This is a genomic window from Trabulsiella odontotermitis (assembly GCF_001297775.1).
Lineage (GTDB): Bacteria > Pseudomonadota > Gammaproteobacteria > Enterobacterales > Enterobacteriaceae > Trabulsiella > Trabulsiella odontotermitis.
Genome location: NZ_LIFX01000018.1, coordinates 1 through 44708, shown reverse-complemented (window position 1 = coordinate 44708; position 44708 = coordinate 1). Strand labels below are relative to the sequence as shown.

Genomic DNA, 44708 nt, shown 5'->3' with positions numbered 1-44708 from the left:
AGGCAGGTTCTTTCAGGTAAGGAGGTGATCCAACCGCAGGTTCCCCTACGGTTACCTTGTTACGACTTCACCCCAGTCATGAATCACAAAGTGGTAAGCGCCCTCCCGAAGGTTAAGCTACCTACTTCTTTTGCAACCCACTCCCATGGTGTGACGGGCGGTGTGTACAAGGCCCGGGAACGTATTCACCGTGGCATTCTGATCCACGATTACTAGCGATTCCGACTTCGTGGAGTCGAGTTGCAGACTCCAGTCCGGACTACGACATACTTTATGAGGTCCGCTTGCTCTCGCGAGGTCGCTTCTCTTTGTATATGCCATTGTAGCACGTGTGTAGCCCTGGTCGTAAGGGCCATGATGACTTGACGTCATCCCCACCTTCCTCCAGTTTATCACTGGCAGTCTCCTTTGAGTTCCCGGCCGGACCGCTGGCAACAAAGGATAAGGGTTGCGCTCGTTGCGGGACTTAACCCAACATTTCACAACACGAGCTGACGACAGCCATGCAGCACCTGTCTCACGGTTCCCGAAGGCACATTCTCATCTCTGAAAACTTCCGTGGATGTCAAGACCAGGTAAGGTTCTTCGCGTTGCATCGAATTAAACCACATGCTCCACCGCTTGTGCGGGCCCCCGTCAATTCATTTGAGTTTTAACCTTGCGGCCGTACTCCCCAGGCGGTCGACTTAACGCGTTAGCTCCGGAAGCCACGCCTCAAGGGCACAACCTCCAAGTCGACATCGTTTACGGCGTGGACTACCAGGGTATCTAATCCTGTTTGCTCCCCACGCTTTCGCACCTGAGCGTCAGTCTTTGTCCAGGGGGCCGCCTTCGCCACCGGTATTCCTCCAGATCTCTACGCATTTCACCGCTACACCTGGAATTCTACCCCCCTCTACAAGACTCAAGCCTGCCAGTTTCGGATGCAGTTCCCGGGTTGAGCCCGGGGATTTCACATCCGACTTGACAGACCGCCTGCGTGCGCTTTACGCCCAGTAATTCCGATTAACGCTTGCACCCTCCGTATTACCGCGGCTGCTGGCACGGAGTTAGCCGGTGCTTCTTCTGCGGGTAACGTCAATTGCTGCGGTTATTAACCACAACACCTTCCTCCCCGCTGAAAGTACTTTACAACCCGAAGGCCTTCTTCATACACGCGGCATGGCTGCATCAGGCTTGCGCCCATTGTGCAATATTCCCCACTGCTGCCTCCCGTAGGAGTCTGGACCGTGTCTCAGTTCCAGTGTGGCTGGTCATCCTCTCAGACCAGCTAGGGATCGTCGCCTAGGTGAGCCGTTACCCCACCTACTAGCTAATCCCATCTGGGCACATCTGATGGCATGAGGCCCGAAGGTCCCCCACTTTGGTCCGAAGACGTTATGCGGTATTAGCTACCGTTTCCAGTAGTTATCCCCCTCCATCAGGCAGTTTCCCAGACATTACTCACCCGTCCGCCGCTCGCCGGCGGGAAAGCAAGCTTTCCCCCGCTGCCGCTCGACTTGCATGTGTTAGGCCTGCCGCCAGCGTTCAATCTGAGCCATGATCAAACTCTTCAATTCAAGTTTGATGCTCTAAGAATTAAACTTCGTAATGAATTACGTGTTCACTCTTTGAGACTTGGTATTCATTTTTCGTCCGAAGACGTTNGACGTTAAGAATCCATGTCACTCCGAGTGCCCACACAGATTGTCTGATAAATTGTTAAAGAGCAGTTGCGACGCGGCTTACAGCGCACTGTCGCGAGGTGGCGTATATTACGCTTTCCTCTTTCAGAGTCAACCCTAATTTCTCAGGATTTTTCTCTTCAGCCGTTCCGACCATCTGGTGAAGTGATTCACGTTGTCGTCTCAACGGAGGCGCATTATAGGGATCCCATTTTTTTGCACAAGCGTTTTTTGGATCTTTTTTTCTGACTGCTGATTTTTCGGGCTTTTCGCGCTGATCCTGTACGATCTGCTGCTTTTTTGAGGTGTGAAAGCCCCGCCGATAGTCGATAATGCAGCGATACGTGATCAAACAGAGGTAATCATGTCTGCACAGCTTCGTCCTTATAAGGATACTTTTCCCAAACTCGGTCAAAACGTGATGATTGATCCCACCAGCGTGGTGATTGGTGACGTGCGTTTAGCTGATGACGTCAGCATCTGGCCGCTGGTTGCCATCCGCGGCGATGTCAATTACGTCTCTGTCGGGGCCCGCAGCAATATCCAGGACGGTAGCGTTCTCCATGTCACCCATAAGTCCTCTTCTAACCCGGAAGGCAATCCCCTGATTGTGGGAGACGATGTCACCGTGGGACATAAAGTGATGCTGCATGGCTGCACGATTGGCAATCGCGTACTGGTAGGAATGGGCTCTATTCTGCTCGACGGTGTGATGGTTGAGGATGATGTGATGATTGGCGCCGGGAGTCTTGTACCGCAGAACAAGCGCCTGGAGAGCGGCTATCTCTATTTAGGCAGCCCGGTGAAACAGATCCGCCCCCTGACGGAAGCGGAAATTGCGGGGCTACGCTATTCTGCGAACAACTACGTGACATGGAAGAATGACTATCTGAATCAGGAGAGCCAGAACCAGCCCTGACTGTCATCCTGTTCTTCGCGAATCATCTGTTCGGCCGCGTCTTCCAGATCCCAACGGTGTTCGCGAAAAACAGCCAGCCACGTTTCTGGCGTATCGCCGCCAAAGTGATGCGTCAGCGTTTCCCCTTTGATGGCACAGGTCAGTTGCATGCCATTAACCAGCGCCGGGAAAATCACCGCGCGTAGTTCATCATCCCAGATCTCTCTGTCGGGAAACTGGATCGCCTGATTCACGCCTGCAGTTCCCGGGAAAGCGCTGCGATCACCGGCGTGGTTTCAGGCAATACGCCGTGCCAGAGCAATACCGCATGCGCCGCCTGAGCCACCAGCATCCCTAACCCATCAGCACACATTTTCGCGCCATGTTGCTCGCACCAGCGCAGAAAGGGCGTATTGCCTTTCTGATAAAACATGTCATAGCAGCGAACATGCGCATTAATGAGGGAAGAAGGAATTGCAGGTACCTCACCGCCAATGCCGCTCGACGTGGCATTAATAATGAGGTCAAACTCCAGCCCGTTGAGTCGGTTAATTTCAACGGCGTTGATGCTACCTGTATGGGCAAAGAGCTGCGCCAGCTCCTGAGCGCGGGAAAACGTCCGGTTAGTCATCGTGACGGCACAGTTCAGCGACAGCAGCGGCAGTAAAACACCCCGCGCCGCGCCGCCAGCACCCACCAGCAGAATACGAAAGCCCGGTTTGATGAGGTCAAGACGTTCCAGATCGCTAAGCAGGCCGATCCCGTCGGTGTTATCACCCAGTAAACGCCCGTCCTCCAGCCGCTTAAGCGTATTAACCGCACCGGCCAGCGCAGCACGCTCGGTGAGTTCATCCGCTCTGGCGAATGCCTCTTCTTTAAAAGGAACGGTTACGTTAGCGCCCTTACCACCCGCGGCGAAAAAGGCATTCAGGGTGTTAGTGAAATCATCCACCGATGCCAGCACTCGCCCATACGGATGTTCAATATGGAGTTGTTTCGCAAACTGCTGATGGATAAACGGCGATTTGCTGTGTGCGATCGGATTACCAAAGACAGCGTAAGTTTCCATATATTACCCCTGGCGAAAGCGTTCACCCGTCAGCGCATCCCGAATCTCCGAAGGATTCAGGCGACCGCCGGTGAGGCCGTTCACAACCGGAAAATCGTCACCAAACTGTGCGCGGACCTCTTCTGTCGTACGACACGGCGGCAATCCGGTCAGATTAGCACTGGTGGAGACAATCGGTTTGCCGTAAGCACGGCAGAGTTCTATTACCAGCGGATGGTCAGTGACACGCACCGCCAGCGAGTCGAAACGCCCGGTCAGCCAGCGTGGCGTCGTGGCACGTGCCGGGAAAACAAAGGTGACAGGCCCCGGCCAGCAGGAAAACACGGCGGCGCGTTGTTCGTCTGTCAGCCGGGAATCGTCGATGTAGGGTTTGAGCTGTTCAAAATCGGCAGCGATCAGAATCAGACCTTTTTCAACCGGTCGCTGTTTGAGATCCAGCAATTTCATGACCGCAGTTTCGCTGTCCGGGTCGCAACCGACACCAAAAACAGCTTCTGTGGGATAGGCGATGACGTTTTCATTATTTAACACCGCAACAGCATGAGATACGGTGTCTGATGGCAGGTAATTATTCACTGATTTGTTCCGCCGTTACCGGCTTTCCACATTGTTTACTGGCACAGAAACGCTTCACGCCCTGTGCGGTTTTCTTTTCGATGAGCAGCGGGTAATGGCATTCCGGACATTCGCCCGCCACGGGTTTGAAATTGATAACGAACTGACATTCCGGATAGCGATCGCAGGAATGAAAGGTTTTACCATAGCGCGAGCGGCGCTGGACGAGGTGGCCCTGATGACACTGCGGGCAGCTAATCGCCGTTTCATCGGGCTTGTCGATGACTTCGGTATGTTCACACTCAGGGTATTGGCTGCACCCAATGAACATACCAAAACGCCCCTGGCGCAACACCAGCTCTGCGCCACAGGCAGGGCATAACTGCCCCTCCAGAACTTTTACGATGTGCCCATCCGCCTGGGTCTTCAGGGGACGGACGTAATCGCATTCCGGATAATGAGAGCAGCCGAGAAACGGACCGTGTTTCCCGGATCGGATAACCAGTTCAGCCCCGCATTGAGGGCAGGGCTCATTTTTACGCACCGTAAACAGTGCTGATTTGACCATAACAACTCTTGATGCCGCACAAATGATTAATGCAGCATACCTTCATTCACTTCGAAGAGTAATTCTTCCATTTGTTGGTACGCGTTTTCACAACCCGGGATGTTAAACAGCACCATCAGAATGACCCACTTAAGGTCTTCCAGATCGAATTCTGCGGCATCCAGCGCCATGACGCGTTCGATCACCATTTCACGCGTTTCGAGGTTTAGCACCTGAATCTGCTCCAGGAATAACAAGAATCCCCGGCAACTGGCATCCAGCCGTTGGCACTCTTCTTCCGTATAAATACGAACGGAGAGTGGGTCAGAAGCGAGCTGCATCGGTTCGGCGAGGCCTTCCTGATAGTCAGCGAGCTTTTCAAGCCACAACAGCGCGTTATAAATATCCTCACGATCAAAACCGGCGTCGGTAAGGTCCCGCGTCAGTTTGTCCTGATCCACGCGCATTTCAGCTTCGTTATGGATGTAAGTCTCAAACAAATACATTAGTACGTCGAACATGGCATGCCCTCCTTAAACGGACATAGCCGCCGGGTACAGCTGCGATCCACCCTGCTAACTCCAGTTCGAGTAGCTGAGCCACCGTTACTGGCACAGGTTGGCCGGCACGTTCAGCGACGACGTCAACAGGTGTTACCTCATCTCCTACGTTAGCCAGGAGCTCTGGAAATGGCAATGCCACAGTCTGATGATCCGGTGAATAAATTGCTTTTTCAGCGTCATCTGGCACCCATCGGGAGCCATATTGCAAATTTTCCAGGATTTCCTCGGGTGAGTTCACGAGAATCGCGCCCTGCCGAATCAGCCAGTGCGGGCCCTCCGTACCGGGGTGACCAACCGGGCCGGGCAAGGCAAAGACGTCTCTTCCCTGTTCGAGCGCACATCTGGCGGTAACCAGTGAACCGCTCTTTAGCGCCGCTTCAACGACGAATACTCCCATGCTTAGACCACTGATGACCCGGTTTCGCCGGGGAAAGTGGTGAGCCAGCGGTTTGGTCAACAATGGAAACTCAGACACCAGCGCGCCACCCGTTTCCAGAATTTGCTTCGCCAACGAAAGATGCCGCCGCGGATGAATTAATGAAAGCCCGTGTCCCAGCACAGCGATGGTTTTCCCTTTGGCTTTCAATGCCGCGCGGTGAGCTACACCGTCAATCCCCAGCGCCAGCCCGCTGGTGATCGTCAAACCGTGTGCCGCCAGCGTCTCGCAGAAAAGGCTGCCCCACCGTTCGCCATACCAGGAATGGGCCCGGCTTCCCACCACGGCCAGTTGCGGGGAATGAAGCACTGTGGGATCGCCTGCAACAAACAATAGCGCGGGGTAATCCACGATGGCGCGTAACGCTTCGGGGTACGCACTGCTGTCTGCGGTAATCAAATGATGGTCTGGCTTCTCAAGCCATTGCAGAGAGGTTTCCAGTTCGGTATCAGAAACAGCGAGAAACTGCGCCGCTTGTCTGGCGGAAAGACCCGCCTGCAGCAGGGCACGCTTTTCTACAGAAGGAGACGTTTTCAGCGCCCGAAACGCGTCCAGCATAACGTCACCGTATATTCCGGCTACCGCCATCAGACGCAACCCTATCTCTGTTGATGTCATCTCTTCTCCCTGCCACAAGCGGCTTCGGCAATCCTTGCGATTGGTCAGTGATGCTGTCAATCAGGTGGGGTTTTGTCTAGAATAGTAGTAATTATCTTTTCAACTCCTGAATACGACTCTGGAAATTTATGGCAGTTTTGCAAGTGTTACATATTCCGGACGAGCGCCTTCGCAAAGTCGCTACGCCGGTCAAAGAAGTGAATGCAGAAATTCAGCGTATCGTCGATGATATGTTCGAGACGATGTACGCCGAAGAAGGTATCGGTCTGGCGGCAACGCAGGTGGATATCCATCAGCGCATCATCGTGATTGATGTTTCCGAAAATCGCGACGAACGACTGGTACTGATCAACCCGGAACTGCTGGAAAAAAGCGGTGAAACCGGTATTGAAGAAGGTTGTCTTTCTATTCCGGAGCAACGCGCTCTGGTGCCGCGCGCCGAGAAAGTGAAAATCCGTGCGCTGGACCGTGAAGGCACATCATACGAACTGGAAGCCGATGGCCTGCTGGCAATCTGTATTCAGCATGAAATGGATCACCTGGTCGGCAAGCTGTTTATCGATTATCTGTCGCCGCTGAAGCAACAACGTATTCGTCAGAAAGTTGAGAAACTCGACCGTCTGAATGCGAGAGCTTAAGGACAAGAATCAACGTGTCAGACTCACTACGTATTATTTTTGCGGGTACACCTGACTTTGCAGCGCGTCATCTTGACGCGCTGTTGTCGTCTGAGCATCAGATTGTCGGCGTGTTTACCCAACCCGATCGCCCTGCGGGTCGCGGCAAGAAGCTGATGCCGAGCCCGGTAAAGGTGCTCGCCGAAGAAAAAGGTCTACCAGTTTTCCAGCCTGTCTCGCTTCGCCCGCAGGAAAACCAGCAGCTCGTTGCTGATCTTAACGCCGATGTCATGGTCGTCGTGGCATATGGCCTGATTCTGCCGAAAGCCGTGCTGGATATGCCTCGTCTTGGCTGTATCAACGTGCATGGTTCCCTGCTGCCACGCTGGCGCGGTGCTGCACCCATCCAGCGTTCGCTGTGGGCCGGTGATGCCGAAACTGGCGTGACCATCATGCAGATGGATGTGGGTCTTGATACCGGCGATATGCTCTGTAAGCTTGCCTGCCCGATTACGCCTGACGATACCAGCGCATCGCTGTACGACAAACTGGCCGGAATGGGACCTGAAGGTCTGCTGCTCACACTGAACCAGCTTGCGCGCGGCACGGCAAAACCCGAAGTGCAGGATGAATCACTGGTCACCTATGCTGAGAAACTCAGCAAGGAAGAGGCGCGCGTTGACTGGTCACTATCCGCCGCTCAGCTTGAACGTAATATTCGTGCTTTCAATCCCTGGCCGATGAGCTATATCGTCATTGACGATCAACCGGTTAAAGTCTGGCAGGCGTCGGTTATTGATACACCCGCGAATGCTGAACCCGGCACCATCATTGAGGCCAATAAAAACGGCATTCAGGTCGCGACAGGCGATGGCATTTTAAACCTGCAATCGCTACAGCCTGCAGGGAAGAAAGCGATGAACGTGCAGGATCTGTTAAATTCCCGTCGGGAGTGGTTTATTCCCGGTAATCGTCTCGCCTGAGGGTGAAACGTCTTAAGCCCGGTGTTACCGGGCATTTTTGTTTTTGCGGTTATGAAAAAAAATACAAATTTACGCAGCCTTGCGGCTCAGGCCGTGGAGCAGGTAGTTGAAAACGGGCAATCGCTCAGCAATGTTCTCCCGCCGCTCCAGCAAAAAGTGTCAGACAAAGATAAAGCACTGCTCCAGGAGCTCTGCTTTGGTGTTTTGCGCACCCTTTCTCAGCTGGAATGGCTGATCAATCAGCTCATGTCGCGCCCGATGACGGGCAAACAACGCACAATCCACTACCTGATCATGGTGGGTTTCTATCAGCTACTTTATACCCGAATTCCGCCGCACGCCGCGCTGGCAGAGACCGTAGAAGGCGCGGTTGCTATCAAACGTCCGCAGCTAAAAGGGCTGATCAATGGTGTACTGCGCCAGTTTCAGCGCCAGCAAGAAGCGTTACTTAGCGCGTTTGCGCAAAGCGAAAGCCGTTCGCTTCATCCTTCCTGGTTGTTAAAACGACTTCAAAAAGCATATCCGCAGCAGTGGGAAACCATTGTTGAGGCCAATAACCAACGGCCGCCGATGTGGCTGCGCATTAACCGTAATCATCACAGTCGCGATGCGTGGCTGGCCTTGCTGGAAGAAGCAGGTCATAAAGGTTTTACGCATCCCGACTACCCGGACGCCATCCGGCTGGAATCCCCGCTACCCGTTCACGCCCTGCCGGGTTTTGAAGAAGGATGGGTGACCGTCCAGGATGCCTCCGCGCAGGGTTGCATTACGTACCTGGCGCCAGAAAATGGCGAGCAGATCCTCGACCTCTGCGCGGCGCCGGGTGGTAAAACGACGCATATTCTGGAGGCAGCGCCAGACGCGCAGGTGATGGCCGTCGATGTGGATGAAAAACGACTCTCCCGCGTGTATGACAACCTGAAACGCCTGGGAATGAAAGCGCAGGTGAAACAAGGCGACGGTCGCTATCCTGCGCAGTGGTGCGATGGTATACAGTTTGATCGTATCCTGCTGGATGCTCCCTGTTCTGCGACCGGCGTGATTCGCCGCCATCCTGATATCAAATGGCTGCGTCGCGATCGTGATATTCCTGAACTTGCCGGTCTGCAACGCGAAATTCTCGATGCAGTGTGGCCGCATCTGAAGTCTGGCGGTACGCTGGTTTATGCTACCTGTTCCATTCTTCCTGAAGAGAACAGCGAACAAATACGCGCGTTTCTGGAACGTACGCCTGATGCGGTATTGAGTGGCACCGGTACACCAGAGGATCCGGGCAAGCAAAACCTGCCTGCTGCGGAAGAAGGCGATGGCTTCTTTTACGCTAAGCTAATCAAGAAATGATCGGATAACGGATCGCGACAGATGAAAATTATCATACTTGGTGCGGGTCAGGTTGGCGGCACCCTGGCGGAAAACCTGGTGGGCGAGAATAACGACATTACCGTTGTCGACATCAATGGCGAACGTCTGCACAGCCTGCAGGATAAATTCGATCTCCGTGTCGTGCAGGGCCATGGTTCGCATCCCCGCGTGCTGCGCGAAGCCGGTGCCGACGACGCAGATATGCTCGTTGCCGTGACCAGCTCGGACGAAACCAATATGGTGGCCTGCCAGGTCGCCTACTCCCTGTTTAACACACCAAATCGTATCGCGCGCATCCGTGCGCCTGACTACGTCCGTGATGCCGAGAAACTATTTCATTCCGAAGCGGTGCCGATCGATCATTTGATTGCCCCGGAGCAACTGGTCATCGACAGCATTTATCGCCTGATCGAATATCCTGGCGCGCTACAGGTGGTGAATTTTGCCGAAGGTAAGGTGAGTCTTGCGGTGGTTAACGCCTACTATGGCGGCCCGCTGGTGGGCAATGCGCTGTCGACCATGCGCGAGCATATGCCGCATATCGATACCCGCGTGGCGGCGATTTTCCGCCACGACAGGCCGATCCGTCCTCAGGGTTCGACCATTGTGGAGGCCGGTGATGAGGTTTTCTTCATTGCTGCCTCACAGCATATTCGCGCCGTCATGAGCGAAATGCAGCGTCTGGAGAAACCCTATAAGCGCATCATGCTCGTGGGCGGCGGTAACATTGGTGCAGGGCTGGCCCAGCGTCTGGAGAAAGACTACAGCGTCAAACTGATCGAGCGCGATCAGCAGCGTGCCGCAGAGCTGGCCGAGAAGCTGCAAAATACGATCGTGTTCTTCGGCGATGCGTCGGATCAGGAACTGCTGACGGAAGAGCATATCGATCAGGTTGATCTCTTTATCGCGGTCACCAACGATGACGAAGCGAACATCATGTCGGCGATGCTGGCGAAACGCATGGGGGCGAAAAAGGTGATGGTGCTGATCCAGCGCCGCGCTTATGTCGATCTCGTGCAGGGCAGCGTTATTGATATCGCCATTTCTCCGCAGCAGGCGACGATTTCCGCCTTGCTGAGCCATGTGCGTAAAGCAGATATTGTCGGTGTGTCTTCGTTGCGCAGAGGCGTTGCCGAAGCCATTGAAGCCGTTGCCCACGGTGATGAAACCACATCCAGAGTGGTCGGCAGGGTGATTGATGAAATTAAACTGCCGCCGGGAACCATTATTGGCGCCGTCGTGCGTGGAAATGATGTCATGATCGCTAATGATAATCTTCGCATTGAACAGGGCGATCACGTGATTATGTTCCTGACGGATAAAAAGTTTATTACTGATGTTGAACGACTTTTCCAGCCAAGTCCTTTCTTCCTTTAATTTCCAGCGACGCGCCCTCAGGGGCGCTTTCTTCATTAACCCTTTATTATTTAAGGGCTAATCAATTATTTTGATTCTCTGTGTCTAATGGAAATTGACTAAACATTTGTTAAACTTATAAACGTCAGCTGGCACATGGAGAAAAAAATGAGCTTACTTAAAGAGTTTCGCGAATTCGCGATGCGCGGGAATGTTGTCGATTTAGCCGTGGGTGTCATTATTGGTGCCGCATTTGGCAAAATCGTATCATCACTGGTTGCCGATATTATTATGCCGCCCCTGGGGTTGTTAATTGGCGGGGTAGATTTCAAGCAATTTGCCTGGACACTGCGCCCGGCAGTCGGGGATATCCCGGCGGTAGTGATGCACTATGGCGTTTTCATTCAGAATATTTTTGACTTTATCATCGTTGCCTTTGCTATTTTCATGGCAATCAAACTGATGAATAAACTTCGTCGCAATAATGAAGTCGAAGCGAAAGAACCACCGGCACCGACTAAAGAAGAAGTCCTGCTATCTGAAATTCGCGATCTGCTGAAAGAACAAAATAACCGTTCATAATCTGACGCGTAAAAGCCAGAAGGCCAGTGGTAAAAAAGCATTTTGCTTTCTTGCCACTGGCCTCCCAGTTACCCCGTTTTTCGTGCTTATCTTTGCGTAAATAACTGCCTTTCCCTTTCTTGTTCTTCTCAACGCGCTGGCGGAACAGCGGGTCATGAAGTAAAGCCTCAATGGCGTTATCCTTAATTTGCCCCTTCTTGTGCTGATAGCGGCTCATAATTTCTCCAGATTGTATGTTTTGACGGCGGGAGTGTAATCCTCGCATTAAAAAAGATCAACGTGCAGAAAGTGGTGGCGTACTCGCACCTTGCTCCAGCGCTTCGAGGATAGAGCAATACACGCTGCTGTGCGCGGTACCGCAACATGCGTCGTTCAGGCGCTGCAACGAGCGGCGCATTGTCTGCAGCTCTTCAATTCGCTCTTCGACTTCGCTTAATCGTGCCTGAACAATGCTTTTGGACTCCTGACAGGTATGGTGTTCAGGATCGATACGGATCGAGAGCAGTTCACGGATCGATTCCAACGTAAACCCCAGTTGTCGCGCATAGCGAATAAAGCGCAGCCGTTGCAGATCATTGTCAGAATAGAGACGAAAACCGCCCTCTGTACGGACATCGTGGTCCATCATTTGCTGTTTTTCGTAATAACGGATCGTATCCGGGGTGACATCTGCTAATTTCGCCAGTTCGCCTATACGGTACATATTCAGCCCTCATTCATTTTCTGTATCAGCCGGTCTGCATATTCGCCGCGCAGAAAATCGGTGTTCAACCCTGCCTGACGCAATTTCAGCTCCAGCAGCGTCAGTCTGCGGTTCAGTTCATGATAGCGGGGATCGCCTTCCCGTACGCTCTGTAAGAGATCCCTGAGCTCAAGCGCTTCTTTCCGCTGAGCAAGTTCCGGCGGTAAACAACCCGCATTTTTCAACAGGCGATAACCCGCCCGTAGTTCCTCCGGAATATGGGAGTCGTCCTCGAGATGCAACGGTTCACCCGTGCCGGGTAGATCATCAAACTCACCGCTTTTTTGGGCATCAAGGATATGGCGTTCCGCCCACTGATCAAGCAACCACATACGCTGTCTCCAGGGGATTGAACAAAAAGTGTATGAATATTGTAGTGAGATGGGGGTGCGGAGGATATAAAAAAACCCGCCGAAGCGGGTTTTTCTACGTTACTACAGATTACTCTGCAGCAGCTTCTGCTTTCGGCTCGGCGCGATCAACCAGCTCGATGTAAGCCATCGGAGCGTTGTCACCAGCACGGAAGCCACACTTCAGAATGCGAGTGTAACCACCGGCACGGCTCGCGAAACGCGGGCCCAGCTCGTTAAACAGTTTTGCCACGATCTCGTTATCACGAGTGCGGGCGAATGCCAGACGACGATTAGCTACGCTATCAGTCTTGGCAAGAGTAATCAGCGGCTCAACTACGCGACGCAGTTCTTTCGCTTTCGGCAGGGTCGTCTTGATGATCTCATGACGAACCAGCGAACCTGCCATGTTGCGGAACATAGCCTGGCGATGGCTGCTGTTGCGGTTCAGTTGACGACCACTCTTACGATGGCGCATGACCTTATCCTTCTCAGTAAAACCTTAACCTGTGATCCGGTTACTCGTCAGCAATGCTTGCCGGTGGCCAGTTTTCCAGGCGCATGCCCAGAGACAGACCACGGGAGGCCAGCACGTCTTTAATCTCGGTAAGAGATTTTTTACCCAGGTTCGGCGTTTTCAGCAACTCAACCTCGGTACGCTGTACCAGATCACCGATATAGTGGATAGCTTCTGCCTTGAGGCAGTTAGCAGAGCGGACAGTCAATTCCAGATCGTCAACAGGGCGCAGCAGGATCGGATCGAATTCTGGTTTCTCTTCTTTAACTTCCGGCTGACGTACATCACGTAAATCAACGAAAGCTTCAAGTTGTTCAGCCAGGATGGTTGCCGCACGACGAATCGCCTCTTCAGGATCGATTGTGCCGTTGGTTTCCATTTCGATGACCAGCTTGTCCAGGTCGGTGCGCTGTTCTACACGCGCTGCTTCAACATTGTAGGCAATACGCTCTACAGGGCTGTAGCAGGCGTCGACCAGCAGACGTCCGATCGGGCGCTCATCTTCTTCCGAATGAATTCGGGAAGACGCCGGCACATAACCACGACCGCGCTGAACTTTGATACGCATGCTAATAGATGCGTTTTCATCGGTCAGGTGGCAGATAACGTGCTGCGGCTTGACGATTTCGACATCACCGTCGTGGGTAATGTCGGCTGCGGTCACAGGGCCAATGCCAGATTTATTCAAAGTAAGAATAACTTCATCTTTACCATGAACTTTCACCGCCAGCCCTTTCAGGTTGAGCAGGATTTCCAGGATATCTTCCTGAACGCCTTCTTTGGTGCTGTACTCGTGCAGTACACCATCAATCTCAACCTCGGTCACCGCGCAACCCGGCATTGATGAAAGCAGAATACGGCGCAGTGCGTTACCCAGAGTATGGCCAAAGCCACGCTCTAAAGGCTCAAGGGTCACCTTGGCGTGCGTCGAACTCACTTGCTCGATATCTACCAGGCGCGGTTTTAGAAACTCTGTCACAGAACCCTGCATTGTGTCCTCTCTTTGGTACTAAGCTTTACTTGGAGTAAAGCTCGACGATCAGGTGTTCGTTAATGTCCGCAGACAGATCAGAACGTTCCGGCTGACGCTTGAACGTACCTTCCATCTTGCCAGCATCAACTTCCAGCCAGGTTGGCTTTTCACGCTGCTCAGCCAGCTCCAGAGCGGCTTTCACGCGAGACTGCTTTTTCGCTTTCTCACGAATGCTAACAACGTCATTCGCTTTAACCTGATAAGAAGCGATGTTAACAACACGACCGTTTACCATGATAGCCTTGTGGCTAACCAGCTGGCGTGCTTCTGCACGAGTGGCGCCGAAGCCCATACGGTATACAACGTTGTCCAGACGACCTTCCAGCAGAGCCAACAGGTTTTCACCGGTGTTGCCTTTCAGACGTGCTGCTTCTTTATAATAGTTACGGAACTGACGCTCCAGCACACCGTAGATACGGCGAACTTTTTGCTTTTCACGCAACTGCACACCATAGTCAGACAGACGCGGTTTACGCGCACCGTGCTGGCCAGGAGCTTGTTCAATTTTACACTTGGTATCGATCGCGCGAACGCCAGACTTCAGGAAGAGGTCTGTGCCCTCGCGACGGCTCAGCTTGAGCTTAGGACCCAAATATCTTGCCATTTTCTTTCTCCAACAATCCTAGAAAACGACCGCGTTATACGCGACGTTTTTTCGGCGGACGACAACCGTTGTGAGGGATCGGAGTCACATCAGTAATATTAGTGATGCGGAAACCAGCGGCGTTCAGAGCACGAATAGTAGATTCGCGACCCGGACCCGGTCCCTTGACCATAACTTCCAGATTCTTGATGCCGTATTCTTTTACGGCTTCAGCGCAACGCTCTGCTGCAACCTGAGCTGCGAACGGAGTGGATTTGCGTGAACCACGGAAACCGGAACCACCGGCTGTTGCCCAACCCAAAGCGTTACCCTGACGATCAGTAATAGTAACGATGGTGTTGTTGAAAGAAGCATGGATATGAGCCACGCCGTCAGAGACTTGTTTTCTTACACGCTTACGTGCACGAATTGGTGCCTTTGCCATTATTCAATCACCCCGATTATTTCTTGATCGGTTTGCGCGGACCCTTACGGGTACGTGCGTTGGTCTTGGTACGCTGACCGCGAACCGGGAGACCACGACGATGACGCAAACCACGGTAGCAACCAAGGTCCATCAGACGCTTGATGCTCAGGGTGATTTCACGACGCAGATCACCTTCAACGACGAATTTACCTACTTCGTCGCGCAACGTATCGATCTGTTCTTCAGACAGCTCACTGATCTTAACATGTTCAGCGATTCCCGCTGAGGCACAAATTGCCTTAGAACGGGTCTTGCCGATACCGAAAATTGCAGTTAACGCGATTACGGTATGTTTGTGATCAGGAATGTTAATGCCTGCTATACGGGCCACTATGCACTCCTATTATTTGAATTGCACGTTCCATGCTGAAAAGCCCGTTTTCAGGATACTCAAATGGAAACGCACAGACATACAAAAGATTGGCTGGCTAATCTAGCCAGCTCAACCCAACTTTGCAAGAAAAATATGCGAAATAAATCAGCCTTGGCGCTGTTTATGTTTCGGCTCGGCACTGCAAATCACACGGATGACACCATCACGCTTAACGATTTTGCAGTTACGGCATAATTTCTTGACGGAAGCACGAACTTTCATTTTTACTCTCCGTAACTTCTCGGGCGACCAATTAACGGCCGTAGCCTTTCAGGTTCGCCTTCTTCAATGCAGACTCATACTGACTGGACATCATCAGAGTTTGCACTTGAGCCATAAAGTCCATAATCACGACGACAACGATAAGCAGTGAGGTCCCACCGAAGTAGAACGGCACTTTCATTGCATCACGCATGAACTCCGGGATCAGGCAGATAAAAGTAATATACAACGCACCGATTAGAGTCAGGCGAGTCATTACCTTATCGATATACTTCGCCGTTTGCTCTCCCGGACGAATTCCTGGTACAAATGCACCGGACTTCTTCAGGTTATCTGCTGTTTCACGCGGGTTGAAGACCAACGCCGTGTAGAAGAAACAGAAGAAGATGATTGCAGACGCATAGAGTAACACATAAAGCGGTTGCCCAGGCTGCAAATACAGCGAAATTGTTGTCAGCCAGTTCCAACCAGTACCGCCCCCGAACCATGACGCGATGGTCGCCGGGAACAGAATAATACTGGAAGCGAAGATTGCCGGGATTACCCCCGCCATATTCACTTTCAGCGGCAAATGTGTGCTCTGTGCAGCATAGACACGACGACCTTGTTGACGCTTAGCGTAGTTCACCACAATGCGGCGTTGACCACGTTCTACGAAGACAACAAAGAAGGTCACTGCAAATACTAATACTGCAACCAACAGCAACAGGAGGAAGTGCAGGTCGCCTTGACGCGCTTGCTCGATAGTATGGGCAATGGCTGGCGGGAGTCCCGCAACGATACCAGCGAAGATAATGATCGAAATACCGTTACCGATACCTCGTTCAGTAATCTGTTCGCCGAGCCACATCAGGAACATCGTTCCTGTGACCAGACTGACAACAGCGGTGAAATAGAATGCAAAGCCTGGGTTAATAACCAGGCCCTGCATACCAGGCATATTCGGCAGACCGGTAGCAATACCGATCGACTGGAATATTGCCAGCACCAGAGTACCGTAGCGGGTGTACTGGCTGATCTTACGACGACCAGACTCCCCTTCTTTCTTAATTTCTGCCAGCGTTGGGTGAACCACCGTCAGCAGCTGGATAATAATTGATGCCGAAATATACGGCATAATACCCAGAGCAAAGATAGAAGCACGGCTGAGAGCACCACCAGAGAACATGTTAAACATTTCAATGATGGTGCCTCGCTGTTGCTCAAGCAGTTTGGCAAGTACAGCGGCATCGATACCAGGGATCGGAATAAAAGAGCCAATTCGGAACACAATCAGCGCGCCGATAACAAACAAAAGTCTGCGTTTCAGTTCGCCGAAACCGCCTTTGGCACTTTGAAAATCTAATCCCGGTTGCTTAGCCATCTGCTACTTATTCCTCAATTTTACCGCCAGCAGCTTCGATAGCAGCACGAGCGCCTTTAGTAACACGCAGGCCACGAACAGTTACCGGACGAGATACTTCACCAGCCAGGATCACTTTCGCGAACTCGATCTGGATGCCGATAATGTTAGCCGCTTTCAGCGTGTTCAGGTCAACTACGTCGCCTTCTACTTTAGCCAGATCGGACAGACGAATTTCTGCCGTAATCATTGCTTTACGTGAAGTGAAACCGAATTTCGGCAGACGACGGTACAGAGGCATCTGACCACCCTCGAAACCGCGACGTACGCCACCGCCAGAACGAGATTTCTGACCTTTGTGACCACGACCACCGGTTTTACCGAGGCCAGAACCGATACCACGACCCAGGCGTTTACCCGCCTTTTTGGAGCCTTCGGCCGGAGACAGAGTATTTAAACGCATCTCTTACTCCTCAACTTTAACCATGAAGGAAACCGCGTTGACCATACCACGAACGGCAGGAGTATCCTCACGTTCTACAGTATGACCAATACGACGCAGACCCAGGCCAAGCAGCGTTGCCTTGTGTTTCGGCAGACGACCGATTGCACTGCGGGTTTGAGTGATTTTAATAGTCTTTGCCATGGTCAATTACCCCAGAATTTCTTCAACGGATTTACCACGCTTGGCAGCGACCATTTCTGGAGAATTCATATTTTCCAGGCCATCGATAGTTGCACGAACCACGTTAATCGGGTTAGTGGAACCATACGCTTTAGCCAGAACGTTACGAACTCCAGCGACTTCCAGAACGGCGCGCATTGCACCACCGGCGATGATACCGGTACCTTCGGAAGCCGGCTGCATGAATACACGAGAACCCGTGTGAGTACCCTTAACCGGGTGCTGCAGGGTGCCGTGGTTCAGCGCGACGTTAATCATATTGCGACGGGCTTTTTCCATCGCTTTCTGGATCGCTGCCGGAACTTCGCGTGCTTTACCGTAACCAAAACCAACGCGACCGTTACCATCACCAACAACAGTCAGAGCTGTGAAGGAGAAAATACGACCACCTTTAACGGTTTTAGATACGCGGTTTACCGCGATCAGCTTTTCCTGCAGTTCGCCAGCTTGTTTTTCGATGTGAGCCATCTTACACCTCTACCTTAGAACTGAAGGCCAGCTTCACGGGCAGCATCTGCCAGTGCCTGGACACGACCATGATATTGGAACCCGGAACGGTCAAAGGAAACATCTTTGATGCCTTTTTCCAGAGCGCGTTCAGCGACAGCTTTACCCACAGCTGCTGCAGCGTCTTTGTTACCGGTGTACTTCAGTTGTTCAGCGATAGCTTTTTCTACAGTAGAAGCAGCTACCAGAACTTCAGAACCGTTCGATGCAATGACCTGTGCGTAAATATGACGCGGGGTACGATGTACCACCAAGCGAGTTGCACCCAGCTCCTGGAGCTTGCGGCGTGCGCGGGTCGCACGACGGATACGAGCAGATTTCTTATCCATAGTGTTACCTTACTTCTTCTTAGCCTCTTTGGTACGCACGACTTCGTCGGCGTAACGAACACCCTTGCCTTTATAAGGCTCAGGACGACGGTAGGCGCGCAGATCTGCTGCAACCTGGCCGATCATCTGCTTATCAGCGCCTTTCAGCACGATTTCAGTCTGAGACGGACATTCTGCAGTGATACCGGCCGGCAGCTGATGATCAACCGGATGGGAGAAACCCAGAGCCAGGTTAACAACATTGCCTTTAACCGCTGCACGATAACCTACACCAACCAGCTGCAGCTTCTTAGTGAAGCCTTCGGTAACACCGACAACCATTGAGTTCAGCAGGGCACGCGCGGTACCAGCCTGAGCCCAACCATCTGCGTAACCATCACGCGGACCGAAGGTCAGTGCATTATCTGCATGTTTAACTTCAACAGCATCGTTGAGAGTACGAGTCAGCTCGCCGTTTTTACCTTTGATCGTAATAACCTGACCGTTGATTTTTACATCAACGCCGGCAGGAACAACGACCGGTGCTTTAGCAACACGAGACATTTTTTCCTCCGATTAGGCTACGTAGCAGATAATTTCGCCACCAAGACCAGCCTGGCGCGCTGCACGATCAGTCATAACACCTTTAGAGGTAGAAACAACCGCGATACCCAGACCCGCCATAACTTTCGGCAGCTCATCTTTTCTTTTATAGATGCGCAGACCTGGGCGGCTGACACGCTGAATGCTTTCTACAACAGCTTTCCCCTGGAAGTACTTGAGAGTCACTTCCAGTTCCGGCTTGGTGTCGCCTTCAACTTTAAAATCTTCGATAAAACCTTCTTCCTTCAGCACGTTGGCGATTGCCACTTTCAGCTTGGAGGAAGGCATGGTGACCGCAGCTTTGTTCGCGGCCTGACCGTTACGGATACGGGTCAGCATATCCGCGATCGGATCTTGCATGCTCATCTGTCTTTACTCCCGTGATTCAATTGGTGACAATTACCAGCTAGCCTTTTTCAGACCCGGGATTTCACCGCGCATAGCGGCTTCACGGACCTTAATACGGCTCAACCCGAACTTCCGCAGGAAACCATGCGGACGACCTGTTTGACGGCAGCGATTACGCTGACGAGACGGGCTGGAATCACGCGGCAGAGTCTGCAGCTTGAGAACTGCGTTCCAACGATCTTCGTCGGAAGCGTTCACATCAGAGATGATCGCTTTCAGTTCAGCGCGTTTCGCGAAGTATTTATCAGCTAAAGCTACGCGTTTTACTTCGCGTGCTTTCATTGATTGCTTAGCCATTCAGTAACCCTACCTTACTTGCGGAACGGGAAGTCAAAGGCAGCCAGCAGAGCACGGCCTTCTTCGTCAGAAGTCGCAGTAGTGGTAATGGTAATATCCAAACCACGAACGCGGTCGACTTTGTCATAGTCGATTTCTGGGAAGATGATCTGCTCACGGACACCCATGCTGTAGTTACCACGACCATCGAAAGACTTCGTAGACAGGCCACGGAAGTCACGAATACGCGGTACAGCAATAGTGATCAGGCGCTCAAAGAACTCCCACATGCGTTCGCCACGCAGAGTTACTTTACAGCCGATCGGATAGCCCTGACGGATTTTGAAGCCTGCAACAGATTTGCGTGCTTTGGTGATCAGCGGTTTTTGACCGGAGATTGCTGCCAGGTCAGCTGCTGCGTTATCCAGCAGTTTCTTGTCAGCGATCGCTTCACCAACACCCATATTCAGGGTGATCTTCTCGACCCGAGGGACTTGCATGACAGAATTGTAGTTAAACTCAGTCATGAGTTTCTTAACTACTTCGTCTTTGTAGTAATCATGCAGTTTCGCCATCGTACTACTCCAAATTACTTGATAGTTTCGCTATTAGACTTGAAGAAACGGACTTTTTTGCCGTCTTCGAATCTAAAGCCTACACGGTCAGCCTTGCCGGTTGCCGTATTGAAGATTGCAACGTTAGAAACCTGAATAGCAGCTTCTTTTTCAACGATGCCACCCGGTTGGTTCAGGGCCGGAACCGGCTTCTGATGTTTCTTAACCAGGTTGATACCTTCAACAATGATCTTGCCGGAAGACAGAACATTCTTAACTTTACCGCGCTTACCTTTATCTTTACCGGTTAACACGATAACTTCGTCATCACGACGGATTTTCGCTGCCATGATTCGCTCCTTAGAGTACTTCTGGTGCCAGAGAGATGATTTTCATAAACTTCTCAGAACGAAGTTCACGAGTTACCGGCCCAAAAATACGCGTACCGATAGGCTGCTCGCTGTTGTTGTTCAGAAGAACACAAGCATTGCCATCGAAGCGAACGACAGAACCGTCAGGGCGACGAACACCCTTCTTGGTGCGCACCACTACCGCCTTCAGCACATCACCTTTTTTGACCTTACCACGCGGAATTGCTTCTTTGATGGTGATCTTGATGATGTCGCCTACGCCTGCGTAGCGACGGTGCGAGCCACCCAGAACCTTGATACACATTACGCGACGCGCACCGGAGTTGTCGGCGACGTTCAGCATAGTCTGTTCTTGGATCATTTCAGTGCTCCGCTAATGTCAACTACTACTGAGACCCCAAAATTAGGGTCGTTAAAAAAACCCCCATATCGAGGGCGCAGCATTATAACACCGCTCTCAGGATAAGGGTAGAAAAAATAAACGGCTCATCGCTGAGCCGTTTATCCGTATCGAGATTGCGTACTGTATTACAGAACCGCTTTCTCTACAACGCGAACCAGAGTCCAGGACTTAGTCTTGGACAGCGGACGGCATTCGCGGATTTCAACCACGTCACCGATACCGCTTTCGTTGTTCTCGTCATGTACGTGCAGTTTGGTCGTACGTTTGATGAATTTACCGTAGATCGGGTGTTTCACAAAACGCTCGATGGCAACAACAATGGATTTCTCCATTTTGTCACTCACAACGCGACCTTGCAGAGTACGGATTTTATCGGTCATTACGCACCCGCCTTCTCAGTCAGTAAAGTCTTAACGCGTGCAACATCACGACGAACCTGTTTCAGCAGGTGAGTCTGTTGCAGCTGGCCACTTGCAGCCTGCATGCGCAGATTGAACTGCTCGCGCAGCAGGTTCAGCAGCTCAGTGTTCAGCTCTTCAACGCTTTTTTCACGCAGCTCTTTTGCTTTCATTACATCACCGTCTTAGTTACAAAGGTGGTTTTGATCGGCAGTTTCGCTGCTGCCAGGCCGAATGCTTCACGGGCCAGCTCTTCCGGTACGCCGTCCATTTCATACAGGACTTTACCCGGCTGAATCAAGGCAACCCAATACTCCACGTTACCTTTACCTTTACCCATACGAACTTCCAGCGGCTTCTCGGTGATCGGTTTGTCCGGGAATACACGGATCCAGATCTTACCTTGACGCTTCACTGCACGGGTCATTGCACGACGTGCTGCTTCGATCTGACGTGCAGTCAGACGACCACGGCCAACAGCTTTCAGACCGAAAGTGCCGAAGCTAACATCCGTACCCTGCGCCAGACCACGGTTGCGGCCTTTGTGCACTTTACGGAATTTTGTACGCTTTGGTTGTAACATCAGCGACGCTCCTTATTTACGGCCTTTACGCTGCTGCTTTTTAGGTTGAGCAGCCGGTTTTTCCGGTTGTTCAACAGCAGCCATACCACCCAGGATCTCACCTTTGAAGATCCACACTTTAACGCCGATTACACCGTAAGTGGTGTGCGCTTCAGAGGTGTTGTAGTCAATGTCAGCACGCAGAGTGTGCAGCGGTACGCGACCTTCACGGTACCATTCGGTACGTGCGATTTCCGCGCCGCCCAGACGGCCGCTAACTTCAACTTTGATACCTTTAGCGCCCAGACGCATGGCGTTCTGTACAGCACGCTTCATCGCACGACGGAACATAACACGACGTTCCAGCTGAGAAGTGATGCTGTCAGCAACCAGTTTTGCGTCCAGTTCAGGTTTACGAACTTCGGCGATATTGATCTGTGCAGGAACGCCAGCGATATCCGCTACGACCTTGCGCAGTTTTTCTACGTCTTCGCCTTTCTTACCGATAACGATACCCGGGCGAGCAGTGTGAATAGTCACACGGATGCTCTTAGCCGGACGCTCGATCACGATACGAGATACGGACGCTTTTGCCAGTTCCTTTGTCAGGTACTGACGTACTTTAAAATCGCTGTCCAGGTTGTCAGCGAATTCTTTGGTGTTCGCGAACCAGGTAGAGTTCCAAGGTTTGACAATACCCAGGCGAATACCATTAGGATGTACTTTCTGACCCATTGCTAGTCTCCAGAGTCTCAGCGATCGGACACAACCACAGTGATGTGGCTGGTGCGCTTCAGGATGCGATCTGCACGACCTTTCGCACGCGGCATAATGCGCTTCATGCTCGGGCCTTCGTCTACGAAAATTTTCGCAACTTTCAGATCGTCAATGTCAGCGCCATCGTTGTGTTCAGCGTTAGCAATGGCAGATTCCAGAACTTTCTTGACCAGTACAGCCGCTTTCTTATTGGTGTAGGTCAGAATATCCAGGGCCTGCGACACTTTCTTACCGCGAATCAGGTCAGCAACAAGGCGGACCTTCTGAGCAGAAGAACGAGCATGGCGATGTTGAGCTAAAGTTTCCATCTCTTCCTCCTACCTTATTTCTTCTTCGCTTTTTTATCAGCAGCATGGCCGCGATAAGTACGAGTCGGTGCGAATTCACCCAGTTTGTGACCGACCATTTCGTCGGAAACAAATACCGGAACGTGCTGACGACCATTATGGACAGCGATGGTCAAACCGATCATGTTTGGAAAGATCGTTGAACGACGGGACCAAGTGCGCAGGGGCTTCTTGTCTCCGCTTTCCACCGCTTTCTCTACCTTCTTCAGCAAGTGCAGGTCAATAAAAGGACCTTTCTTGAGAGAACGTGGCATGGCTTATCCTCTAATATTATTTGCTACGGCGACGTACGATGAATTTATCAGTACGCTTGTTGCTGCGGGTCTTCTTACCTTTGGTCTGAATGCCCCACGGTGTTACCGGGTGCTTACCAAAGTTACGACCTTCACCACCACCATGTGGGTGGTCGACCGGGTTCATCGCAGTACCGCGAACGGTAGGACGAACACCACGCCAGCGTGCAGCACCTGCTTTACCCAGAACGCGCAGCATATGCTCAGCATTGCCAACTTCGCCCAGAGTTGCGCGGCAATCTGCTTCGACTTTACGCATTTCACCAGAACGCAGACGCAGGGTGACATAAGCACCATCACGAGCAACGATCTGAACGTAAGTACCAGCAGAACGCGCCAGCTGACCGCCTTTACCTGGTTTCATTTCTACGTTATGAACGGTAGAACCAACCGGGATATTGCGCATCGGCAGGGTGTTACCCGCTTTGATTGCAGCATCAACGCCAGATTGAATCTGGTCGCCCGCTTTCAGGCCTTTAGGGGCCAGGATGTAACGGCGTTCGCCGTCTTTGTACAGAACCAGCGCGATGTTCGCGGAACGGTTCGGATCGTACTCAAGACGTTCAACAACTGCCGGGATACCATCTTTGTTGCGTTTGAAGTCAACAATACGGTATGCCTGCTTGTGGCCACCACCGATATGACGAGTGGTGATACGGCCATTGTTGTTACGACCACCGGATTTGCTGTTTTTTTCCAGCAGCGGAGCAAAAGGTTTGCCCTTGTGCAGCTCAGGGTTTACCACTTTAACGACGTGGCGACGACCCGGAGATGTCGGTTTACATTTAACAACTGCCATTGTATTACTCCTCCGACTTACTCAGCGCCGCCAACGAAGTCCAGATTCTGGCCTTCTTCCAGGGTGACGTAAGCTTTTTTCCAGTCGCTACGACGACCGATACGCTGTCCGTGACGCTTCACCTTGCCTTTAACGACCAGGGTACGTACGGTATCAACTTTGACTTCAAACAGTTTCTGCACAGCAGCTTTGATTTCTGCTTTAGTCGCGTCTTTAGCAACTTTGAGAACGATGGTGTTTGTTTTTTCCATCGCAGTAGACGCTTTTTCAGAAACGTGCGGTGCACGCAGCACCTTCAGCAGACGTTCTTCACGAATCATGCCAGCATCTCCTCAACTTGCTTAACAGCATCAGCAGTCATTACGACTTTGTCGAAGGCGATCAGGCTAACCGGGTCGATACCAGTTGCATCGCGTACGTCAACCTTGTGCAGGTTGCGCGCAGCCAGGAACAGGTTCTCGTCCAGCTCACCGGTGATGATCAGCACATCTTCCAGAGCCATGTCTTTCAGTTTCTGTGCCAGCAGCTTAGTTTTCGGCGCTTCGACAGAGAACTTCTCGACAACGATCAGACGATCCTGACGTACCAGCTCGGACAGAATGCTTTTCAGCGCGCCGCGGTACATCTTTTTGTTAACTTTTTGACTGTGGTCCTGCGGACGCGCAGCGAAGGTCACGCCACCAGAACGCCAGATCGGGCTCTTGATAGAACCTGAACGCGCACGGCCGGTGCCTTTCTGACGCCACGGTTTTTTACCGGAACCAGTTACTTCAGCACGGGTCTTCTGAGCACGAGTGCCCTGACGAGCACCAGCTGCATAAGCAACAACAACCTGGTGAACCAGCGCTTCGTTGAAATCACGACCGAAGGTAGTTTCGGAAACAGTCAGCGCGCTCTGCGCGTCTTTCAATACTAATTCCATTGCTATCTCCTCACGCCTTCACAGCTGGTTTAACGATCAGGTCGCTACCGGTTGCACCCGGGACAGCACCTTTAACCAGCAGCAGGTTGCGCTCAGCGTCAACACGTACTACGTCCAGGCTCTGAACGGTGACACGTTCGTTACCCAGCTGACCTGCCATTTTCTTGCCTTTGAACACTTTGCCCGGAGTCTGGTTCTGACCGATAGAACCCGGAACGCGGTGAGACAAGGAGTTACCGTGAGTCGCGTCCTGGGTACGGAAGTTCCAGCGCTTAACGGTACCAGCGAAACCTTTACCTTTAGAGGTGCCAGTTACGTCAACTTTTTTAACTTCAGCAAACAGCTCAACGCTAATGTCCTGACCTACGGTGAACTCTTCGCCTTCAGCAAGACGGAATTCCCACAGACCACGGCCAGCTTCAACGCCAGCTTTAGCGAAGTGACCAGCTTCCGGCTTGGTTACACGGTTAGCTTTTTTAGCACCGGTGGTAACCTGAATTGCACGGTAGCCATCGTTAGCCAGATCTTTAACCTGAGTAACGCGGTTTGCTTCAACTTCGATTACGGTTACTGGGATAGAGACGCCATCTTCAGTGAAGATGCGGGTCATACCCACTTTTTTACCGACTAAACCAATCATTGTTTCAACCTCTCAATCGCTCGATGACCTGATTAACCCAGGCTGATCTGCACGTCTACACCGGCAGCCAGATCCAGACGCATCAGAGCATCAACGGTTTTCTCAGTTGGCTCAACGATGTCAACCAGACGCTTGTGAGTGCGGATTTCGTACTGGTCGCGCGCGTCTTTGTTGACGTGCGGGGAGATCAGAACGGTAAAGCGCTCTTTGCGGGTCGGCAGCGGGATCGGACCACGGACTTGCGCACCAGTGCGCTTGGCAGTCTCGACGATTTCCGCGGTTGATTGATCGATCAGACGGTGATCGAACGCTTTCAGGCGGATACGGATTCTTTGGTTCTGCATGAGACCAGAGCTCCAATTATTTTATAAACGAAAATGATTACTCCTCAGACCCATTACGATTGATGGGAGAGTGTAACCGTTCTTACGTAGCCCCCCAATTGGGGGCATTGTCAGGCAACGATCATTTGTTGCCCAGGTTCATATCGAACCAGCCGCCAGATTAGCGGCCTGCGTATTATACGGATTGCATTCTCAGATGCAAGTGGTGGCGTTCAAAACGTGGGCGTATTCTGCCCTACTACGGAATATTTCCCAGAGCCTCACGAACCCGTTGACGTAAATCGTCATCCACTGGCACAGCATTGCCGTCGTCGCTCTCCTCATCCGTATACTCCGTTGCTGGCATCTCTAGTTCTGCTTCCGGAATGTTGTCATCAGCTTCATTGACGATTTCCGGCTCAGGTAATGGATTTTTGCGGAACACGTACTTTTGTGATGAGAGCGCGGCATCCGGGACCACCAGTTGTTCTATAACCTCGGTCTTTACGGGCTTAACATAGTGGAACCAGATGCTACGAGCATAGTTTCCCCCTATATAGAAGGAAACAAACCATATTACCCAGAGACAAAGTACCGCTACGCGCCTTCCCCACTTTACGGGCGGTGCCAGCTGCATGGCAAATTCCTGCGGAACTTTATTCAGATTCAGGTAGAAATTCATCACGATGTTGTCCCTTCCGGTTGCTCGCCCACCTGCAGTCGCGGGCTTTCGCCCAGAGCCTGGAATAGCCGTATCAGCGTCGCTTTTCCTGCAATGCCGTCTGTCGGTAGATTTTGCTGTTTCTGAAATAGCTTCACCTTTTCCGTCAGCATCGGCTTCCAGCTTGTTGCCTGGATGGTTGGAACATTCAGTACCTTGCTTAGCGAGCCGTCAAGCCACATAACCTGTTCCGTGGTGCTTTTCGCCGTTATCTTCTGTTCTCCCCCGGGAGCAGTTTTGACAATTAAGGTGTATTGCCCCTTCCAGACGTGCTCAAACCACTTGCGGTTGACCACCCACAATTGCTGATTGACCAGCAGATCGAGCGAATTATCACCGACCCGCATCACCACCGCATACATTTTACGCGAATCAACCTGCAGTGATGCCATCCAGGGCAGAGCCTGACGCGTTAAATCGGATAGTGTTCCCGTTGAACTCTGACAACGTAGACTGGCTGCTTCGATACGATCGCACCATGCCATTTCTGGCGCAACGTCATAGCCCCATGTTGAAATTAGCCCCTGCATGCCGCTACGCTCACCCGATGGCCGGTCAGTGATTTTAGGCTGTGGCGCTTTAACAACCTCAACCTTTTTTTCCTGCCACGGCATGGGTAAGTGCGCGGACAAATTAGAAGGCATCATCCATCCCAGCACGCCAGCCAGAACCGCATATCCCATTCCCAGTAGCAGAAAGCGTCCGCGTGAAGGTGCCAGTCGATGTAGCGCTTTACCTATCACCGCATCATTGGATTCCTCAATATTGTTCAGTGTTCGACGCAGCACATTCAACCGCCTGAGAGGGTTGACCGCCCTGGAAATTACAGGGCGCAGCGCTAGCTGTACTTCCTGCGCTTCGTCTCCTGCCGGAACGACGCCCGCAGGAACGTCCACCCACACAGGGCACAAACGTCGCATCTCTTTACGTTCTGCGGTGAACGGTTGCCCCACCAGCAGCAAGCTAAGTGAGCGCTCACCAGCTTCTGCCAACTGATAAAAAGTGCTGACGAACGTGGTAGCGCAACGAAGTAGATGCGCATTATCGATAAGAATCAACCAGGGTGCGTTACCGGACACTGTTTTCGCCAGGAACCACGCCCAGAAATCAGGAATCGCAGTCTGTTCACCCGAATCAAAACACGGGCTTCCGGCACAATTAACCACCAGCAGTTGCTGACCGTAGTGAACAACGACATGCAACACATGGCCTTCAAACCCCTCAGCAACGTATTTTGCTATTTGCGACTTACCACACCCTTGCTTCCCTGTCAGGACGGCGGCCGTTGCTGGTGCCAGTTGCTGGGCCAGATAATTTTCTATAACGTTAAAAATAGGCATAATGCATTGCCAGATATGTTACGGTAATAATTAACATAATGAATTAAAATCCTTTTCATGTTAAATATCGGAAGCAAAAGTCTTTTTGTTTACTCCCTAAAATTTGTATGAAAAATACGATACCAATTACCTTGATCAATCACAAGACTGATAATATCGTGATATTCTATTATTACTGACCCTATTAAGATGAACTACAATATTGTGTTAGATAAACTAAATACATTAATAACTGAATATCGTATAAGAGCATCATATGGACTAATGACCATCGTCAGTATTATATTGATGGGGTATGCTATTTTGATGCTGGTGTCGTTTTTGCATCAGGATCATGCTGCCACAAGCACTACCTATACCAACGAGATAGCCTTACCTTTAGCGAATATCCCAGCAGCCCTGCCTCTGGCAAGCGATGCGCCAGCGCCTGTCATTGCGCCGGTCTCATCAAACGTTGATTTAACGGTAACAGGTATCACGTACAGCAAAGACAGCAAGCGTTCACGAGCGATTATCAGGAGTACTAAAGGACAGAAAAACTATCCAGTTAATGCTGCAATTGAAGAATACCCTGAACTGCGGGTTGCACAAATCCATCCCACACAGGTGATTCTGAACAACGGAGGTTCATTACAAACGCTGGAACTGGAATCACCGGCCTCCAAAAATGGAACTACAATCGGCGCCACTCCAAAATTAGTAATTGCAGAAATAGATACATTAGGTAAATATATAAAAGCCACAATCATTCAGGGTGAAAATAATAATATAACTGGTATTCGTCTACATAATAATGTGGCTCCTACGACATTCCGCAAGTCCGGATTAATACCAGCAGATGTCGCTATAAAGATGAACAATCACTTATTGCAGGATAAGCAAAGTGTTGATGCTGCCCTGACCGAAATGGAACAATTACGTACAGCAGAATTTACCGTCCTTCGCAATGGACAACAACTACTGGTGAAGGTCTCTATCCAGGACTTCATCTCCAACATGGATGTTAAATAGTAAAATGTATTCTCCTAAAAAACTGGTCTATAGCCTGGCTTTTGCGGCACTGTTGACACCGTCGGTTGCTTTTACCGAACGCTACTCAGCGAACTTCAAGGACGCGGATATCCGCGAGTTTATTGATACGGTCAGCCAGAATATCGGCAAAACGATTCTCATTGACCCCTCCGTTCAGGGTACGATCTCCGTACGGAGCTACGACGATTTTGATGATGCAGGCTACTATCAGTTTTTCCTAAGCGTATTGGATATATACGGTTATTCCGTTACAACAATGGATAACGGATTCCTGAAGGTAGTGCGCTCCCAAACAATAAAGAACGCACCGGGAGTGCCTGGCGACAACTCTCGCCCAGGCAAAGGTGACGAAATAGTCACCCGCGTGGTCACGCTTCAGCATGTCCCGGCAAAAGATCTCGCCCCCCTGCTGCGGCAGATGACCGAAGGCAGCACGGTAGGCAACGTTGTGCATTATGAAGCCGCAAACGCCCTGATGCTGACCGGCAAAGCGTCCCTGGTAAATCGCCTGCTCGAAGTGGTACGTCGAGTCGACGTTATGGGAGAACAACAGCGTCAAATTGTTCCGTTACAGTATGCGTCAGCGACCGATCTTGCTGAGGTATTAAGCGGCCTCATTCAGGAAGAGACTCGGGATAAGCCCACGCAGTGGCTGATTCCCAAAGTCGTGGCCGATAAACGTACCAACTCGCTGATTCTTAGCGGGCCACAACATGTTCGTCAGCGCATGGTCAACCTGATTGCCAGTCTCGATAAAAAGCAGCAAAATCAGGGCAATACTCGCGTATTCTATCTGAAATACGCTAAAGCCGATAAGCTGGTCGAAGTGTTGAATGGCGTATCGGAAAAAATGGATGAGGGCCAGACAGGCAAAAGTTCCGGTAAGAATTCAGGCAGCAGTAATCCCGAGCAGTCCATTACCGCAGATGAACAGACCAACTCTCTGGTGATCACCGCAAGCCAGAGCGTCATGTCGCAACTGGAGCAAGTCATCGCCCGGCTCGATATTCGCCGCGCGCAGGTGCTGGTTGAGGCCATTATTGTAGAAGTACAAGATGGCAAAGGAATGAACCTTGGCGTCCAGTGGATCAATAAAAATGTCGGAATGCAGCAGTTCACTGGCACCAATCTGCCCGTGTTTAACGCGGCTGTTGGTTCAAAGCAATACAAGACGTCTGGCGACCTCTCTTCTGACAACCCGGTTTACAACGCGTTGAGCAATTTCAACGGCCTTGCCGCCGGCTTCTTTGACGGGAACTGGGGCATGTTGCTCACCGCCCTCTCATCAGACAGCAAAAACGACATTCTCTCTACGCCAAGTATCGTCACTCTCGACAATAAAGAGGCATCTTTCAATGTCGGGCAAGACGTTCCCGTTCTCTCAGGATCGCAGACGACGTCCGGCGATAATGTCTTTAACACAGTAGAACGTAAAACAGTCGGTACCAAGCTGAAGGTTACCCCGCAAATCAACGAAGGTGATGCGGTATTGATGGAGATAGAACAGGAAGTTTCCAGCGTGGATAACTCCAGCGGAAGCTCATCGACCCTCGGCCCAACCTTTAATACTCGCACCATTCAGAACGCCGTACTGGTAAAAAGCGGTGAAACGGTCGTGCTGGGCGGCTTAATCGATGACTCAACCAAAGAACAGGTTTCCAAAGTTCCCCTGCTTGGCGATATCCCTCTGGTAGGCCAGCTTTTCCGCTATACCTCCACGGACAAATCCAAGCGTAACCTGATGGTATTCATTCGCCCGACCATTATTCGTGATGACGATGTCTACCGTTCGCTGTCGTCTGAGAAGTACTCCAGCTTCCGGGCAACGCAGAAACAGCGTCTGGACAAAAAAACCCCAGGGCTTATCAGCGTTGATGAAGAGCCACAACTGGAAGAGCTTAATTTCCATAAGGCGGAGAAACCCGCGACATCGCCACGCAACCCGTTTAAAGGCTAAGGAAGGCCAGTATGGATAATGCAAGCCCTACACCGACGCCGCGCATTGGCTGGGCGCAGGCACAAAAGATGGGCATCTGGGTTCATGAAGATGCCGTTATCAACCGCGATGACACGCCGCTGGAGTCGGTGCTGGAAGCGCTTCGTGTCTATCCGACCGCAACGCGCCTTGTCACCCTGACCACTGCTGCATTTGAGGAATACCTGGAACAGGCTTTCCATCAAGCCGGAGAAGAGTCGCAGCAAATCGCGCAGGATATGGATCTCGACATCGATCTCATTACCCTGACTGAGGAGATCCCGGAAAACGCCGATCTGCTGTCAGATGACGAAAGTGCCCCCGTCATCCGCCTGATTAACGCAATTCTGAGCGAAGCGGTCAAAGAGGGAGCTTCCGATATACATATCGAAACCTTCGAAAAGACGCTCAGTATCCGTTTTCGTACCGACGGTGTTTTGCGCCAGGTGCTTCAACCCGGTCGCAAGCTCGCCCCCTTACTGATTTCGCGTATCAAAGTGATGGCGAAGCTGGATATTGCTGAAAAACGACTGCCGCAGGATGGACGTATTACGCTACGTCTTGGACGCCGTAATATCGATGTGCGCGTTTCCACACTCCCTTCCCGACACGGAGAGAGAGCGGTGCTGCGCTTGCTGGATAAAAACAACCTGACGCTCTCGGTCGACAAACTTGGACTCTCAGAGCAGGATGCCGAACGGCTTGAGCAGATTATTCATCAGCCACACGGCATCATTCTGGTTACCGGGCCAACGGGTTCCGGCAAAAGTACCACGCTATATGCCATGCTCTCCGCGCTCAACACCCCTGGGCGTAACATCCTGACCGTGGAAGATCCGGTAGAGTACGAGCTGGATGGCATTGGGCAAACACAGGTCAATCCTCGCGTGGATATGTCGTTCGCCAGAGGTCTGCGTGCGATTCTTCGTCAGGATCCGGATGTCGTCATGGTGGGCGAAATTCGCGATAACGAAACGGCACAAATCGCCGTTCAGGCCTCGCTGACGGGGCACCTGGTATTATCCACTCTGCACACCAACAGCGCGGCAGGTGCCATTACGCGTTTGCGCGATATGGCGGTTGAGCCATTTTTGCTCTCTTCATCGCTGATTGGCGTGCTCGCTCAGCGCCTGGTCCGCCGTCTGTGCCCTCACTGCCGGAAGCTGGTGCCGCTGGCAGAACACCAGGCCAGCTTTTTCTATGATGTCAGCCCGCGCCCCAGTACCGTCTGGACAGCGCAGGGATGTGCATCATGCCATCACTCCGGCTATCAGGGGCGGCTGGCAATCCACGAGCTGATGCTGATCGATAGACCGCTTCGGGTGGCTATTCACGACAACGCCAGCGAGCAGGATATCGAAAATGCCTTTCGCCAGAGCAGCAAAACGCTGCTGCAAAACGGCCTTCTCCGCGTCCTTAACGGCGACACATCGCTTGAGGAAGTAATTCGTGTAACGGCACAGCATGACGTGAAGGAAGCTTAGCGATGAATTTTAGCTGGCAGGCCCTGGATAGCAGGGGCAAACGTAAGCACGGCGTAATCGAAGCTGAAAGCGCCAGGCAAGCGCGCGAGTTGCTGCGCGAACGCGGGCTATTTCTCCAACATATTAACGAAAAGCAAGCGGCTCGTGGGCTGACATTCTCCCGGCGACCATCCGTCAGCAAAGCGGACCTGGCCATGCTGACCCGGCAGCTCGCCACTCTTACCGCTGCGGCGCTGCCGCTGGAAGAGGTATTAGCGGTGATCGCCCGCCAGAGCCAGCATGCCGGGCTTCGGCATATTCTGGAACAGATCCGTGAAAAAATCCTCGCAGGCTATTCGCTGGCGGATGCACTGCAATCCTGGCCACGGCTGTTCGATCCGGTTTATCGCACCCTCGTCAAAGCTGGCGAAAAGTCGGGGCAACTCGGAAGCGTGCTGGAGCAGTTGGCCGACTACAACGAAATTCGCCAGCAGATCCGGGCTAAGCTGACTCAGGCACTGATCTACCCGATCATGCTCAGTACGGTTGCCATCAGCGTGGTGATTATTCTACTAACGACTGTGGTACCGAAGGTCACAGAGCAGTTTATCCACATGAAGCAACAGCTTCCCGCGACCACCCGAATTCTGCTCGCGATAAGTGATGGCCTGCAGGTATGGGGGCCGTGGCTTCTACTGGCGGGGATTGCCGCCGCCACCGCATTCAGATTCTGGCTGAAGCGCGCGAACAACCGCCACCATTTCCATCGTCAACTGTTGCAACGGCGTCCATCACGCGAGCTGCTAAGGGCCATCAACGGCGCACGATACCTGCGAACGCTCAGCATTCTGCAATGCAGCGGCGTGCCGCTTCTTGACGCCATGCACATTGCCCTGGAAGGGATCAGCAATCTTGAAGTACGACAGCGTTTGTCACTGGCCGCCGAACGTGTGACTCAAGGCAGCAATTTTCATACGGCGCTGGAGAGCTGCGATCTTCTGCCGCCCGTCATGCTGTACATGATCGCTACAGGTGAAAAAAGTGGGCAACTCAGCGAACTCATGGCGCGGGCCGCTGACAACCAGGACAACCTGCTGCAAAACAGAATGTCGCTCACGCTGGCTCTTTTTGAACCAGCACTCATCATCACCATGGCTGGAGTCGTGCTGTTTATCGTTGCCGCCGTTCTGCAGCCCATACTCCAACTCAACTCACTGGTCAGTTAAGGAAAAACATGATGCATACCACACGGAATCACCAGCGCGGTTTCACCCTGCTCGAGCTTATGGTCGTTATCGTCATACTTGGCGTCCTCGCAAGTCTGGTCGTGCCTAACCTCATGGGCAACAAAGCACGAGCAGACAAGCAAAAAGCGGTCAGCGACATTGTGGCGCTGGAAGGGGCTTTGGATATGTACAAGCTGGATAACCATCGTTATCCCACCACGGAACAGGGTTTATCAGCGCTGGTTACCATCCCCACCAGCAGCCCAATCCCGGCAAACTATAACCCCGAAGGCTATATCAAACGCCTACCGACCGACCCCTGGGGAAATGAATATATTCTGGTCAGCCCCGGCGAGCATGGGATCTACGATCTGATCGCCAGCGGTGAAGACGGCGAAGCAGGAACCGCAGACGACATCAATAACTGGGAGCTGGATAAGAAAAAATAGCTCATGAAACAGACGGAAGGATTCACCTTGCTGGAAGTGCTTCTGGCGCTGGCCATTTTTGCTGTTGCCTCACTGACGCTGGCGAACAGTCTCGGCATTACGGTTAATGGTACGGCCCGTGTGCAACAGCAGCAACTGGCACTCTGGGTGGCGGATAACCAACTGATCGACCAGCAGCTTTCTCAGGCTACGGGCAATAGTGAAGGCGATATCTCTATGGGGGGGTATCGCTGGCACTGGCAGCTGACGGGTCACAACGCCGATCAACTGACAGCACAACAGCTGCGGGTCAGTCTTGACGGTGACCGGGCCGGTGAGCTGTGGCGCACCCTTCTATCCAGTGAGAATGCGCCTAATGCTGAAAAGTAATAAACAGCGTGGTTTTACGTTGCTGGAGGTGCTTGTGGCGACCACGATCTTCTCACTTTTGAGCCTCGCCAGTTGGGCCGTCCTCTCCGGCGTATTGCGCACGCATGAGCGTACCCGCAATGCGGATTGGCACACCCGGCAAATCAGCAACGTCATGACACAGCTCTCGGATGACATTAACGGGTTTGTTCCCCGGCAATCGCGTGCCACAGGAGCTGTACTTTCCGTCGCTGACCGCTCGTTGACGCTGAGCGTGCGCCTGGCGCATAGCTCAACGAATGATTGCTGCGCTCCTGCCCTGCAGCGGGTGCGTTGGTTTCTCGACGGCGACACGCTGTATCGCGCAGTGGCGGAGTATCCTGATAACCCGGCCGAGCAAACCATTACGCCGATGATTAGCGGCGTTAGCGCCCTGACGCTACGCTATTATGATCAGGGGTGGCAGCAGCCAGCCGGGCGTAATGGCACTCTCTTTACTCGTAAATCCGCGCTTCCTGGCGGGCTGGAAGTCTCTTTCACGCTAGCGGATAACCAGACGCTGACCCGCCGCTTTTTGCTTACCGGCAAATGGCCGGACGATAGTGGCACCGCCACGCCGAAGTCCGATGACACACAGCAGAAAGCCCCGCAGGAAGGAACAGAGCCATGAAACAACAGGGAATGGCGCTACTGATAACCCTACTCATCCTCGGACTGATGGCCGGTCTTGCTGCCGACATGGCCACCCGTTTTCAGACTTCGCTTCGTCGCATCGGGCAGGAGGAAAACGTCCTGCAACAGCAGTGGGATTTCCGCGTAGCGGAGACACAGGCGTTGAGCATCCTGCAACAGGATCTCACAGATAACCCCCAGGCAAGCACCCGCGATCAGTACTGGGCGCAAAGCCGCACGCTGCATCTGAAACATGACGCAACGGTCAGTTGGCAGTTGCGTAGCGCACAAAACTGTTTCAATCTGAATGCTCTGGCCCATCCACCGCTGGAAGCGCTGGAAGATCCCCCTTATGCCAGTGCCGTTTTTCAGGCGCTACTGGAACAGAACGGCGTCAGTACGCTAAATGCCAAAATACTCATTGCCAGTATCGCTGACTATATCGATAGCGATGACACCCTGCGCCGCGATGGCGCCGAAGACAGTAACTACAGTGACAAACCGCTACGCTATGTTGCCAATCAGCCGTTTTTTGACATCAGCGAACTACGGGCAATTAAAGGCATGACGCCCGGTTTGTACCAGAAACTCTCTCCCTGGCTGTGTGCGCAGGGGAGCAGTAAGCTGGAAATTAACGTCAACGCGCTCACTCAGGATAACGCTCCGCTCCTCGCAGCCCTGTTGCTTAACGAACAGGATGTTGATAGCGTGCGCCGTTTTCTGTCAACAGCACCTAAGTCTGGCTGGAAGTCAGTTCAGGAATTAACCGCTGCTGCAACACAAGCATGGCCAACGCACAAAGAGGCGCTGACCGTGTTAGATAAAGCACTCGTTACCAGCAATAATTTCTTTACTCTGACAAGTCGCCAGCAGCGCAATGGCCGGATGGTAGTCCAACGTAGTGAAATTTATTACCAACGGAAGGAACGCCAGCTACGCATATACGCACGTTATGCTGTAGCGGGTGATCGTTAATCGAAAGGAAATCGAATGCAGACTCACCCGACTCTGATAGTTCGCCCTGCCTCGGAAGGCACACCATTTACTGAATGGCTAAGTGACGGACAAGCAGGTCGCTCCGATGCCGCGGACATCCTCTTGTCGCTGTCCGCCTTGCCGGGCGCACAGAATGTCTGTCTTTTGCTGCCCGCTAACTGGCTCACCTGTTGCCAGTTTTCTCTGCCGCCAGGCAGCACTACGCCTCCTCAGCAGGCGATAGCCTGGCAGGTTGAAGAGCAGCTCATCAGCAATAGCGAAGCCCTTCACTGGACCATCGCTGGCCGACAGGATGATATTTGTTACGTGCTCGGCGTGGATAAAGAAAAGCTAAAGCAACTGCTCGACACCTGGCGACAGGCCGGGTTGACGATCACGGCCGTTGTCCCTGACGGTTGCTATCTACCGCTGTCTGAAGATCGCTGGTCGGCGCTGCCGCTGGAAAACGGCTGGTTGGTTCGCCATGCAGAATTTTCATGGAGCTACATGACCCACGCTATTTTCAAGCAGCTCACCCAGCGTTTCAGCCCTGAAGCACCGTTGATTTGCGAAGATATGCAGCCTCTGCTCTCCTACAGTCAACAGTTCACTACACCGCCGCTCAACCTGCTTCATAGCGAGTTTGGCGTCGTTAAACCCGCCTACCCGGTGTCTGCTGCCTGGCGCAAGCGTATCGCCGGTTTTACCGCCGCAGCCATACTGATGTATCTGGGCGTTCAGGGCGCAATCATCTGGGGGCTGCATCAGGAGCAGAGCACCCAGCGCCTGGCCCTACAGGAAAACTGGCAGCGTTATTTCCCCGGCGATAAACAGCAGGGAAATTATCGCTTTTTCTTCCGCCAGAAAGTGAAGCGCTTTTCCCCTGACCCACTCACGCGCCTGCGCCAGCTCGAAAAGAGCCTCAAGGCAGTACCAGGAATTGAGCTGGGCCACTTCGCGGCCGATAAAGAAACCGGCACATTGACCCTCACGGTGCGCGCGGCCGATGCCGCAACCATCGAGCAGCTTATCGCGCACAGCGGCAACACGCTGGCACTTAAGCTGTCATCCCCTGCAACCAACAATATCTATTCTCTTCAGGGCGGAGGTCTACAGTGAAAACGTGGTGGAAAAATAAGTCGCTGTCCGAGCAACGCCTGCTGATGCTGCTGGCCTTCGTTTTAGCCCTGACGGGGATTGTCTATGGCGTTATCACTCCGCTGAACAGCCTGATAGCCCGCCAGCAGCAGTCGCTAAAAAGTGTCAAGGCCGAAAGAATATGGCTGGACGAGCAGACGAGGGCAGCGGGTATCATCGCGGCAGTGCCCGATAAAACGCCGCTGAGCAATGTGGTTCAGCAGTCCGCCAAAGCGGCTTCGCTTGCTGTTATGGTTAAAGAGGAAGGAACCGCTCAGGTCATCGTTACCGGCGAAAATATCCCGCTTGCCAGCGTGATAAAGTGGCTGGAAAGCCTGCGGGATCAAAAAGGGATTTATCCGCTGAAGCTTGCTTTTAGTGTCAGTGAAAAAGATAGCTCACTGATTACATTGCAAACGCTGCATCTGGCGAAGGCGGGGTAGCGGATGGTTAACGTACTGTGGCCTGCTTGCATGGCGATAATAGGCCTGCTGCTTGGTAGCCTGATGAACGTGGTTGTATATCGTTTGCCAAAAATGATAGAGAAACCAGAGATCCAGCTATCACTCTGGTGGCCCGGATCCCATTGCCCGCAATGCCAGCACCCGTTGCGCTGGCTGGACAACATTCCGTTATTGAGCTGGCTATGTCTGCACGGCCGTTGCCGCTACTGCCAACAGCCAATTAACTGGCATTACCCGGCGACAGAAATTCTGCTGATGGCTGGATTCTTCGCAATTTCGCTTATGTTCCCGCCAGTACCCATTGCTGCCGGCATGGCGGTTTTTTTCTGGTTTGGCTGCGCCATGAGCCTGATAGATCTGCGCACCTTTTTGCTGCCAGACGCCCTGACGTTGCCATTATTATGGCTGGGGTTACTTTTTCACAGCCTGTTCTCACCGTGGATGTTGAGCGATGCCGTTTATGGCGCCGTCATCGGATATCTGGCGTTATGGGGGTTGAATAAGATGTGCCGCCTGTTGCTCAAACGTGATGGGCTAGGGTACGGTGATTTTAAACTACTGGCAGCCTGTGGAGCCTGGACCGGCTGGCAATGCTTGTCGCTATTACTGGTAATGGCCTCCATCCTGGGTATTCTGTTGGCCCTGCTGTTTTTTAAGGGAAATGCGCTGAAGGGCAAAAGCATCCCTTTCGGCCCGCCGCTGGCGCTAGCCGGGTTCCTTGTGCTGATTTGGCTTAATCGCTTTTAACAAAAAGAGCAGAGATAATCTCTGCCCTTTTACGCTATTCCTCGTCGCGAATCTGAGCCTGGAGATAGTTCTGGATCCCTAATTTCTGGATCAGATCGAGTTCCGTCTCCAGCCAATCGATATGCCCTTCCTCATCCGCCAGAATAGTTATCATCATGTCCCGACTCACGTAGTCATGAACGCTGTCGGCATAGGCAATGGCTTCACGAAGATTTTTTGCCCCTTCAAGCTCAAGCCGCAGATCGGACTGCAGCATCTCTTCCACATCTTCGCCGATGCCAAGTTTACCGAGATCCTGAAGATTCGGAATACCTTCAAGAAACAAAATACGCTCGATGTACTTATCCGCATGTTTCATCTCATCGATTGACTCATGATATTCAATATCGTTGAGACGTTTCAGCCCCCAGTTTTTGAACATCCGGGCGTGCAAAAAGTACTGGTTGATTGCGACAAGCTCATTCCCCAACAATTTGTTGAGGTAATTTATAGTCTTTATATCACCTTTCATTATTGCTTCCTCCGCTTCCACTATTTAAAAGCGTAGAAGGGGTACGGAGTATGTAAAGCAAACGTCAGGCGATTTCTTTAAATTCCGGGAGCTGGAGCAGTTCATCTTCCATCAGCTCACGGGCGGCATGAATACATTTTCCACACTGATTGCCGATGGGTATGAACTTACGCAATTGCTGGAAGGATTGGGGATGATACTGACGCACCGCCTGGCGGATTTTTTTGTCACTGATACCGTTGCAAAGACAGACGTACATAGCCACTCCTGATTACTTTCCATACAGGATAAATGAGAATGGTTATATTTTCAATATTGAGAGAATCTCCCTCTCGCTGTTTCCAGCAAGAGGGAGATGAGGGTTAGTTAGTCACCTTGATCTCATCAAACTTCTGATCGGGATCGTTATCATCACAAGTTCTAAACTCCAGGCCACTAACGGTACTGGTCACCGCCAGACAACGATTTCCAGCCATTTTGCTGACAAACTTTCCGTTTTGATACGTCCAGGACATCCCTTGCTCTGTAGACTGCGCACTGCAGGCCCCAAAAATAGCTGGAGAGCCGTTCACATTGGATGTAGAAGGAACGTACACACAGTTGTTACGGTTTGTGCCATAGCGCAGTAGTATGCTTTGATACCCATTTGGCTCCATCGTTATTTTGTAAGCATCTCCAGTTTGGCATTTACGCATACCGGTCAGTATTTTGCGCACAGGGTCCTGACCCAGGCAATAACCCGGAGTCGCCCTGGACTGGAAGAGACCAGAGTTCGGAGACAATGGATATCCAGAATCAGGGATCTCCGTATAGCTGAACTGCTGTGCCTTATCGTCATCATTACAGGATTTCAATGCCATAAAGTCATCGTCAATCATCGCGATGCAACGCTTCTCTCCTTCCATCTGACTGACAAATTTTTGCCCCTCGTAATACCAGGATTTAGAGGCGACAGCTGATCCTGTTGCACAATCCTGACGGTAGATCATCGCACCTTCAACGTTTTTACCACCGTTAACCCCGAGGCAGAAAGATTTCACTTTGATCTGATTAAAATTCCCGACAGACAATGTTTGTCCCTGCGTTCTTGCGCAATCAAAAGTTTTGATACCGCCGTTTGTATTTGAGGCATCAATACACAGGCCGTTTTTAAGCGATTTATAGCTCCCCGTTTTTAATTCCAGAACGGCGCCATCGTCATCTGAATCGTCATCAGTATGAGTAAATGGAGCAAATACTTCGCTAAATGCATACTTCGGAGCCTGTTGTTCCGTCAAACCGCTATGTGTAGCTTCAACAACACCAGCCGGACCAGGCTTGTCGCGCGCCATTGACCAGATACCAATCATGCCCAGATCACGTTTCTTAGCATCTTCCATCACCAGATTCGCATCCGATAAATAAAATACTTCGCCCTGAACGTCGTTGTAGCCAATCATTGGCGTAGTACCCATCATCGCATTGATCTGGGCGTCAGTCTTATCGGTATAGATCTGCTTCAGCTGCTGACTCATATTTTCAATCGCGGAGACTGCACACTGCCCGTGAATATTCTGCCCCTCAGTACCAGCAGACTGGCAAACGGTATTGCCATAGTCCATGGTCATAACGTTAATACCTGCCAGCTCTACGCCTTTCGCTTTCGCATCATTAAGCACGTTCAGACCTTCGAAGGTCAGGCCGGTTGGCAGGATTGGCAGGGTATACCAGATACCAACATTGCGGCCTTCCGCTTTCCACTTATCCTGAACCGCTTTCACCGCAAGATTACGCCGTTCGATAGATTTCTGATCGGAAACCCAGGTACCTTCAATATCAAAATCAAGAACGTTAAGATTCAGATTATCGACAATATCGTAGTACTGCTGCGTCAGATCGTTCACATCGGTACAAGCTGCCGCCAGCGGTGCGTTGTTCGCGCCACCAATGGAAACCATAACGTCGCCGCCCGCTTCGCGCAGTGCCTTCACTTTACTGTACTGGGCATAACCCTTCATATCGTATGCCGTCCCCCATGTTGGCAGACAGGTACTGGCGTTCTTGCTGACAATAAAGGCCAGAGTATAGTGATTTATACTCTCATTTTTCGCCAAATCAGCCAGAACGGGGATATCCGTATCATTCAGGGAGAAATCAACATAAGGCGCATAAACGTGGGCTGGCCACGGGTTCTTTGGCGTTCCTACGAGGTCTTTTACACCCGTCCAGTCGGTATATACTTTCCACGGGTTAGTTTCAAGCGGCGTAACTTTCTGCACCTGAGATTGAGAAATATAGTTCACACCGCTAAAACGGATCAGCGTTCCACTCGCATACAGCGTATTTGCATCGTAAGTCGGCGCGGCATTCAGTTGATCCTGGGTATAATTAACGACAGCGCCCATCGGCAGCCATGGACGGCCATTAGATGACGTTGGGTTTTGGTTCTCAGGCAGGGAAGGATCTTCCCCCTGGGTAAAGAATAGCGCCTGATACTGCTGGCCATCTTTCTGAACGATATCGCCCCCGGCATAGGCCGTAGCAGAAGACCATACCGGTACTTCTTTATATTGGACCCACGGATTGCCCTCGCCCGGAACGAAGCTATTGGCGGCAACGGCAGCCGATGTGATGTAGTTGGCACCATTGTAGCTGACAATATCATTTGCGGCATAAGTCGCCGTCCCCTGGAATGCAGCAGCGGTACTGTCGCCATCTCCATCGCTGATTTCACATGAGGTTGGGTTACCATATTGCTCTATCTCTGCTGAGGTTGCTGCACGCTGATAGCGCCACGGATTATTCGCTTCATCAGAAGCGGCTTCCCCAGGGCAATTATCCTTACCAACCCACCAGATATTGGAGTAAACGCCACTATCGAAAATGACTTCGTAGGTAGTACTACCTTCCTGACCATTCCACGCTTCCAGTGCAAATGCCGGGAGCGTAGCACATAAAAGGCCAGCGCTCGCGAGCACCTTTGTTAACTGATTAACTTTCATTACATCTCCATCTTATTAGTAGTTAATCCTGATAAGTAAAATAACTTGTATACGAAAAATACTTAAAAGATGTACTAACAGCAATGAAATGAATATAACAAAAACATTTTTAAGAATACATAAAGATAGTTTTCATGAATTTATCAAAACCCTAAACTTCACACCAATAATGATCCGAATGAATGTTTTTTATTTATCACTCCACTCCTATAATATTCATTTTCTGTATAATAGAAAATATCCCATAATATATCGCTCTCGATATATTGAATTCTTCCGAGACTGTAATTTAAATTGTGTACCTGTCTGTTTTTGATATGTCCATTTCAACAACGGAGACAGGCAAATTATAAACGTAAAGAAACTCAAAGCGCTGGCGGCTGAATTGGTTAAGGGCCTTAAAACCGAAGCTGATCTTAATCAGTTTTCCCGCACCAGCGGACTGAAGGAAGTTTACCAGACTTCGACCGAAGAGGCGGCGCTGATGGCGCTGGATACGTTCGCGGGTGAGTGGGATGACAAATATCCACAAATCAGTAAAAACTGGCGTGCGCACTGGGAAAACATGAACACGTTTTTCAGCCACCCGCCATATATCCGCAAGGCCATCTATACCACGAATACCATAGAATCGCTGAACAGCGTGATCCGTGCGGCGATAAAGAAACGCAAAGTGTTCCCAACTGACGATTCAGTGCGCAAGGTTATTTATTTGGCGATCAAGGACGCATCAAAAAAATGGAGTATGCCGGTCCAGAACTGGCGGCTGGCAATGAGTCGTTTTATTATCGAGTTCGGTGACCGCCTGAGCGAACACCTTTAATAAGCAGGTTGTTACGCAGAATTACTGACAGGCTCGTTCTTCCTTGTTTTACTACCAGCATGTCAGCTTCAGGCATTTAAATATAACATTCATATATTTTATATTATTAGCTGGAATATATATTAACGTTTTTACTTAAGCCAGCGCGATGCCCATCTCCTGCGTCAGGTGACACACCGCTGTTGTGAAGAATCCCGCGTCCACGCCCGCTGCCACTGGTTCCAGCCCGAACCGTTCTGTCTGACGTTTCAGCCGCCCGATAAACAGCTGGCTGTCGTGCACATTGCCCGGTGTGACATGGGTATCCATGATAATGCCATGTTTCCTGTCCACCGTTCGATGGTCCAGCCAGAAGAACCCTTTCGGCTTGCCTTCCCGGTGCATGAAGCCACTTTCCTGGTCTGTGGTACTGACTTTCATGTTCTTAACGCCGGCTGCGCTTTCTGGCGGCTTTTTAACACCGGGGATGAGTTCGTCGAGGGTGATGGTTTCAAACTGGTACTGCTGTGGATAGGGGGCTCTGAGCCTGGCGGTCAGTTCATTAATTATACTGACCCTATTAGATCAAAGTCCCGGCCTTACGGCCAGGACTTTGTCATCAGTCTGAAAACCCTGATGTTTCCATCAGGGTTTTTAATGCTAATGCACTGCAAGCAAAGCAGGGATTAGCTCAGAACTTTAGCAACAACGCCCGCACCTACAGTACGGCCGCCTTCACGGATTGCGAAACGCAGACCGTCGTCCATCGCGATCGGGTGGATCAGGGTAACAACCATTTTGATGTTGTCGCCCGGCATTACCATCTCAACGCCTTCCGGCAGTTCGATGGTGCCAGTCACGTCAGTTGTACGGAAGTAGAACTGCGGACGGTAGCCTTTGAAGAACGGAGTATGACGGCCGCCTTCGTCTTTGGACAGAATGTACACTTCAGATTCGAACTTGGTGTGCGGGTTGATGGTGCCCGGCTTCGCCAGTACCTGACCACGTTCGATTTCTTCGCGTTTGATACCACGCAGCAGAACACCTACGTTCTCACCAGCACGGCCTTCGTCCAGCAGTTTGCGGAACATTTCTACGCCAGTACAGGTTGACTTCGCAGTCTCTTTGATACCAACGATTTCAACTTCTTCACCTACTTTGATGATACCGCGCTCTACACGACCGGTAACAACGGTACCACGACCGGAGATGGAGAATACGTCTTCGATCGGCAGCAGGAACGGCTTGTCAATCGCACGCTCTGGTTCCGGAATGTAAGTATCCAGGAAGCCAGCCAGTTCGATGATTTTCGCTTCCCACTCTGCGTCGCCTTCCAGCGCTTTCAGAGCAGAACCACGAATGATCGGCGTGTCGTCGCCCGGGAAATCGTACTGAGACAGCAGTTCACGAACTTCCATCTCTACCAGTTCCAGCAGCTCTTCGTCATCAACCATGTCGCATTTGTTCAGGAACACGATGATGTACGGAACGCCTACCTGACGACCCAGCAGGATGTGCTCACGAGTCTGCGGCATCGGGCCGTCAGTCGCAGCAACTACCAGGATTGCGCCGTCCATCTGTGCCGCACCAGTGATCATGTTTTTAACATAGTCGGCGTGGCCCGGGCAGTCTACGTGTGCGTAGTGGCGAGTCGGGGTATCGTATTCAACGTGAGAGGTGTTGATGGTGATACCACGAGCTTTTTCTTCCGGCGCGTTATCGATCTGATCGAATGCGCGAGCAGCACCACCGTAGGTTTTAGCCAGTACGGTAGTGATTGCAGCGGTCAG

Annotated in this window: 61 protein-coding genes, 1 rRNA gene and 2 pseudogenes; 18 read left to right on the top strand and 46 right to left on the bottom strand. The window is 51.8% G+C overall.

Annotated elements, in window-relative coordinates; genetic code table 11:
• Nucleotides 1-17: 17 nt before the first annotated feature.
• A 16S ribosomal RNA gene (locus AOY23_RS20635) occupies nt 18-1559 on the bottom strand.
• Between the two features lie 142 nt (nt 1560-1701).
• Nucleotides 1702-2016: a hypothetical protein gene (locus tag AOY23_RS22765; RefSeq protein WP_152958655.1), complete on the bottom strand. Its 315-nt coding sequence runs from the start codon at nt 2014-2016 to the stop codon at nt 1702-1704.
• Nucleotides 2017-2028: 12 nt separating this feature from the next.
• On the opposite strand from AOY23_RS22765, the gene AOY23_RS20630 reads away from it, so the two are divergent.
• A complete protein-coding gene (locus AOY23_RS20630; RefSeq protein ID WP_054181077.1) occupies nt 2029-2583 on the top strand; it encodes a gamma carbonic anhydrase family protein in 555 nt (184 codons plus the stop codon).
• Here the strand turns inward: AOY23_RS20630 and AOY23_RS20625 are convergent.
• From AOY23_RS20625 to dprA, 6 genes are read right to left on the bottom strand one after another with little or no spacing between them, the layout of a single operon-like run.
• Nucleotides 2559-2816, bottom strand: coding sequence for a DUF1488 family protein (locus AOY23_RS20625; protein ID WP_054181078.1), 258 nt, complete (start codon nt 2814-2816; stop codon nt 2559-2561). The two genes, AOY23_RS20630 and AOY23_RS20625, sit on opposite strands and share 25 nt — an antisense overlap.
• Entirely contained in the window at nt 2813-3631 is an 819-nt protein-coding gene (gene aroE, locus AOY23_RS20620; RefSeq protein WP_054181079.1) for a shikimate dehydrogenase, read from the bottom strand. Before aroE ends, AOY23_RS20625 begins: the two co-directional genes overlap by 4 nt.
• A gap of 3 nt (nt 3632-3634) precedes the next feature.
• A complete protein-coding gene (gene tsaC, locus AOY23_RS20615; protein WP_054181080.1) occupies nt 3635-4207 on the bottom strand; it encodes an L-threonylcarbamoyladenylate synthase type 1 TsaC in 573 nt (190 codons plus the stop codon).
• Nucleotides 4200-4754 carry a DNA topoisomerase family protein gene (locus AOY23_RS20610; RefSeq protein ID WP_054181081.1) on the bottom strand — a complete coding sequence of 185 codons (555 nt, stop codon included), beginning with the start codon at nt 4752-4754 and terminating at the stop codon, nt 4200-4202. The genes tsaC and AOY23_RS20610 overlap by 8 nt, the downstream gene beginning before the upstream one ends.
• Before the next feature lie 26 nt (nt 4755-4780).
• Nucleotides 4781-5254, bottom strand: coding sequence for a DUF494 family protein Smg (smg, locus tag AOY23_RS20605; protein WP_038158479.1), 474 nt, complete (start codon nt 5252-5254; stop codon nt 4781-4783).
• Nucleotides 5226-6350 (bottom strand): DNA-protecting protein DprA, encoded by a 1125-nt coding sequence (gene dprA / locus AOY23_RS20600; protein WP_054181082.1) that lies wholly within the window; start codon nt 6348-6350, stop codon nt 5226-5228. Before dprA ends, smg begins: the two co-directional genes overlap by 29 nt.
• A gap of 128 nt (nt 6351-6478) precedes the next feature.
• Here dprA and def point away from each other — a divergent pair, with 128 nt between their 5' ends.
• From def to mscL, 5 genes are all read left to right on the top strand, one after another.
• Nucleotides 6479-6988 (top strand): peptide deformylase, encoded by a 510-nt coding sequence (def, locus tag AOY23_RS20595; RefSeq protein ID WP_054181083.1) that lies wholly within the window; start codon nt 6479-6481, stop codon nt 6986-6988.
• 14 nt (nt 6989-7002) lie between these two features.
• The gene (fmt, locus tag AOY23_RS20590; RefSeq protein WP_054181084.1) at nt 7003-7950 is read left to right on the top strand and encodes a methionyl-tRNA formyltransferase; all 948 of its coding nucleotides are present in this window, start codon (nt 7003-7005) and stop codon (nt 7948-7950) included.
• Nucleotides 7951-8001: 51 nt separating this feature from the next.
• The gene (rsmB, locus tag AOY23_RS20585) at nt 8002-9291 is read left to right on the top strand and encodes a 16S rRNA (cytosine(967)-C(5))-methyltransferase RsmB (protein ID WP_054181108.1); all 1290 of its coding nucleotides are present in this window, start codon (nt 8002-8004) and stop codon (nt 9289-9291) included.
• 21 nt (nt 9292-9312) lie between these two features.
• Entirely contained in the window at nt 9313-10689 is a 1377-nt protein-coding gene (gene trkA, locus AOY23_RS20580) for a Trk system potassium transporter TrkA (RefSeq protein ID WP_054181085.1), read from the top strand.
• Nucleotides 10690-10836: 147 nt separating this feature from the next.
• Nucleotides 10837-11250, top strand: a complete 414-nt coding sequence (mscL, locus tag AOY23_RS20575; protein ID WP_054181086.1) for a large-conductance mechanosensitive channel protein MscL — start codon at nt 10837-10839, stop codon at nt 11248-11250.
• Here mscL and AOY23_RS22185 read toward each other — a convergent pair.
• The 33 genes from AOY23_RS22185 to AOY23_RS22410 form a co-directional block, all read right to left on the bottom strand.
• A complete protein-coding gene (locus AOY23_RS22185; protein ID WP_072171077.1) occupies nt 11186-11467 on the bottom strand; it encodes an alternative ribosome-rescue factor A in 282 nt (93 codons plus the stop codon). The genes mscL and AOY23_RS22185 overlap by 65 nt on opposite strands.
• A 57-nt stretch (nt 11468-11524) precedes the next feature.
• Nucleotides 11525-11953: a Zn(2+)-responsive transcriptional regulator gene (zntR, locus tag AOY23_RS20570; RefSeq protein ID WP_054181087.1), complete on the bottom strand. Its 429-nt coding sequence runs from the start codon at nt 11951-11953 to the stop codon at nt 11525-11527.
• Nucleotides 11954-11955: 2 nt separating this feature from the next.
• Nucleotides 11956-12324: a DnaJ family domain-containing protein gene (locus AOY23_RS20565; RefSeq protein ID WP_054181088.1), complete on the bottom strand. Its 369-nt coding sequence runs from the start codon at nt 12322-12324 to the stop codon at nt 11956-11958.
• A 109-nt stretch (nt 12325-12433) separates the two neighbouring features.
• A complete protein-coding gene (rplQ, locus tag AOY23_RS20560) occupies nt 12434-12820 on the bottom strand; it encodes a 50S ribosomal protein L17 (RefSeq protein WP_002919206.1) in 387 nt (128 codons plus the stop codon).
• Nucleotides 12821-12860: 40 nt separating this feature from the next.
• Complete coding sequence (locus AOY23_RS20555) at nt 12861-13850, bottom strand: DNA-directed RNA polymerase subunit alpha (protein WP_054181089.1); 990 nt, start codon at nt 13848-13850, stop codon at nt 12861-12863.
• A 25-nt stretch (nt 13851-13875) separates the two neighbouring features.
• On the bottom strand, nt 13876-14496 hold the full coding sequence (gene rpsD / locus AOY23_RS20550) for a 30S ribosomal protein S4 (protein ID WP_038158499.1): 621 nt from the start codon (nt 14494-14496) through the stop codon (nt 13876-13878).
• A gap of 34 nt (nt 14497-14530) precedes the next feature.
• Nucleotides 14531-14920, bottom strand: a complete 390-nt coding sequence (gene rpsK, locus AOY23_RS20545; RefSeq protein WP_002919257.1) for a 30S ribosomal protein S11 — start codon at nt 14918-14920, stop codon at nt 14531-14533.
• A 16-nt stretch (nt 14921-14936) separates the two neighbouring features.
• A complete protein-coding gene (rpsM, locus tag AOY23_RS20540) occupies nt 14937-15293 on the bottom strand; it encodes a 30S ribosomal protein S13 (protein ID WP_038158502.1) in 357 nt (118 codons plus the stop codon).
• A gap of 147 nt (nt 15294-15440) precedes the next feature.
• Complete coding sequence (rpmJ, locus tag AOY23_RS22180; RefSeq protein ID WP_000868187.1) at nt 15441-15557, bottom strand: 50S ribosomal protein L36; 117 nt, start codon at nt 15555-15557, stop codon at nt 15441-15443.
• A 31-nt stretch (nt 15558-15588) separates the two neighbouring features.
• Nucleotides 15589-16920 carry a preprotein translocase subunit SecY gene (gene secY / locus AOY23_RS20535; RefSeq protein WP_038158504.1) on the bottom strand — a complete coding sequence of 444 codons (1332 nt, stop codon included), beginning with the start codon at nt 16918-16920 and terminating at the stop codon, nt 15589-15591.
• 7 nt (nt 16921-16927) lie between these two features.
• A complete protein-coding gene (gene rplO / locus AOY23_RS20530; RefSeq protein WP_054181090.1) occupies nt 16928-17362 on the bottom strand; it encodes a 50S ribosomal protein L15 in 435 nt (144 codons plus the stop codon).
• A gap of 3 nt (nt 17363-17365) precedes the next feature.
• The gene (rpmD, locus tag AOY23_RS20525; RefSeq protein WP_001140434.1) at nt 17366-17545 is read right to left on the bottom strand and encodes a 50S ribosomal protein L30; all 180 of its coding nucleotides are present in this window, start codon (nt 17543-17545) and stop codon (nt 17366-17368) included.
• 6 nt (nt 17546-17551) lie between these two features.
• Nucleotides 17552-18052, bottom strand: a complete 501-nt coding sequence (gene rpsE, locus AOY23_RS20520) for a 30S ribosomal protein S5 (RefSeq protein ID WP_049847029.1) — start codon at nt 18050-18052, stop codon at nt 17552-17554.
• 14 nt (nt 18053-18066) lie between these two features.
• Complete coding sequence (gene rplR, locus AOY23_RS20515; protein ID WP_038158510.1) at nt 18067-18420, bottom strand: 50S ribosomal protein L18; 354 nt, start codon at nt 18418-18420, stop codon at nt 18067-18069.
• A gap of 9 nt (nt 18421-18429) precedes the next feature.
• A complete protein-coding gene (rplF, locus tag AOY23_RS20510) occupies nt 18430-18963 on the bottom strand; it encodes a 50S ribosomal protein L6 (protein WP_054181091.1) in 534 nt (177 codons plus the stop codon).
• Nucleotides 18964-18975: 12 nt separating this feature from the next.
• Nucleotides 18976-19368, bottom strand: coding sequence for a 30S ribosomal protein S8 (gene rpsH, locus AOY23_RS20505; protein WP_012908428.1), 393 nt, complete (start codon nt 19366-19368; stop codon nt 18976-18978).
• A gap of 33 nt (nt 19369-19401) precedes the next feature.
• On the bottom strand, nt 19402-19707 hold the full coding sequence (rpsN, locus tag AOY23_RS20500; protein ID WP_001118930.1) for a 30S ribosomal protein S14: 306 nt from the start codon (nt 19705-19707) through the stop codon (nt 19402-19404).
• Nucleotides 19708-19721: 14 nt separating this feature from the next.
• Nucleotides 19722-20261, bottom strand: a complete 540-nt coding sequence (gene rplE / locus AOY23_RS20495) for a 50S ribosomal protein L5 (protein WP_049847031.1) — start codon at nt 20259-20261, stop codon at nt 19722-19724.
• A gap of 14 nt (nt 20262-20275) precedes the next feature.
• The gene (gene rplX, locus AOY23_RS20490; RefSeq protein ID WP_038158520.1) at nt 20276-20590 is read right to left on the bottom strand and encodes a 50S ribosomal protein L24; all 315 of its coding nucleotides are present in this window, start codon (nt 20588-20590) and stop codon (nt 20276-20278) included.
• Nucleotides 20591-20600: 10 nt separating this feature from the next.
• A complete protein-coding gene (gene rplN, locus AOY23_RS20485; RefSeq protein WP_004388611.1) occupies nt 20601-20972 on the bottom strand; it encodes a 50S ribosomal protein L14 in 372 nt (123 codons plus the stop codon).
• A gap of 167 nt (nt 20973-21139) precedes the next feature.
• Nucleotides 21140-21394, bottom strand: a complete 255-nt coding sequence (gene rpsQ / locus AOY23_RS20480) for a 30S ribosomal protein S17 (RefSeq protein ID WP_024549501.1) — start codon at nt 21392-21394, stop codon at nt 21140-21142.
• The gene (gene rpmC, locus AOY23_RS20475; RefSeq protein WP_004388609.1) at nt 21394-21585 is read right to left on the bottom strand and encodes a 50S ribosomal protein L29; all 192 of its coding nucleotides are present in this window, start codon (nt 21583-21585) and stop codon (nt 21394-21396) included. The genes rpsQ and rpmC overlap by 1 nt, the downstream gene beginning before the upstream one ends.
• Nucleotides 21585-21995, bottom strand: a complete 411-nt coding sequence (rplP, locus tag AOY23_RS20470; protein ID WP_002919759.1) for a 50S ribosomal protein L16 — start codon at nt 21993-21995, stop codon at nt 21585-21587. Before rplP ends, rpmC begins: the two co-directional genes overlap by 1 nt.
• Nucleotides 21996-22007: 12 nt before the next feature.
• Nucleotides 22008-22709 carry a 30S ribosomal protein S3 gene (gene rpsC, locus AOY23_RS20465; protein WP_000529945.1) on the bottom strand — a complete coding sequence of 234 codons (702 nt, stop codon included), beginning with the start codon at nt 22707-22709 and terminating at the stop codon, nt 22008-22010.
• Nucleotides 22710-22726: 17 nt separating this feature from the next.
• On the bottom strand, nt 22727-23059 hold the full coding sequence (rplV, locus tag AOY23_RS20460) for a 50S ribosomal protein L22 (RefSeq protein WP_002919773.1): 333 nt from the start codon (nt 23057-23059) through the stop codon (nt 22727-22729).
• 14 nt (nt 23060-23073) lie between these two features.
• Nucleotides 23074-23352 (bottom strand): 30S ribosomal protein S19, encoded by a 279-nt coding sequence (gene rpsS, locus AOY23_RS20455; RefSeq protein ID WP_001138115.1) that lies wholly within the window; start codon nt 23350-23352, stop codon nt 23074-23076.
• A 16-nt stretch (nt 23353-23368) separates the two neighbouring features.
• Complete coding sequence (rplB, locus tag AOY23_RS20450) at nt 23369-24190, bottom strand: 50S ribosomal protein L2 (RefSeq protein WP_054181092.1); 822 nt, start codon at nt 24188-24190, stop codon at nt 23369-23371.
• 17 nt (nt 24191-24207) lie between these two features.
• Entirely contained in the window at nt 24208-24510 is a 303-nt protein-coding gene (gene rplW, locus AOY23_RS20445; protein ID WP_038158532.1) for a 50S ribosomal protein L23, read from the bottom strand.
• On the bottom strand, nt 24507-25112 hold the full coding sequence (gene rplD / locus AOY23_RS20440; protein ID WP_000424395.1) for a 50S ribosomal protein L4: 606 nt from the start codon (nt 25110-25112) through the stop codon (nt 24507-24509). Before rplD ends, rplW begins: the two co-directional genes overlap by 4 nt.
• 10 nt (nt 25113-25122) lie before the next feature.
• Nucleotides 25123-25752, bottom strand: a complete 630-nt coding sequence (gene rplC, locus AOY23_RS20435) for a 50S ribosomal protein L3 (RefSeq protein ID WP_006817279.1) — start codon at nt 25750-25752, stop codon at nt 25123-25125.
• Between the two features lie 32 nt (nt 25753-25784).
• The gene (gene rpsJ, locus AOY23_RS20430) at nt 25785-26096 is read right to left on the bottom strand and encodes a 30S ribosomal protein S10 (RefSeq protein WP_001181005.1); all 312 of its coding nucleotides are present in this window, start codon (nt 26094-26096) and stop codon (nt 25785-25787) included.
• A gap of 238 nt (nt 26097-26334) precedes the next feature.
• Complete coding sequence (locus AOY23_RS20425) at nt 26335-26760, bottom strand: hypothetical protein (protein WP_152958653.1); 426 nt, start codon at nt 26758-26760, stop codon at nt 26335-26337.
• On the bottom strand, nt 26757-28136 hold the full coding sequence (locus AOY23_RS22410) for a peptidoglycan-binding protein (protein WP_054181094.1): 1380 nt from the start codon (nt 28134-28136) through the stop codon (nt 26757-26759). The genes AOY23_RS20425 and AOY23_RS22410 overlap by 4 nt, the downstream gene beginning before the upstream one ends.
• A 264-nt stretch (nt 28137-28400) precedes the next feature.
• Here AOY23_RS22410 and AOY23_RS20415 point away from each other — a divergent pair, with 264 nt between their 5' ends.
• Genes AOY23_RS20415 through AOY23_RS20365 form a run of 11 tightly spaced genes read left to right on the top strand, consistent with a single transcriptional unit; the run spans nt 28401 to nt 38624 of the window.
• A complete protein-coding gene (locus tag AOY23_RS20415) occupies nt 28401-29147 on the top strand; it encodes a type II secretion system protein N (protein ID WP_054181095.1) in 747 nt (248 codons plus the stop codon).
• A 4-nt stretch (nt 29148-29151) separates the two neighbouring features.
• Nucleotides 29152-31125: a type II secretion system secretin GspD gene (gene gspD / locus AOY23_RS20410; protein WP_081005638.1), complete on the top strand. Its 1974-nt coding sequence runs from the start codon at nt 29152-29154 to the stop codon at nt 31123-31125.
• 11 nt (nt 31126-31136) lie between these two features.
• A complete protein-coding gene (gspE, locus tag AOY23_RS20405; RefSeq protein ID WP_054181096.1) occupies nt 31137-32627 on the top strand; it encodes a type II secretion system ATPase GspE in 1491 nt (496 codons plus the stop codon).
• A gap of 2 nt (nt 32628-32629) precedes the next feature.
• A complete protein-coding gene (gene gspF / locus AOY23_RS20400) occupies nt 32630-33832 on the top strand; it encodes a type II secretion system inner membrane protein GspF (RefSeq protein WP_054181097.1) in 1203 nt (400 codons plus the stop codon).
• Nucleotides 33833-33843: 11 nt separating this feature from the next.
• Nucleotides 33844-34281, top strand: coding sequence for a type II secretion system major pseudopilin GspG (gene gspG / locus AOY23_RS20395; protein ID WP_051857364.1), 438 nt, complete (start codon nt 33844-33846; stop codon nt 34279-34281).
• 3 nt (nt 34282-34284) lie between these two features.
• Nucleotides 34285-34650 carry a type II secretion system minor pseudopilin GspI gene (gene gspI / locus AOY23_RS20390; RefSeq protein ID WP_054181098.1) on the top strand — a complete coding sequence of 122 codons (366 nt, stop codon included), beginning with the start codon at nt 34285-34287 and terminating at the stop codon, nt 34648-34650.
• Complete coding sequence (gspJ, locus tag AOY23_RS20385) at nt 34637-35299, top strand: type II secretion system minor pseudopilin GspJ (RefSeq protein WP_054181099.1); 663 nt, start codon at nt 34637-34639, stop codon at nt 35297-35299. The genes gspI and gspJ overlap by 14 nt, the downstream gene beginning before the upstream one ends.
• Complete coding sequence (gene gspK, locus AOY23_RS20380; RefSeq protein WP_054181100.1) at nt 35296-36276, top strand: type II secretion system minor pseudopilin GspK; 981 nt, start codon at nt 35296-35298, stop codon at nt 36274-36276. Before gspJ ends, gspK begins: the two co-directional genes overlap by 4 nt.
• A 15-nt stretch (nt 36277-36291) precedes the next feature.
• The gene (gene gspL, locus AOY23_RS20375; protein ID WP_054181101.1) at nt 36292-37395 is read left to right on the top strand and encodes a type II secretion system protein GspL; all 1104 of its coding nucleotides are present in this window, start codon (nt 36292-36294) and stop codon (nt 37393-37395) included.
• Entirely contained in the window at nt 37392-37856 is a 465-nt protein-coding gene (gene gspM / locus AOY23_RS20370) for a type II secretion system protein GspM (RefSeq protein WP_054181102.1), read from the top strand. The genes gspL and gspM overlap by 4 nt, the downstream gene beginning before the upstream one ends.
• A gap of 3 nt (nt 37857-37859) precedes the next feature.
• Entirely contained in the window at nt 37860-38624 is a 765-nt protein-coding gene (locus AOY23_RS20365) for a prepilin peptidase (protein ID WP_054181103.1), read from the top strand.
• Nucleotides 38625-38658: 34 nt separating this feature from the next.
• Here the strand turns inward: AOY23_RS20365 and bfr are convergent, their stop codons facing one another.
• The 3 genes from bfr to AOY23_RS23175 all read right to left on the bottom strand — a co-directional run bounded on the left by bfr (nt 38659) and on the right by AOY23_RS23175 (nt 42116).
• The gene (gene bfr, locus AOY23_RS20360) at nt 38659-39135 is read right to left on the bottom strand and encodes a bacterioferritin (RefSeq protein ID WP_054181104.1); all 477 of its coding nucleotides are present in this window, start codon (nt 39133-39135) and stop codon (nt 38659-38661) included.
• Nucleotides 39136-39199: 64 nt separating this feature from the next.
• The gene (gene bfd, locus AOY23_RS20355; RefSeq protein ID WP_054181105.1) at nt 39200-39394 is read right to left on the bottom strand and encodes a bacterioferritin-associated ferredoxin; all 195 of its coding nucleotides are present in this window, start codon (nt 39392-39394) and stop codon (nt 39200-39202) included.
• A gap of 103 nt (nt 39395-39497) precedes the next feature.
• On the bottom strand, nt 39498-42116 hold the full coding sequence (locus AOY23_RS23175; RefSeq protein WP_081005640.1) for a ricin-type beta-trefoil lectin domain protein: 2619 nt from the start codon (nt 42114-42116) through the stop codon (nt 39498-39500).
• 433 nt (nt 42117-42549) lie between these two features.
• On the opposite strand from AOY23_RS23175, the pseudogene AOY23_RS20345 reads away from it, so the two are divergent.
• Nucleotides 42550-42939 (top strand): annotated as a pseudogene (locus AOY23_RS20345) (transposase); the annotation flags it as partial.
• A gap of 147 nt (nt 42940-43086) precedes the next feature.
• Here the strand turns inward: AOY23_RS20345 and AOY23_RS20340 are convergent.
• Together AOY23_RS20340 and tuf are read right to left on the bottom strand one after the other, a co-directional pair.
• Nucleotides 43087-43392 (bottom strand): annotated as a pseudogene (locus AOY23_RS20340) (IS5/IS1182 family transposase); the annotation flags it as partial.
• Nucleotides 43393-43604: 212 nt separating this feature from the next.
• A partial coding sequence (gene tuf / locus AOY23_RS20335) for an elongation factor Tu (RefSeq protein ID WP_054181323.1) occupies nt 43605-44708 on the bottom strand: 1104 nt, incomplete at its 5' end.

Bases quoted from the DNA above. Each gene is read 5' to 3' on its own strand.
- AOY23_RS20630 (WP_054181077.1), top strand. From the start codon at position 2,029: ATGTCTGCACAGCTTCGTCCTTATAAGGATACTTTTCCCAAACTCGGT.
- aroE (WP_054181079.1), bottom strand. From the start codon at position 3,631: ATGGAAACTTACGCTGTCTTTGGTAATCCGATCGCACACAGCAAATCG.
- AOY23_RS20610 (WP_054181081.1), bottom strand. From the start codon at position 4,754: ATGGTCAAATCAGCACTGTTTACGGTGCGTAAAAATGAGCCCTGCCCT.
- smg (WP_038158479.1), bottom strand. From the start codon at position 5,254: ATGTTCGACGTACTAATGTATTTGTTTGAGACTTACATCCATAACGAA.
- dprA (WP_054181082.1), bottom strand. From the start codon at position 6,350: ATGACATCAACAGAGATAGGGTTGCGTCTGATGGCGGTAGCCGGAATA.
- def (WP_054181083.1), top strand. From the start codon at position 6,479: ATGGCAGTTTTGCAAGTGTTACATATTCCGGACGAGCGCCTTCGCAAA.
- rsmB (WP_054181108.1), top strand. From the start codon at position 8,002: ATGAAAAAAAATACAAATTTACGCAGCCTTGCGGCTCAGGCCGTGGAG.
- trkA (WP_054181085.1), top strand. From the start codon at position 9,313: ATGAAAATTATCATACTTGGTGCGGGTCAGGTTGGCGGCACCCTGGCG.
- mscL (WP_054181086.1), top strand. From the start codon at position 10,837: ATGAGCTTACTTAAAGAGTTTCGCGAATTCGCGATGCGCGGGAATGTT.
- AOY23_RS22185 (WP_072171077.1), bottom strand. From the start codon at position 11,467: ATGAGCCGCTATCAGCACAAGAAGGGGCAAATTAAGGATAACGCCATT.
- zntR (WP_054181087.1), bottom strand. From the start codon at position 11,953: ATGTACCGTATAGGCGAACTGGCGAAATTAGCAGATGTCACCCCGGAT.
- AOY23_RS20565 (WP_054181088.1), bottom strand. From the start codon at position 12,324: ATGTGGTTGCTTGATCAGTGGGCGGAACGCCATATCCTTGATGCCCAA.
- rplQ (WP_002919206.1), bottom strand. From the start codon at position 12,820: ATGCGCCATCGTAAGAGTGGTCGTCAACTGAACCGCAACAGCAGCCAT.
- AOY23_RS20555 (WP_054181089.1), bottom strand. From the start codon at position 13,850: ATGCAGGGTTCTGTGACAGAGTTTCTAAAACCGCGCCTGGTAGATATC.
- rpsD (WP_038158499.1), bottom strand. From the start codon at position 14,496: ATGGCAAGATATTTGGGTCCTAAGCTCAAGCTGAGCCGTCGCGAGGGC.
- rpsK (WP_002919257.1), bottom strand. From the start codon at position 14,920: ATGGCAAAGGCACCAATTCGTGCACGTAAGCGTGTAAGAAAACAAGTC.
- rpmJ (WP_000868187.1), bottom strand. From the start codon at position 15,557: ATGAAAGTTCGTGCTTCCGTCAAGAAATTATGCCGTAACTGCAAAATC.
- secY (WP_038158504.1), bottom strand. From the start codon at position 16,920: ATGGCTAAGCAACCGGGATTAGATTTTCAAAGTGCCAAAGGCGGTTTC.
- rplO (WP_054181090.1), bottom strand. From the start codon at position 17,362: ATGCGTTTAAATACTCTGTCTCCGGCCGAAGGCTCCAAAAAGGCGGGT.
- rpmD (WP_001140434.1), bottom strand. From the start codon at position 17,545: ATGGCAAAGACTATTAAAATCACTCAAACCCGCAGTGCAATCGGTCGT.
- rpsE (WP_049847029.1), bottom strand. From the start codon at position 18,052: ATGGCTCACATCGAAAAACAAGCTGGCGAACTGCAGGAAAAGCTGATC.
- rplR (WP_038158510.1), bottom strand. From the start codon at position 18,420: ATGGATAAGAAATCTGCTCGTATCCGTCGTGCGACCCGCGCACGCCGC.
- rplF (WP_054181091.1), bottom strand. From the start codon at position 18,963: ATGTCTCGTGTTGCTAAAGCACCGGTCGTTGTTCCTGCCGGCGTTGAT.
- rpsH (WP_012908428.1), bottom strand. From the start codon at position 19,368: ATGAGCATGCAAGATCCGATCGCGGATATGCTGACCCGTATCCGTAAC.
- rpsN (WP_001118930.1), bottom strand. From the start codon at position 19,707: ATGGCTAAGCAATCAATGAAAGCACGCGAAGTAAAACGCGTAGCTTTA.
- rplE (WP_049847031.1), bottom strand. From the start codon at position 20,261: ATGGCGAAACTGCATGATTACTACAAAGACGAAGTAGTTAAGAAACTC.
- rplX (WP_038158520.1), bottom strand. From the start codon at position 20,590: ATGGCAGCGAAAATCCGTCGTGATGACGAAGTTATCGTGTTAACCGGT.
- rplN (WP_004388611.1), bottom strand. From the start codon at position 20,972: ATGATCCAAGAACAGACTATGCTGAACGTCGCCGACAACTCCGGTGCG.
- rpsQ (WP_024549501.1), bottom strand. From the start codon at position 21,394: ATGACCGATAAAATCCGTACTCTGCAAGGTCGCGTTGTGAGTGACAAA.
- rpmC (WP_004388609.1), bottom strand. From the start codon at position 21,585: ATGAAAGCAAAAGAGCTGCGTGAAAAAAGCGTTGAAGAGCTGAACACT.
- rplP (WP_002919759.1), bottom strand. From the start codon at position 21,995: ATGTTACAACCAAAGCGTACAAAATTCCGTAAAGTGCACAAAGGCCGC.
- rpsC (WP_000529945.1), bottom strand. From the start codon at position 22,709: ATGGGTCAGAAAGTACATCCTAATGGTATTCGCCTGGGTATTGTCAAA.
- rplV (WP_002919773.1), bottom strand. From the start codon at position 23,059: ATGGAAACTTTAGCTCAACATCGCCATGCTCGTTCTTCTGCTCAGAAG.
- rpsS (WP_001138115.1), bottom strand. From the start codon at position 23,352: ATGCCACGTTCTCTCAAGAAAGGTCCTTTTATTGACCTGCACTTGCTG.
- rplB (WP_054181092.1), bottom strand. From the start codon at position 24,190: ATGGCAGTTGTTAAATGTAAACCGACATCTCCGGGTCGTCGCCACGTC.
- rplW (WP_038158532.1), bottom strand. From the start codon at position 24,510: ATGATTCGTGAAGAACGTCTGCTGAAGGTGCTGCGTGCACCGCACGTT.
- rplD (WP_000424395.1), bottom strand. From the start codon at position 25,112: ATGGAATTAGTATTGAAAGACGCGCAGAGCGCGCTGACTGTTTCCGAA.
- rplC (WP_006817279.1), bottom strand. From the start codon at position 25,752: ATGATTGGTTTAGTCGGTAAAAAAGTGGGTATGACCCGCATCTTCACT.
- rpsJ (WP_001181005.1), bottom strand. From the start codon at position 26,096: ATGCAGAACCAAAGAATCCGTATCCGCCTGAAAGCGTTCGATCACCGT.
- AOY23_RS22410 (WP_054181094.1), bottom strand. From the start codon at position 28,136: ATGCCTATTTTTAACGTTATAGAAAATTATCTGGCCCAGCAACTGGCA.
- AOY23_RS20415 (WP_054181095.1), top strand. From the start codon at position 28,401: ATGACCATCGTCAGTATTATATTGATGGGGTATGCTATTTTGATGCTG.
- gspD (WP_081005638.1), top strand. From the start codon at position 29,152: ATGTATTCTCCTAAAAAACTGGTCTATAGCCTGGCTTTTGCGGCACTG.
- gspE (WP_054181096.1), top strand. From the start codon at position 31,137: ATGGATAATGCAAGCCCTACACCGACGCCGCGCATTGGCTGGGCGCAG.
- gspF (WP_054181097.1), top strand. From the start codon at position 32,630: ATGAATTTTAGCTGGCAGGCCCTGGATAGCAGGGGCAAACGTAAGCAC.
- gspG (WP_051857364.1), top strand. From the start codon at position 33,844: ATGCATACCACACGGAATCACCAGCGCGGTTTCACCCTGCTCGAGCTT.
- gspI (WP_054181098.1), top strand. From the start codon at position 34,285: ATGAAACAGACGGAAGGATTCACCTTGCTGGAAGTGCTTCTGGCGCTG.
- gspJ (WP_054181099.1), top strand. From the start codon at position 34,637: ATGCTGAAAAGTAATAAACAGCGTGGTTTTACGTTGCTGGAGGTGCTT.
- gspK (WP_054181100.1), top strand. From the start codon at position 35,296: ATGAAACAACAGGGAATGGCGCTACTGATAACCCTACTCATCCTCGGA.
- gspL (WP_054181101.1), top strand. From the start codon at position 36,292: ATGCAGACTCACCCGACTCTGATAGTTCGCCCTGCCTCGGAAGGCACA.
- AOY23_RS20365 (WP_054181103.1), top strand. From the start codon at position 37,860: ATGGTTAACGTACTGTGGCCTGCTTGCATGGCGATAATAGGCCTGCTG.
- bfr (WP_054181104.1), bottom strand. From the start codon at position 39,135: ATGAAAGGTGATATAAAGACTATAAATTACCTCAACAAATTGTTGGGG.
- bfd (WP_054181105.1), bottom strand. From the start codon at position 39,394: ATGTACGTCTGTCTTTGCAACGGTATCAGTGACAAAAAAATCCGCCAG.
- AOY23_RS23175 (WP_081005640.1), bottom strand. From the start codon at position 42,116: ATGAAAGTTAATCAGTTAACAAAGGTGCTCGCGAGCGCTGGCCTTTTA.